General features: G+C 30.9%; 54 protein-coding genes (2 of these 54 cut by a window edge). 20 read left to right on the top strand and 34 right to left on the bottom strand.

Features of this window, described 5'->3' with window-relative positions; genetic code table 11:
• The 5 genes from Q4Q40_RS11495 to Q4Q40_RS11475 all read right to left on the bottom strand — a co-directional run.
• Positions 1–267: the 5' end (the start) of a hypothetical protein gene (locus Q4Q40_RS11495; protein WP_303301940.1), read on the bottom strand. 1,410 nt of this gene lie to the left of the window's left edge; the window shows 267 of its 1,677 coding nt (coding positions 1–267); it begins with the start codon at positions 265–267; its stop codon lies beyond the left edge, outside the window.
• Between the two features lie 130 nt (positions 268–397).
• Positions 398–925 carry an outer membrane protein gene (locus Q4Q40_RS11490; RefSeq protein WP_303301939.1) on the bottom strand — a complete coding sequence of 176 codons (528 nt, stop codon included), beginning with the start codon at positions 923–925 and terminating at the stop codon, positions 398–400.
• A gap of 56 nt (positions 926–981) precedes the next feature.
• The gene (locus tag Q4Q40_RS11485) at positions 982–1,959 is read right to left on the bottom strand and encodes a vWA domain-containing protein (protein ID WP_303301938.1); all 978 of its coding nucleotides are present in this window, start codon (positions 1,957–1,959) and stop codon (positions 982–984) included.
• A 522-nt stretch (positions 1,960–2,481) separates the two neighbouring features.
• A complete protein-coding gene (locus Q4Q40_RS11480) occupies positions 2,482–3,606 on the bottom strand; it encodes a hypothetical protein (RefSeq protein WP_303301937.1) in 1,125 nt (374 codons plus the stop codon).
• Positions 3,607–3,620: 14 nt separating this feature from the next.
• The gene (locus tag Q4Q40_RS11475) at positions 3,621–4,358 is read right to left on the bottom strand and encodes a hypothetical protein (protein WP_303301936.1); all 738 of its coding nucleotides are present in this window, start codon (positions 4,356–4,358) and stop codon (positions 3,621–3,623) included.
• 196 nt (positions 4,359–4,554) lie between these two features.
• On the opposite strand from Q4Q40_RS11475, the gene Q4Q40_RS11470 reads away from it, so the two are divergent.
• From Q4Q40_RS11470 to Q4Q40_RS11450, 5 genes are all read left to right on the top strand, one after another.
• Entirely contained in the window at positions 4,555–4,716 is a 162-nt protein-coding gene (locus Q4Q40_RS11470) for a hypothetical protein (protein ID WP_303301935.1), read from the top strand.
• Between the two features lie 100 nt (positions 4,717–4,816).
• Positions 4,817–6,763, top strand: coding sequence for a tetratricopeptide repeat-containing sensor histidine kinase (locus Q4Q40_RS11465; protein ID WP_303301934.1), 1,947 nt, complete (start codon positions 4,817–4,819; stop codon positions 6,761–6,763).
• 11 nt (positions 6,764–6,774) lie between these two features.
• Positions 6,775–7,443 carry a response regulator transcription factor gene (locus Q4Q40_RS11460; protein ID WP_303301933.1) on the top strand — a complete coding sequence of 223 codons (669 nt, stop codon included), beginning with the start codon at positions 6,775–6,777 and terminating at the stop codon, positions 7,441–7,443.
• A gap of 151 nt (positions 7,444–7,594) precedes the next feature.
• Entirely contained in the window at positions 7,595–9,142 is a 1,548-nt protein-coding gene (locus Q4Q40_RS11455; protein WP_303301932.1) for a M48 family metalloprotease, read from the top strand.
• Between the two features lie 4 nt (positions 9,143–9,146).
• Positions 9,147–10,652 carry a vWA domain-containing protein gene (locus Q4Q40_RS11450; RefSeq protein WP_303301931.1) on the top strand — a complete coding sequence of 502 codons (1,506 nt, stop codon included), beginning with the start codon at positions 9,147–9,149 and terminating at the stop codon, positions 10,650–10,652.
• A gap of 474 nt (positions 10,653–11,126) precedes the next feature.
• Here Q4Q40_RS11450 and Q4Q40_RS11445 read toward each other — a convergent pair whose 3' ends face one another.
• The 3 genes from Q4Q40_RS11445 to gltB are packed head-to-tail and all read right to left on the bottom strand — an operon-like array spanning position 11,127 to position 17,769.
• Complete coding sequence (locus Q4Q40_RS11445; protein ID WP_303301930.1) at positions 11,127–11,759, bottom strand: LysE family translocator; 633 nt, start codon at positions 11,757–11,759, stop codon at positions 11,127–11,129.
• A 27-nt stretch (positions 11,760–11,786) separates the two neighbouring features.
• Positions 11,787–13,250 carry a glutamate synthase subunit beta gene (locus Q4Q40_RS11440; protein ID WP_303301929.1) on the bottom strand — a complete coding sequence of 488 codons (1,464 nt, stop codon included), beginning with the start codon at positions 13,248–13,250 and terminating at the stop codon, positions 11,787–11,789.
• 4 nt (positions 13,251–13,254) lie between these two features.
• Complete coding sequence (gltB, locus tag Q4Q40_RS11435) at positions 13,255–17,769, bottom strand: glutamate synthase large subunit (RefSeq protein WP_303301928.1); 4,515 nt, start codon at positions 17,767–17,769, stop codon at positions 13,255–13,257.
• Positions 17,770–18,232: 463 nt separating this feature from the next.
• On the opposite strand from gltB, the gene Q4Q40_RS11430 reads away from it, so the two are divergent.
• Genes Q4Q40_RS11430 through Q4Q40_RS11420 form a run of 3 tightly spaced genes read left to right on the top strand, consistent with a single transcriptional unit; the run spans position 18,233 to position 20,908 of the window.
• Positions 18,233–19,276, top strand: a complete 1,044-nt coding sequence (locus Q4Q40_RS11430; protein WP_303301927.1) for an outer membrane beta-barrel protein — start codon at positions 18,233–18,235, stop codon at positions 19,274–19,276.
• Between the two features lie 24 nt (positions 19,277–19,300).
• Entirely contained in the window at positions 19,301–19,639 is a 339-nt protein-coding gene (locus Q4Q40_RS11425) for a P-II family nitrogen regulator (RefSeq protein ID WP_303281727.1), read from the top strand.
• Positions 19,640–19,666: 27 nt separating this feature from the next.
• On the top strand, positions 19,667–20,908 hold the full coding sequence (locus Q4Q40_RS11420) for an ammonium transporter (protein WP_303301926.1): 1,242 nt from the start codon (positions 19,667–19,669) through the stop codon (positions 20,906–20,908).
• Positions 20,909–21,053: 145 nt separating this feature from the next.
• Here the strand turns inward: Q4Q40_RS11420 and Q4Q40_RS11415 are convergent, their stop codons facing one another.
• Entirely contained in the window at positions 21,054–21,317 is a 264-nt protein-coding gene (locus Q4Q40_RS11415; protein ID WP_303301925.1) for a cyclic nucleotide-binding domain-containing protein, read from the bottom strand.
• Between the two features lie 267 nt (positions 21,318–21,584).
• Between Q4Q40_RS11415 and Q4Q40_RS11410 the strand changes: the two genes are divergently transcribed.
• Positions 21,585–21,851 carry a hypothetical protein gene (locus Q4Q40_RS11410; protein ID WP_303301924.1) on the top strand — a complete coding sequence of 89 codons (267 nt, stop codon included), beginning with the start codon at positions 21,585–21,587 and terminating at the stop codon, positions 21,849–21,851.
• A gap of 19 nt (positions 21,852–21,870) precedes the next feature.
• Here Q4Q40_RS11410 and Q4Q40_RS11405 read toward each other — a convergent pair whose 3' ends face one another.
• Entirely contained in the window at positions 21,871–24,459 is a 2,589-nt protein-coding gene (locus tag Q4Q40_RS11405; protein WP_303301923.1) for a phosphoenolpyruvate carboxylase, read from the bottom strand.
• Positions 24,460–24,856: 397 nt separating this feature from the next.
• Here Q4Q40_RS11405 and Q4Q40_RS11400 point away from each other — a divergent pair, with 397 nt between their 5' ends.
• The 3 genes from Q4Q40_RS11400 (at position 24,857) to nadB (ending at position 29,543) form a co-directional block, all read left to right on the top strand.
• The gene (locus tag Q4Q40_RS11400; RefSeq protein WP_303301922.1) at positions 24,857–26,665 is read left to right on the top strand and encodes a hypothetical protein; all 1,809 of its coding nucleotides are present in this window, start codon (positions 24,857–24,859) and stop codon (positions 26,663–26,665) included.
• A 379-nt stretch (positions 26,666–27,044) separates the two neighbouring features.
• Positions 27,045–27,971, top strand: a complete 927-nt coding sequence (nadA, locus tag Q4Q40_RS11395) for a quinolinate synthase NadA (RefSeq protein ID WP_303301921.1) — start codon at positions 27,045–27,047, stop codon at positions 27,969–27,971.
• 3 nt (positions 27,972–27,974) lie between these two features.
• The gene (gene nadB / locus Q4Q40_RS11390) at positions 27,975–29,543 is read left to right on the top strand and encodes an L-aspartate oxidase (protein ID WP_303301920.1); all 1,569 of its coding nucleotides are present in this window, start codon (positions 27,975–27,977) and stop codon (positions 29,541–29,543) included.
• 342 nt (positions 29,544–29,885) lie between these two features.
• On the opposite strand, the gene Q4Q40_RS11385 is transcribed toward nadB, so the two are convergent.
• Together Q4Q40_RS11385 and Q4Q40_RS11380 are read right to left on the bottom strand one after the other, a co-directional pair.
• A complete protein-coding gene (locus tag Q4Q40_RS11385) occupies positions 29,886–30,119 on the bottom strand; it encodes an addiction module protein (RefSeq protein WP_303301919.1) in 234 nt (77 codons plus the stop codon).
• Between the two features lie 76 nt (positions 30,120–30,195).
• On the bottom strand, positions 30,196–30,528 hold the full coding sequence (locus tag Q4Q40_RS11380; protein WP_303301918.1) for a single-stranded DNA-binding protein: 333 nt from the start codon (positions 30,526–30,528) through the stop codon (positions 30,196–30,198).
• Positions 30,529–31,889: 1,361 nt separating this feature from the next.
• On the opposite strand from Q4Q40_RS11380, the gene Q4Q40_RS11375 reads away from it, so the two are divergent.
• The 3 genes from Q4Q40_RS11375 to Q4Q40_RS11365 all read left to right on the top strand — a co-directional run bounded on the left by Q4Q40_RS11375 (position 31,890) and on the right by Q4Q40_RS11365 (position 33,749).
• On the top strand, positions 31,890–32,420 hold the full coding sequence (locus tag Q4Q40_RS11375) for a GNAT family N-acetyltransferase (RefSeq protein ID WP_303301917.1): 531 nt from the start codon (positions 31,890–31,892) through the stop codon (positions 32,418–32,420).
• Positions 32,421–32,422: 2 nt separating this feature from the next.
• Positions 32,423–32,770, top strand: coding sequence for a hypothetical protein (locus Q4Q40_RS11370; protein WP_303301916.1), 348 nt, complete (start codon positions 32,423–32,425; stop codon positions 32,768–32,770).
• 277 nt (positions 32,771–33,047) lie between these two features.
• Positions 33,048–33,749, top strand: coding sequence for a hypothetical protein (locus Q4Q40_RS11365; protein ID WP_303301915.1), 702 nt, complete (start codon positions 33,048–33,050; stop codon positions 33,747–33,749).
• Here the strand turns inward: Q4Q40_RS11365 and Q4Q40_RS11360 are convergent, their stop codons facing one another.
• Entirely contained in the window at positions 33,750–34,220 is a 471-nt protein-coding gene (locus tag Q4Q40_RS11360) for a CBS domain-containing protein (protein ID WP_303301914.1), read from the bottom strand.
• 219 nt (positions 34,221–34,439) lie between these two features.
• Between Q4Q40_RS11360 and Q4Q40_RS11355 the strand changes: the two genes are divergently transcribed.
• A complete protein-coding gene (locus Q4Q40_RS11355) occupies positions 34,440–35,153 on the top strand; it encodes a tetratricopeptide repeat protein (RefSeq protein WP_303301913.1) in 714 nt (237 codons plus the stop codon).
• Between the two features lie 73 nt (positions 35,154–35,226).
• On the opposite strand, the gene Q4Q40_RS11350 is transcribed toward Q4Q40_RS11355, so the two are convergent.
• On the bottom strand, positions 35,227–35,745 hold the full coding sequence (locus tag Q4Q40_RS11350) for a hypothetical protein (RefSeq protein ID WP_303301912.1): 519 nt from the start codon (positions 35,743–35,745) through the stop codon (positions 35,227–35,229).
• A gap of 147 nt (positions 35,746–35,892) precedes the next feature.
• On the opposite strand from Q4Q40_RS11350, the gene Q4Q40_RS11345 reads away from it, so the two are divergent.
• The 3 genes from Q4Q40_RS11345 to Q4Q40_RS11335 all read left to right on the top strand — a co-directional run bounded on the left by Q4Q40_RS11345 (position 35,893) and on the right by Q4Q40_RS11335 (position 39,107).
• Positions 35,893–36,483: a HupE/UreJ family protein gene (locus tag Q4Q40_RS11345; protein WP_303301911.1), complete on the top strand. Its 591-nt coding sequence runs from the start codon at positions 35,893–35,895 to the stop codon at positions 36,481–36,483.
• A 597-nt stretch (positions 36,484–37,080) separates the two neighbouring features.
• A complete protein-coding gene (locus tag Q4Q40_RS11340) occupies positions 37,081–37,512 on the top strand; it encodes a deoxycytidylate deaminase (RefSeq protein ID WP_303301910.1) in 432 nt (143 codons plus the stop codon).
• Complete coding sequence (locus Q4Q40_RS11335; RefSeq protein ID WP_303301909.1) at positions 37,512–39,107, top strand: S41 family peptidase; 1,596 nt, start codon at positions 37,512–37,514, stop codon at positions 39,105–39,107. Before Q4Q40_RS11340 ends, Q4Q40_RS11335 begins: the two co-directional genes overlap by 1 nt.
• Before the next feature lie 136 nt (positions 39,108–39,243).
• Here the strand turns inward: Q4Q40_RS11335 and Q4Q40_RS11330 are convergent, their stop codons facing one another.
• The 17 genes from Q4Q40_RS11330 to Q4Q40_RS11250 all read right to left on the bottom strand — a co-directional run bounded on the left by Q4Q40_RS11330 (position 39,244) and on the right by Q4Q40_RS11250 (position 55,279).
• On the bottom strand, positions 39,244–40,899 hold the full coding sequence (locus Q4Q40_RS11330) for an alpha/beta hydrolase-fold protein (RefSeq protein ID WP_303301908.1): 1,656 nt from the start codon (positions 40,897–40,899) through the stop codon (positions 39,244–39,246).
• Positions 40,900–40,964: 65 nt separating this feature from the next.
• A complete protein-coding gene (locus Q4Q40_RS11325; RefSeq protein ID WP_303301907.1) occupies positions 40,965–41,804 on the bottom strand; it encodes a helix-turn-helix domain-containing protein in 840 nt (279 codons plus the stop codon).
• A 325-nt stretch (positions 41,805–42,129) separates the two neighbouring features.
• Entirely contained in the window at positions 42,130–42,486 is a 357-nt protein-coding gene (locus Q4Q40_RS11320; RefSeq protein WP_303301906.1) for a hypothetical protein, read from the bottom strand.
• Between the two features lie 474 nt (positions 42,487–42,960).
• Positions 42,961–43,563, bottom strand: a complete 603-nt coding sequence (locus Q4Q40_RS11315; RefSeq protein WP_303301905.1) for a CDP-alcohol phosphatidyltransferase family protein — start codon at positions 43,561–43,563, stop codon at positions 42,961–42,963.
• Positions 43,564–44,213: 650 nt separating this feature from the next.
• Positions 44,214–44,756, bottom strand: coding sequence for an NADPH-dependent FMN reductase (locus tag Q4Q40_RS11310; protein WP_303301904.1), 543 nt, complete (start codon positions 44,754–44,756; stop codon positions 44,214–44,216).
• A 73-nt stretch (positions 44,757–44,829) separates the two neighbouring features.
• Complete coding sequence (locus Q4Q40_RS11305) at positions 44,830–45,132, bottom strand: SMI1/KNR4 family protein (protein WP_303301903.1); 303 nt, start codon at positions 45,130–45,132, stop codon at positions 44,830–44,832.
• 159 nt (positions 45,133–45,291) lie between these two features.
• Positions 45,292–46,716: a cysteate racemase gene (gene cuyB, locus Q4Q40_RS11300; RefSeq protein WP_303301902.1), complete on the bottom strand. Its 1,425-nt coding sequence runs from the start codon at positions 46,714–46,716 to the stop codon at positions 45,292–45,294.
• 372 nt (positions 46,717–47,088) lie between these two features.
• On the bottom strand, positions 47,089–47,259 hold the full coding sequence (locus Q4Q40_RS11295) for a hypothetical protein (protein WP_303301901.1): 171 nt from the start codon (positions 47,257–47,259) through the stop codon (positions 47,089–47,091).
• Between the two features lie 88 nt (positions 47,260–47,347).
• Positions 47,348–47,785, bottom strand: a complete 438-nt coding sequence (locus Q4Q40_RS11290) for a hypothetical protein (protein WP_303301900.1) — start codon at positions 47,783–47,785, stop codon at positions 47,348–47,350.
• A 53-nt stretch (positions 47,786–47,838) separates the two neighbouring features.
• Positions 47,839–48,234, bottom strand: a complete 396-nt coding sequence (locus Q4Q40_RS11285; RefSeq protein ID WP_303301899.1) for a VOC family protein — start codon at positions 48,232–48,234, stop codon at positions 47,839–47,841.
• Positions 48,235–48,266: 32 nt separating this feature from the next.
• Positions 48,267–48,725, bottom strand: a complete 459-nt coding sequence (locus Q4Q40_RS11280; RefSeq protein ID WP_303301898.1) for a helix-turn-helix domain-containing protein — start codon at positions 48,723–48,725, stop codon at positions 48,267–48,269.
• Positions 48,726–48,819: 94 nt separating this feature from the next.
• Positions 48,820–49,608, bottom strand: a complete 789-nt coding sequence (locus Q4Q40_RS11275) for a PhzF family phenazine biosynthesis protein (RefSeq protein WP_303301897.1) — start codon at positions 49,606–49,608, stop codon at positions 48,820–48,822.
• Positions 49,609–49,911: 303 nt separating this feature from the next.
• A complete protein-coding gene (locus Q4Q40_RS11270; protein WP_303301896.1) occupies positions 49,912–51,396 on the bottom strand; it encodes a TlpA family protein disulfide reductase in 1,485 nt (494 codons plus the stop codon).
• A gap of 311 nt (positions 51,397–51,707) precedes the next feature.
• Positions 51,708–52,763, bottom strand: a complete 1,056-nt coding sequence (locus tag Q4Q40_RS11265) for a serine hydrolase domain-containing protein (RefSeq protein ID WP_303301895.1) — start codon at positions 52,761–52,763, stop codon at positions 51,708–51,710.
• 443 nt (positions 52,764–53,206) lie between these two features.
• Positions 53,207–53,947, bottom strand: coding sequence for a hypothetical protein (locus Q4Q40_RS11260; RefSeq protein ID WP_303301894.1), 741 nt, complete (start codon positions 53,945–53,947; stop codon positions 53,207–53,209).
• A gap of 165 nt (positions 53,948–54,112) precedes the next feature.
• A complete protein-coding gene (locus Q4Q40_RS11255; protein WP_303301893.1) occupies positions 54,113–54,433 on the bottom strand; it encodes a hypothetical protein in 321 nt (106 codons plus the stop codon).
• 363 nt (positions 54,434–54,796) lie between these two features.
• On the bottom strand, positions 54,797–55,279 hold the full coding sequence (locus tag Q4Q40_RS11250; RefSeq protein WP_303301892.1) for a hypothetical protein: 483 nt from the start codon (positions 55,277–55,279) through the stop codon (positions 54,797–54,799).
• Between the two features lie 326 nt (positions 55,280–55,605).
• On the opposite strand from Q4Q40_RS11250, the gene Q4Q40_RS11245 reads away from it, so the two are divergent.
• Entirely contained in the window at positions 55,606–56,295 is a 690-nt protein-coding gene (locus Q4Q40_RS11245; RefSeq protein ID WP_303301891.1) for a hypothetical protein, read from the top strand.
• Positions 56,296–56,645: 350 nt separating this feature from the next.
• Here the strand turns inward: Q4Q40_RS11245 and Q4Q40_RS11240 are convergent, their stop codons facing one another.
• The 3 genes in view from Q4Q40_RS11240 to Q4Q40_RS11230 are tightly spaced (at most 12 nt apart) and all read right to left on the bottom strand, a layout consistent with a single transcriptional unit that may run on beyond the window.
• Complete coding sequence (locus Q4Q40_RS11240) at positions 56,646–57,251, bottom strand: FAD-dependent oxidoreductase (RefSeq protein ID WP_303301890.1); 606 nt, start codon at positions 57,249–57,251, stop codon at positions 56,646–56,648.
• The gene (locus tag Q4Q40_RS11235) at positions 57,251–57,454 is read right to left on the bottom strand and encodes a hypothetical protein (RefSeq protein WP_303301889.1); all 204 of its coding nucleotides are present in this window, start codon (positions 57,452–57,454) and stop codon (positions 57,251–57,253) included. The genes Q4Q40_RS11240 and Q4Q40_RS11235 overlap by 1 nt, the downstream gene beginning before the upstream one ends.
• A 12-nt stretch (positions 57,455–57,466) precedes the next feature.
• Positions 57,467–57,671, bottom strand: the 3' portion of a protein-coding gene (locus tag Q4Q40_RS11230) for a MarC family protein (protein WP_303301888.1). The gene runs 383 nt beyond the window's last position; the window shows 205 of its 588 coding nt (coding positions 384–588); its start codon lies beyond the right edge, outside the window — the gene reads right to left on this strand; the stop codon is at positions 57,467–57,469.

The raw sequence follows: 57,671 nt of genomic DNA, 5'->3' as shown, positions 1-57,671 counted from the left end.
GGTGATGGATCTCACTGTATTTTGGTCTATATCTGAAAGACTAAAACGATATGTAATCTCTTTCCCTTTTCCTTTTAAATCTTCTTGATGAAATGTGTAAACTAATAGTCCGTCTGATACTAATTTAATATCTTGTCTAAATATGTGTTTTCCTGTTTCTACAGAATTTAATAGCTTTTGAGTTTTACTTATTTTTGTATCAAAACTATTTTGTGCAAATACTTGCAAACTACATAATATGACTAATAAAACATTGGTTTTATGCATTTCTTGTTAGTTTTAAAAAATTTATTTCACTTAATAATTGGTAAGACTGTTAGCAAATCAATTTGTAAACAGTCTTACCTAATTAGTAACTAATTCAAAAAACTATTTTATTAAATAAAATGATAGTTTATTAGAGATTGAAATAATAATGAAACCCTGCTCCAAAGATTATTCCTGAATACCCAAGACCAGTTCCAAAAGAACCGCCACCATAACCAATCTCTACATTAAACCCCAGCTGTTCCAGACCACTAAATGCATATTCGGCGCCACCGCCAAAACCATAAGCTATAGAGGTTTCTTTTACATCAGGAGTAGCGACCCCAAAAAATGAAAACCCATCATATTTTATTGTCCAAAAACCTACTTGCCCAAACCCATAAAGTCTAAGATTTTCGTTTCCTATGTCAAAATTATATAAATACCTGCCTGTTAGGGTAAAAGAACTAAAATCTCCACCGAACCCATAATTTCCACCACCAACAACAATTTCTCCAGAATGAATTTCAGTAAAGTTATATTTAGCACTAATACCGTAAAAAAGACTGTTAAATTGTGCTCCTGCTCCTAAAGACCCTGCTTCAGTCATGCCTTGAGCGCTAATGTTAGAGCTTATTAATGAAGTAAATAGAACGACTAATAAATAGATTTTTTTCATTTTTTACGTTTTTGTTTTAATTGTTATTCTTAAGAAAACTTGGATAGTTATATAAATTATTGAATCGTGATTGTTTTTGTTGATACATCTGTAAATGGACCATTTGCAGATGTATAACTAGTATTAATTTCTATTGTTAACACTGTGCCAGAAGGATAGCTGATCGCCCATTCTAATATATATAGCTTTCTTAATTGTTGATTAATTATCTCATAAAGATTTGAAATGTCTTCGCTTGTTGGAGCGTAGAAAAACCGACCACCAGTTTTATTTGCTAAAAAATCTAAACTATATTGATTAGCGCTTCCAAAACCAACTGTATAAACAGGTATGTTTAAAGATTTAGATTTTAATATTAAATTATCCAATGAAATGGTTGAATTATTATCAAAACCATCAGTAAAGCCTATTACTACGGGTAAAACCCCACTAAGTTTATTGATTTCTTCAAGACCCAGGTTGCAGGCACCATAAAATGCAGTATAGGAGCCAATATAAGCCTGAGTATCTATTGCTGTTTGAAGTAATGATTTGTTTGATGTAAAACCTTGTACTTCTTCTATAGAACTTGCAAATTTAATTATAGACATTAAATCGGTATCATCTTTAAGGTTAATAAAGTTTTTCAGTGCAGCTTCCATATCTTGGATGTTATTAGTGTCCATACTCCCAGAGTAATCCATGGTAGTAGCCATAGCCAAAGGATCGGTATTTGTATTGTTGAATTCGGAAAGTGTGATCTGATTTTGATTAATTATTACTGGATCTTCTCCACTAGCTGTTATTTTAATTTCGTAATTTCCTAATGTAAATTGTTCTAATGGAATTCCATCTTGATCGGTAACAGATAATAAAGCCATTAGATTATTATTTGATTGTGAAATTTCTAATCGAGGGATGGTTGTTTCTAGACTAGTGGTAGTTACATCATTTAGATTTTCGAAAGCTTCTTCTGGTAATGAGTCATTAGAATCATCTGATGAGCAAGCAAATAAAGTCGTTATTAAGACTGTTAAAAGATAGATTTTTTTCATAATTTTTTTTAGTTTAATGGATTAAATAATAGCTATTAGATATAATACATTAGAGAGAATATTTGTTTAGGCGAAGGATTTTTTTTGTGAAAAATAACAGCTTCGGCTTCTCTAAAAGCTAGAGAAACTCCTGATGCAATAAGAACAGACAAGGAAATTGTTTGTTGCTAATTTTGTCACTGTAGATTCATTTACAGCTAACAAATTATTATTAGGTAAAATATAATCATTAGTAGCATTAACTTTTGAATAAGCTAGGGTAAGTATAGCGATAAGGATAAAGTATATTTTTTTCATTTTGTATTTTCATTATGTTCACAACAAAAATAATTTCAATACAATATACTTCCTTACGGGTTGCCATAATGAAGGTTTTTTTATAACGAAAAAAAGATAAAAGGAATAAAAAAAACGGTAAAATACATATTTAATCCAAGTTTAACGAAACAAGTATCATGGATTGTTTTTAACTCAGTTCTAAATTTAAAAACTAAGAATTTGTTTGTGTTAAGGATTGTAAATTTAATAGACATCAAATTTCCAAATACTATTTTGGTTGACCAATCGACCTTCCCAATAGCTCCCTTTACGGTTTAAAAAATTAAAGAAATCGCTCACTTTTTTAGAGCTGTTTTCTACATCATAGGAAGCTTGTTGCTTTAAGTAAGTATCTCGTCCCTTTTCAGTTAAAAAAAGTTTTACTATAGCAGTATTTTTAGTATGCGAGATAATTTCAATTTTATTGCTGAAACCATAACTGTATTTGTTAGAATCTACAAAAGAAAGTTGTGTATAGAGTTTAGCCGTAGTTGTATTTTTAATGGTGATTTCTGATTTGTTATTTAAACCTCTTAAAAACAACTGTGTGCTAGATTTAATATTTTCTAAAGCAATATCATTATCCTTTGTAGTATTAACTTTATTAGAGCTTTTAGCTGGTGCAATGCAATTTGGTGACGTATTGGTATAGATGCCATCTGAAACAGAAAGGGTTTTATAAATTACAGATCTTGTTTCAATTGCACCAGAACCAGCTACTTTATTTCCTAATAGGTACTTATACCAATTTTTTTGTTTTGCATTTTTACTTTCGTGGTTAATGCACAGCATAATAGTTTTTGGCAAAGTAGTATGCAATAGATTAGAGGCTACAAAATCTATATTTAACACACCATAGGCATCAACAGAAGCTTCTTGTTTTAAGGGAATACTTTGTTGCTCTTTTTCATAGATTAAAACGACATTTATCGTTACATTTTCCGCCAGAGCAGCAGTTGTATTTGCTAATTTTAAAACAAACTTACGCTTATCTTCTAGCCATATAAAACTATCTTCTACCAAATGTAGTTTTGCATATACAAGACTAGTAGCCCTTGTTGTAACCGTATTTTTTTGATCTTCTATTTTTTTATTTGGTATTTGTATGCTAGGTGTTTTTTGCTGTTTAGCTATAGGTTCTTTTTTGAATACAGAATCTTTAGGTTGTTTTTCTTTAGGGATTGCTGTTAAGGTTTCTTTTTCTAATGAAGTCGTATCTTTTTTGTCAAACAAAATATCAATAAGTTTAAAAAGTACTAATGCAATCACTAAAACTTTAGAAATAGTAGTTAACCAAAATTTTATTTTTCGCTCTGTTTTTAAATCCATAATCCCATTAAATATTATATAAGATCATCTAACAAATCATCATTCCCATCATAATCATCTAAAAATGCTTCAAAAATACTTCCAGCATCCATTAAATCATAGTTAATAGAAACAAAAAACAGGCCTAAAGTCCCCAATGTACTATGCATAAAATTTGCCTGCTTTAGTTTTCGTTGCAATTCTTCTATTTTAATTTCTAAATGTGCAATCATTCGGGTTTTTATAGCCATATCATCATTCATTTTTTGCTGTAAATCTTCAAAACGTAGTAATAATTTTTGCTCCATAGAGGCTACCAAAGTATCTAAAGGTTGCTTCTCTACAGTATCTTTAAGCTGGTTATATTGGTCTTGTTGCTGTTCTAAAAACTGTATTTTTTCTGGTTTTGTATTAAACACAGCTTGTATTACAACTGTTTTAGGGCTATGCTTTTTATAATATTTTGCTATTTTTTCGCGGTAATCTTTAGCGAATTTTAAAAATTTCTCTTCGGGGTTTTCAAAATAATAGGCACAAAGTACATTCAGAGTTTTTAAAGTAGGTTTATAAATTTTTCGTTCTAATTTATTTTTTGCCAGCTCTTCTCTAAGATCAAAAGCGCGTTTTATGGTACGCGCATCAATTTCTTTTTTAGCAGCCACGCCTTCTTCTGCTATTTTTTTATAATCAATAGTATCCTCGTCAGTCAATATATGATCTGTAATATAGATAAATGCGGGCAGGTATTTTTCTGTGAGTTTTGTAATTGGCATGCATCAAATGTACTTAAAAAATTTATCGTAAGAAAACACGTCACAATCTCCGTGACGGTCATGACAGAGCTTTTGTTTCTCTTCCTTGTTCCTTTGAAGTGTACTTCTAAAGCACACCGGTTTAAGCTTCAACAAGTGCATAAAACGTCCCAAATTTTTTTAACCGCAAATTAATAACATTTAAAATTTTAACATTATGAAAAATTTAGCAAAATTAGTATGCATGGGAATTTTATTAACTTCAACTGTAACGTCTTGTACCAAAACAGATTTAGATACAGATAATGTAGATACAGAAAATTTAAAAAGTATTGAAGGAGGTGATGAAAAAGTTATAGTTCATCCTACAGGTGATTAATTTGTAATTTTTACCCTATACATATTGTAATCTAAAAGTCATATTTAATTGTATGACTTTTTTTATTAGTTTTACCCTGTTATTTTTTAAGTGTTTCATTATGAGTGATATATATAAAATGTTAAACCGCACTACAATTCAAAAGCTTTTTGTTAGTATTATAATAGTATTGTTTGTATTTGGATGCATAAAAAATAATGCTTCTATACCAAAAAGTAGATCCTATCAATTATTAGAATTAAGCAAAAATAAATCTAATAAGTTAAAAGATAGAGCCGCTTATATTGATAGTGCATTCTACATTTCACAACAAATGCCTATAGATTCTTTAGCTTTAGCCATTATTTCCAAAAAAGGGGTTATACATATAGAGAAACAACAACAAGATAGTTTTTTCTATTATAATCGTTTTTTAGCAAGGCAATCCCAAGAAATTAATAATAAGTACTATAAAGCTACAGCTGTTTTTAATTTAGGTTATTATTATGACAAATTTGTTAATATCCCTGATAGCGCCTTTTATTATTACAATCAAGCTAAAAATAACTTTCTTATTATTGGAGATACTATAAGATCGGGAGAGATTTTAGTAAATATAGCAGCATTACAAAACCTTCATAATAATTTTTTTGGAGCTAAAGAAAGCCTAGTGGAGATTTTACAATATTTAAATAAAAGTTCTAATAAAAAATATTTAGCTTCAACATATAATGAGCTAGCAACAAACAATCTTAAATTACTAAATTACACAGACGCTATTAAATATTATAAAAAAGCTATAGCAATTACAGATACTAAAAGTGATATCATCAGTTATCAAAACAATTTAGCTTTTTTATATATAGAACAAGGAAAATATAATATTGCCATTAATTTATTACAAGAATTGCTATTAGATTCTTTGTTACAAAAAGGTTCTACACGTTATGCCAGAATATTACATAATTTAAGTTATGCACAATGGTGTAATGGTAAAAAAGAGGTGCTTCCTACGTTTTTAGAGGCACTTAGTATTCGTAAAAGTAAAAAAGATAAACTAGGTCAGGTCAATAGTTATAACTATTTAGCAGAATATTATGCGGCACAAAACCCTAAAAAAGCGAGTCAGTATCTAGATACCATGATACAATTAGCTAAAAAAATAAAAAACCCTAGGGCAGAAACCGACGCTCTGCAACTTTTAATGAAGTTACATCCAAAAAGGATAGCTTTTAAAGACCGTTATATTTTTTTAAAAGACAGCCTTTACCAACTGGAGCTTAAAGTAAAAACGAAGTTTGCTAAAATGCGTTATGATGATCAGGAAGAAAAAGCACAAATATTACAGCTGCAAAGGGAATCAGCAGAAGAAAAAGCAGCATTAGCAACTCAAAAAGCACAAAAGATATTGTATTTATCTCTTAGTGGTTTCTTATTAATAAGTGGGGTGTCTTTGTATTATGCTTTGCGGCAGCATTATAAAAAAGAGAAATTAAAAGAAATCTATAAAACAGAGAAACAGATTAGTAAACGCCTGCATGACGAACTTTCAAACGATATTTATGGCTTAATGGCTAGCATAGAGCAAAATCCTAATGCAAATAGTCCTTATCTTTTAGATAGTTTAGAAAAAATCTATAAGCATACACGTACAGTTTCTCATGATCACAGGGAAATTGCTACAGGAAAAGCATTTGCAGTAGAGCTTAAAGATACTTTAGGTGCTTTTTACAATACAGAAACTACAGTAGTAGTTAAAGGTTTGGAAACCTTTGAATGGGAAAAAGTACCAGACTACAAATGTGTAGCCATTCATAGAAGCCTTAAAGAGTTTATGGTGAATATGAAAAAACATAGTGAGGCCAGTTTGGTTGCTATAGATTTTAAGAAAGAAGGGAAACTACTACACATTACTTATACAGATAATGGAATAGGCATGGATGCGGCACAAAAATTTGGAGTAGGTCTCAATAATACGGTTTCCCGTATTGTTGGTGTTAATGGGAAAATTAAATTTGATTCTGAAAATGGTCATGGAACAAAAATTATCATTATAATCCCTTATTAATTGACGCAGTTATGTTTAAAAAAATACTCCTTGTAGAAGATATTGATACTATTAGTCATGGCATTGCCGTAAAAATGAAGCAAGAAGTAGGGGTAGTAGATATAATCATAGCTCAATATTGTGATAACGCTTATTTAAAATTTATAAAAGCAGAGAAAGATCAGGAGCCTTTTGATCTTTTAATTACAGATCTTTCTTTTAAAAAAGATTATAGGGAAAGTACCATATCTTCTGGAGAACAATTAATTAAAAAATTACGAGATCAAAATTATAACATTCCTATTATTGTATATTCTATTGAAGAGCGCCCTTCTGTAATTAAAAAACTAATGAATTGGTATGGTGTTTCTGCTTATGTTTTTAAAGGCAGAAACAGTGTCAAAAGTATGATTAATGCGCTAAAGGCTACTAAGAAAAAAGAGCGTTTTATTTCTGCAGAATTGTCGGCAACTTTAAGAAAAAAAGAAATTTTTACATTAGAAGAATTTGACACTATCTTATTACTCCAATTATCTAAAGGGAATACTCAGGAAGAAATATCTGTTATTTTAAAAGAAAAAAGTATTTCTCCCAGTAGTTTAAGTTCTATAGAAAAAAGGTTAAATAGATTAAAGGAAGAGCTTAAGGCCAAGACTACCATACAGTTAGTTGCTAATGCCAAAGACTTAGGTTTAATTTAATACAATTGTTTTTTATACTAAATAGGTTCGTATAAACGTATTCTGGTATGTAAAAAAAATCTTCATTTTTACGGTTTCCCGTAACCACAAAAAAGGCTTAGATATTAGGTTTGTTAACAAACTATTTTTTAACCAAAATAACACATCTAAAATGAAAACTAATTTAAAACTTTTATGGTATGGAGTACTCTTTTTATGCATCCAATACCTTTCTGCACAAAAAGAAGAAATCTGGAAAGAAACAACCGTTTTTGAATTTAATGAACCTTATGAAACTATTACCATTAACTATGATGATGAGGAATTTGTCTTTAATGTAACGGAAAAAACCAAGTTTTTACTTGGGAAAAAACAACGTATTGCTAAAGAAAGAATTTCAATAGGAAGTACTGTAGATGTTGCTGTAGTTATAGAAAACAGGAAAAGAATGTTAACTAAAATACTATTAAATAAGGATGAATATGGAGAGGTTAAAAAGTTTGAGGGCGTGATCGAATCTTATGAAGGAGACACAGCTGTTATAGATGGAAGAAAAGTTGCATTAACCGATAAAACTATTATTAAATGTAATGGAGGGTCTGATTGTGCTTGTAGTAAGGGAAGAAGCTTTTTAGGTTTTGATGAACTTCAATTAGGAAGTTTTTTAACCGTTTATGGAGAACAAAATGGTGATGGCGTATATATGGCATCTGAAATAGAGGTTTGTAAAAACACCCATGGCAAAGTAGACCAGGAATACATGCTAAACTTATCTAAAGATTTTAATGCCTCTAATCTCAATCAATTCAAAAATATACCAGCAGATGTGTTTAAAGCTGCTAATGGTTTACATAATGGTACTATAAAGTTGGGAAATTTAGAATTTAAGTTATTAGATGATATCCGTGTTCAAGGCTACATTAACATGATAGGGAATCGTATATTACCTACTTACGCTAAAGAAGAAAGTTTTTCTGAAGAACATGAAGTGATTTTTAGATTTTATGTTATCGAAAGCGATGTGCCAAATGCTTCTGCTTTACCTAATGGAATGATATTCATTCATACAGGATTACTAAGACTTATGGAAAATGAAGCACAAATTGCTACTGTATTAGGACATGAAATTGCTCATGTTACATACGAGCATGGGATAAGAAAGTATAAAACAACCAGATTTACTAATAGTAATTTAGGTGAGAAAACTTCTAAATGGTTAAAAAAAACCTTTAAAAAGAAAATAAATATGGAAGGGACTTTAGTTGGTAACGCTTTAAATACAACTTTAGAATACACCACTCCCGAAACGGTTATGAGTTTATTTAATAAAAAGAATGAAACACAATCTGATAGAGTTGGTCTTTATTATATGTTAGAAGCTGGTTACGATCCAAGAGAAGCAGCGAGTTTCTGGAAAATTATGATGGAAAATACAGGAAACCAGAAATTTATGAATAAAGTTTTTACTTCTACATTAGGTATGGTAAACAATATTGAAACAGATTTAGGCACGACAGATTACGATGATTTGGGTGAAGATGGTATGGGTGTATTGGTAAAGAGTATTTTAGAAACTGTATACACATCGCACCCTCTTGTTATAAAAAGGCTTGGAGATATCAATCACTTATTAAGTACAACTTATACAAATACAGATTTTTACCAGTTAGAAGTTGGTAAAGAATCTTTTGATAAGCATATGAGAAAACTTAAAGAATAGAGCTATGAAAAAGTTGATAGCACTATGCATTTTATGTAGTATAACTTTTTCTTTTATAGAATATGTTCCAGATAAAGAATCCTATAATGTTACAGCCTTTTCTAGCCAAAAAAATATTGTTAATGACTCTATTGTAAACAAATCATCTACTATTTTTCTTATTGATAAATCTGGAAGTATGGGTTTAAAAGGAAAAAGCGGCAAAACTAAATGGGAGGAAGCAAAAGAAGCTGCATTAAAGGCAACATCTTCTATTTTAAAGGGAGACAGTGAAAACCAACAAGTGGCTTTTTTAACCTTTTCAGGTGGTTGTGTAGAAGACCCAACGAAACAACAAACCTTAAAATTTAGTAGTGATTATAAAATGGTACAACAACAGCTAAACGCTATAGGTAAACCTGGAGGGGGAACCCCTTTACATGAAGCAGTGATTTCTGCCAAAAAAAAATTGCAGTATTATAGTGCTAATTATGGTGATGGAGATGTATCTAAATTAATCGTTTTAAGTGATGGAGTAGCAACTTGTGGTCAAATAAGACCTAAAGAAGTATATGGGACAGGAACAACAATGGTTACTATTAATGGAGGAACCACTACTACTACTACTAATAATAATAATAATAATAATAATAATGGCGGGTATCCAAATACAACAAATAATAGTAATACGGCCAGTAGTTCTAATAGTATTTCACAAAACACAAATTCACTTGTAGGGAATACTATTCCAATAAAATATTATACAATAGGTTTTGATATAAAGCCAGGGTCGCCAGCAGAACGAGATTTACAATACTTGGCGGGTCAGACAGGAGGGAAATATCTAAATACACAGAATGAATTTGAATTAACCAGAGCTTTTACCAAATTTTTTAAAGTATACTACCCAAAAACCAATAGTAGTCTTCCAAATTTAAATTTTGAAAGAGAACATCAGTTTTTAACAGGGGTAGAAGCTATTGAAGAAGAGGTGTATAGAAAAGCTCAGCAATTATTTGAAGATTTTTGTATGGAAAGCCCAGAAGATTATAATGCGCTATTTAATTTAGCATTAATGTATGAAGCAAATGATTTTCACTTGCAAGCTATTGAAAAATTTGAACAGTATTTAAGCCTTCAACCAGATGCTGAAGATAAAGATTGGGTGCTAGAACAAATTTTGTTACTGCAAAATGATATGCTTCATTTTTTTGATTTTACTAAAAAAGTTTTAAAAACAGATTTGGAGTATTTAGAATTACATTTTAAAAAAATCCAAAATGGAGAAAGTCTTGCTTTGGCCTATGAGTTCATGGGGTTTATTAAAGAAAAAGAATTTTATTATAAAGATTTACTTTCTAAGTTAGGATTAGAAAGTAAAAATAAAGAAAGACTTTGTAATACGATTGAGTCTGGTTTAAGTAAATGTGCTAAGTATATTAAGAAAGATCCGAATAATTGGGATAAAAACGCATCATCTTCCCTTTCATTAATATTCTTTAATCTAGAAACATTAATAGATACTTTATAGATTAAGGTGGTCTTAGTAGAATAAATAATCCCTTTGCTAATAAAAGCAAAGGGATTATTATAAATATAATAATGTTATTACAAACCGACCAAATCGCCAGTTGTATCCTATATTTGTAGATGGTAAATTTGGTTTACTTATTAGGTAGATATCTTCTTAAAGAGTAGATTCTCTATCTTTTGTAATTACCTAAACAATTAAAGATAGTCCGTTAGGCAAAATCTCCAGAAGTAAAAACATGGTTGAAAAAGCGGAAGCGTTTATGTTAGAAGTGGCAAAATAATTTTATTCAGCAACATTGTTTTTTGATTTAATACAATCATTTTTGTTAATAGACATATTAATTGCTGTCCAGTTTTCTTTTCTAAATTTTGTTATATCTTGGTTTTATTCCAAATCTCATAAACATTATTGCAGTAATATCCCGATTATAGGATATTTAATGAACGTTATTTACTCTTAATTCTATAGCTGTTATTTTTTCGACAAAGCTAATTTAATTCCTAGTGAGATAAATAGTCCTCCTGTGATCTTATCTAACCATTTTTTGATTTTATAGTTTTGTCTTATTCGATTCGATAATTTTGAAGAGAAGATCGCTAAAGTTAAGCACCAAAGCGTTCCTGTAGAGACAAAAGTTAAGCCAAGAATCAGGAAAGGGATTGGACTTTGCGTATAGTGAGGATTAATAAATTGGGGTAAAAAAGCAAGAAAAAACAAGGCTACTTTTGGATTGAGAATATTTGTGAAAATTCCAGAGATATAAATTTTTCGGTAATTTGGTTTTTCCTTTTTTTCGTTTAGTTCAAACTTTTCGTTAGATTTAGAGATTAGCATTTTAATTCCTAAAAAAATCAAATATGTTGCTCCAGCATACTTAACTACTTCGAAGGCAAGTGCAGATTTAGCAAGAATTATGGAGAGTCCTAATGCAGCAAAAAGACAATGAACCAGTGCACCAGATGCAATTCCTAAAACAGATAAAATACCCGCTTTTTTTCCTTGAGAAATACTTCTTCCCAAAATATACATGGTGTCTGTACCAGGAGTCAAATTTAAAATGATCCCTGCTACTAAAAAAACCTCAAAATTTATTATTCCAAACATGATTTTTTGGTTTTATGTAAAGCTTATTTACAAACCAACCAAATCACCAGCCATATCTTTAGACGGTAAATTTGATTTACCCATTAAATAAATATCTACTTGACGAGCAGCTTCTCTACCTTCGGCAATTGCCCAAACAATTAAAGATTGTCCACGACGCATATCGCCAGCAGCAAAAATATTTGGAACATTGGTTTGGTATTTTCCATAGTCGGCTTTGTAATTAGAGCGTGCATCTTTTTCCAGGCCTAATTTATCGGCTAGTGTACTTTCAGGACCTGTGAAACCAAGTGCTAATAATGCTAAATCGCAAGGCCACGTTTTTTCAGAGCCTTCAATTTCTATAAGCTGAGGACGTTGACCAGGAACCATTTTCCATTCAACTTTAACTGTTTTTAAAGCAGTCAGTTTTCCGTTTTTATCCGTTACAAATTCCTTAGTATTAATTAACCAGTTCCTTTCGACACCTTCTTGATGAGAAGACGATGTTTTTAGCTGTAAAGGCCAATAAGGCCACGGTGTTGTTGGCGAACGGTGTCCAGGAGGTTTAGGCATGATTTCAAAATTCACTACCGATTTTGCTCCGTGACGATTTGATGTTCCTACACAATCTGAACCTGTATCACCACCACCAATTACAATAACATTTTTATCTGTTGCTAATACTTGGTCTTTAATTTCTTGTCCAAATAATACTTTCGTTTGTTGTGTTAGGAAATCCATGGCTTGCACCACACCATCAGCATCAATACCTGGTGTTGGTAAGCTACGTCTTTCTGTTGCGCCACCACATAGAACAACAGCATCAAAAGCTTTTAATTGGTCTACGTCGTAGTTTACACCAACATTCACATTCACTTTAAACGTAATGCCTTCTGCTTCCAAAATAGCGATACGACGATCAATGATCCCTTTTTCCATTTTAAAGTTTGGAATACCGTAACGTAATAAGCCTCCAATAGCATCATCTCTTTCAAAAACAGTAACAGTATGTCCTGCTCTGTTTAATTGTTGAGCTGCAGCTAAACCAGCAGGTCCAGATCCCACTATGGCAATAGTTTTACCAGATCGTACTTTAGGAGGTTGTGGTTTAATCCAACCTTCTTTAAAGGCACGCTCCACAATATTTTTTTCTATATTTTCTATAGATACAGGATCTTCAATAATACCTAGCACACACGATTTCTCACAAGGTGCAGGACATAAGCGACCTGTAAATTCTGGAAAATTATTGGTTGAATGTAGTAACCATGAGGCTTTTTGCCATTCACCTTGGTGTACCATATGGTTAAAATCTGGAATTAAATTACCAAGAGGGCAACCACTATGGCAAAATGGAATTCCGCAATCCATACAACGAGACCCTTGTTTTGTGATTTCAGTTTCACTTAAAGGAACTGTAAATTCTTTATAATGTTTTACACGATCTTTTACAGGCGTGTATGTTTCATCTTGTCTTTCAAATTCTTTAAATCCTGTTACTTTTCCCATGACACTATGCTGTTGTTAATTCTTCTACCATTGGTTCTTCAGTCTCTAAACGTTTTAAGGCACGTTTGTATTCGATTGGCATTACTTTTATAAAATTGCTTAAGCTCGTATCCCAATCTGCTAATAACCTTTCACCACATTTACTATTTGTATATAGTACATGCTTTTCTATGGTTTGTTTTAAATCTGCTGCATCTTCTGCAGAAATGTCTTCAAACTCAATCGTTTCTGTATTGCATAAACCGTTAACGAATTTATTATCAGGATCGTAAACATAAGCAATACCGCCACTCATTCCTGCTGCAAAGTTTCTTCCAGTGCTGCCTAGTACAATTACTTTTCCACCAGTCATATATTCACAACAGTGATCTCCAACACCTTCAACAACTGTTACAGCTCCAGAGTTACGTACTGCAAAACGTTCGCCAGCAATTCCATTAATATAAGCTTCTCCTTGAACGGCACCGAATAAACAAACATTACCAACAATGATATTGTTTTCTGCTATGAAATCTGCCTTAGCTGGTTTTTTGATGATTAGTTTAGCTCCAGATAAACCTTTTCCTAAATAATCGTTTGTATTCCCTTCAACAGTAAAAGATAATCCGTGTGCTCCAAAGGCTCCAAAACTTTGCCCTGCAGATCCAGTAAAATTGATGTTTAATGTATCTTCGGGTAAACCTAAATGACCATAAATTTTAGAAATCTCATTACTTACAATGGCTCCAACTGAACGATCTGTATTCTTAATAGGGTATTCTAATATCGTTTTTTCTTTTCTGTATAAAGCTCTATGCGAATCTTTTAATATTTGGAAGTCTATAACATGCTCCAAATTATGATCTTGCTGCTCGGTATTCTTAACCGTTAATTGTTTATAAACCTCTGGTCTGTGTAAAATAGAAGATAAATCTAAGCCTTTTGCTTTATAATGTTTAATGGCTTTATTGGCATTTATCTTATGTGTTTGTCCTACCATCTCTCCTAAAGTTCTAAACCCTAATTGAGCCATGATTGCTCTTAATTCTTCAGCGATATAAAAGAAGAAATTAATAACGTGTTCTGGTGTACCTTTAAAGTTTTTACGTAATTCTTTGTCTTGAGTAGCAATCCCTACTGGGCATGTATTTAAATGGCATTTACGCATCATAATACAACCTGAGGCTACTAATGGTGCTGTTGCAAATCCAAACTCTTCAGCGCCTAGTAAAGCGGCAATAGCAACATCCCGACCTGTTTTTAATTGACCGTCACACTCTACTACAATTCTACTTCGTAATTTATTTAAAACTAAGGTTTGTTGTGCTTCGGCTAAACCAAGTTCCCATGGTAATCCTGCATGTTTTAATGAGGTTAATGGTGACGCTCCTGTACCGCCATCGTATCCTGAAATTAAAACCACATCGGCTTTGGCTTTTGAAACCCCAGCAGCAATAGTCCCAACTCCAACTTCTGAAACCAATTTAACATTAACCCTAGCTTCACGGTTTGCATTTTTTAAATCGAAAATTAATTGTGCTAAATCTTCAATAGAATAAATATCGTGATGTGGAGGTGGTGAAATTAAGCCAACAAAAGGTGTTGAGTTTCTGGCTGAAGCAATCCATGGTAATACTTTTTCACCAGGTAATTGTCCACCTTCGCCAGGTTTTGCCCCTTGAGCCATTTTAATTTGAATTTCTTTCGCATTTGTTAAATAGTGCGAAGTTACTCCAAAACGACCTGATGCTACTTGTTTTATTGCTGAGTTACGGCTATCACCGTTTATATCTTTTTGGAAACGTTTTCTATCTTCTCCGCCTTCACCAGAATTTGATTTACCACCAATTCGGTTCATGGCAATGGCTAAATTTTCATGAGCTTCTCTGGAAATAGACCCGTAAGACATGGCGCCTGTTTTAAAACGCTTTACTATGTCTGTCCATGGCTCTACTTCTTCTAAAGGAATAGGGTCTAAATTATCAAATTCAAATAAACCACGGATGGTCATTAAGTTTTCAGACTGTTGGTTAATTGCTTTTGAATAAACATCGTAGCTGGCTTGATCGCTTAACCTAACGGCTTGTTGTAATTTTGCAACGGTAGTTGGATTGAATAAATGACGTTCGCCATTACGTCTCCATCTATAATCACCTCCAATGTTTAAGCCTAAACGTTTATCAATTAAATTATCTGGATAGGCTTGTTTGTAACGTTCATTGATTTCTCTTTCAATTTCGTATAAGCCTATACCTTCAATTCTAGAAGCGGTATAAGGGAAGTATTTTTCAACAAATTGAGAATTGAAGCCAACAATTTCGAAAATTTGAGAACCTCTATAAGAATGTAAGGTAGAGATTCCTATTTTGTTCATTATTTTTAAAATCCCTGTTCCAATAGCTTTGTTAAAATTATCAACGGCCTTTTGTTCGTCCATATCAGTAATGAAACCTTCTTTTACTTGCATTCTGATAATTTCGTTTACCATATAAGGGTTAACAGCGCTGGCTCCATAACCAAATAAGGTAGCAAAATGATGTGGTTCACGGGGTTCTGCAGATTCTATAATGATATCAAAATAAGAACGCTTGCGTAAACGATTCATTTGATGATTTACATAAGAACAAGCCAATAAAGCAGGAATAGGAGCTAATTCTTGGTTAACACCTCTATCTGATAAAATGATAATATTTGTTTTTCTATCTAATGCTTTTTCAATTTGTATTATAATATTTTCAAGAGCCTCTTCAAGTCCATTAAGCCCTTGATTTTTTGGATAAAGTATTTCAATAGTTTCAGCTTTAAAACTTTCAATAGAAATACTTCTTATTTTTTCTAAATCGGCATTAGAGATAACAGGGTTTTGAATTCTAAGCTTTCTACATTGTCTGTCGGTAATGCTGAAAATGTTTCGGTCTTTACCTAAATTTAAACTAATATCTGTTACAATCTCTTCGCGAATACCATCTAATGGTGGGTTTGTAACTTGGGCAAACAATTGCTTGAAGTAATTAGAGATAAGTTGCGGTCTATCAGACAAAACGGCTAAAGGTGTATCAATTCCCATAGAGCCTAAAGCTTCTTTTCCAACAACGGCCATAGGTGTAATAACCTCTTGGATATCTTCGAATGTGTAATTGAATAAACGCTGTCTTGTTTTTATATCAATCGTTTCAATAGGACAGGTTTCGTTTGTGTAAGGAACGTCTTTTAGGTGTAATCTTGTTTTGTCTAACCATTCTTTATAAGGTCTTTCAGAAACAATTTTACTTTTAATTTCTTCATCTTCAATAATACGTCCTTTGTTCATGTCTACCAAGAACATTTTTCCAGGCTCTAATCGACCATGTTTTTCTACATCTTCAGGTTCTATTTCTACAACACCGATTTCAGACGACATAATTAATTTACCACTTTTGGTAACGGTATATCTAGAAGGCCTTAGTCCGTTTCTATCTAATAAAGCACCAATGTAATCACCATCTGTAAAAGGTACAGATGCTGGGCCATCCCATGGCTCCATAATAGAACCATTGTATTCGTAGAATGCTTTTCTTTCGGCAGACATGGTTTTGTGCTTTTCCCATGCTTCAGGAATCATCATCATCATAATTTCTGGTAACGATCTTCCTGTGTGCGTTAATAATTCAACCACCATATCCATAGAAGCAGAATCGGACTTACCAGGTAATATGATAGGGAATAATTTATCTATTTGAGGTCCGAAAACATCACTTTTCATGATTTCTTCACGAACACGCATTCTACTAACATTACCACGTAAGGTGTTAATCTCACCATTCTGACACATAAAACGGAATGGTTGTGCTAATTCCCAAGTAGGCATCGTATTGGTAGAAAAACGCTGGTGTACTAATGCCAGACGTGTTACTAGATCTATTTGTTGTAAATCGGTATAATAAGGACCGATATCTTCAGGCATTATAATGCCCTTATATATTAAAGTTGTGGTTGATAAGCTTGGTACATAAAAATAGGCGCTTTCCGAGATTTTTGATTTTCTAATTATATGCTCAGTAATTTTACGTGCAGCATACAATTTAGCTTTAAAATCAGCTTCACTAATCGTTTCGGTTTTACCAACAAAAAGTTGCTCAATATTAGGCTCTGAAGCTAAAGCTATCTGACCTAATTGTGTAGAATCTACAGGAACTTCTCTCCATCCTAAAATAGAAAGCCCTTGTGTTTTTATTTCTTCTTCAAAAGTGTTTTTACAAAATAGGTATTGGTTTGATGTTTTTGGTAAGAATACCATACCTACGGCATATTCTCTTTGAGCTGGGATATTAAAATCGCAAACTCTTTTAAAATAATCATGAGGGATATCAATTAATAAACCAGCACCATCACCAGTTTTTCCATCGGCACTTACACCTCCACGGTGTTCTAGCTTTACGAGAATTTCTAAGGCATCATGAATGATTTGATTTGTCTTATCTCCATTAAGATTACAAATAAAACCTGCGCCACAGTTTTCATGTTCAAATTCGGGTAAATATAGTCCTTGTTTCTTCAGCATAATCGACAAATTTTGGTTTAAAACTTGAGTTGAAGAGCTAAGATATGCACTAAGACTCGAATTACAATAAGGGGTATTTCATTATTCCGATTATATAAGCGAAGTTGAGATAAAAATAAGTATATATCAATATTAAACGCATTTTTTAATAAATATTCAAATCTATAATTTTCAGTAATAAATACGGATATGTGAATTAATGCTAATAAAGAGTCAAGTTGCTAGGGATAATATCATTAAAGCATATAAAATATTGACGATAATTCAAATAATTGAGTTGTTAAAAATTCAAAAAAACACATAATAAAAATAATACCTATAAAAAAATAGGGTAAAAAATGAAATATTGATAAAATTAATTCAATCAACCCTATTTTTTATGGGGTGTATTTGTTTTTTGTATAGATTAGCCTCGTTGATTAGAAATAAAATCAAAAGTTAAATAACTAAACTCAAAACAATTATGAAAAAACTATTTACGCTTTCAATGCTTTTTATGGCAACAGTTTTATTTGCACAAGAAGAAGAGGTTACTGAGAAAAAATTAAATATTAGTGGTAGTGTAGATGCTTACTACAAAACTAATTTAACATCTACAGACGTAGGATCACAAAATACAGGAACATCATTTGCTAATGAGACAGGCTTTGCTTTAGGTATGGCTAATGTTATTGCTAGTTATGAAGGTGAAAAAACAGGTGCTGTTGCAGATTTAGCTTTTGGACCAAGAGGATTAGAAGCAGTTGGTGGTGATGATGCTATTTTTGTTAATCAATTGTATGCTTACTGGAATGTGTCTGAAAGTACTACTTTAACTTTAGGTCGTTTTAATACGTATTTAGGATACGAAGTTATATCTCCTACGGGAAATTTTAACTACAGTACATCTTTCATGTTTTCTTATGGTCCATTTTCTCATGTTGGTTTAAAAGCAGATTTTGCTTTATCTGATGATTTTAGTTTAATGTTGGCTGTTATGAATGTTACAGATGAGAATTTTAATGGAACAAGTGGTGGTTCTGTTCCTGGTGCATACTCTATAGGAACACAATTAGGTTATAAGGGGCAATTCTTAAACTTCTATTATGATAACGATGCTAAATTAGGATTCGAAATTGACTACACAGGTGGTTTTGATGTTTCTGATGAATTTTATTTAGGTATTAATGCTGCTTATCAAAAAAATGATGATTTAGATACTGGATTTTACGGTGTAGCATTATATCCTCAATATTCATTTTCTGATGCTTTTGCTTTAGGTCTTAGAGGAGAGTATTTTGCAGAAAATGGCGACTATGGAGTGATTGGCTTAGGAGTTACTGATGCTGACGGAGATGCTAGTGTATTTGCAACTACTTTAACAGGAAGTTATACTATTGAAAATCTTGTTATCAAACCAGAATTACGTTTAGATAGTGGATCGGAAGATGGTGCTTTCTTTGATAACGATTCAGAAGCTACAAAAAGTTTAGCTGCTTTTACTTTGGCTGCTATATATTCTTTCTAACAAAACTAAATAATAGATACAATCATGAAGAAAATTGAAGCAATTATTAGAAAATCTAAATATCGTGTTGTTAAAGAAGCACTACATGATGTTGGAGTGAACTTTTTCTCTTACTGGGATGTTACTGGTTTAGGGAATGAAAAAGAAGGTCATGTATACAGAGGAGTGTCATACAGTACAAGTGATATTCAACGTAGACATATATCAATTGTTGTAAATGATGATTTTGAAGAAGTAACTATTCAAGCAATTCTTAATTCGGCCGGAACAGGTGAAGTAGGAGATGGGAAAATATTTGTATCAGATATTAATGAATGTTACAGAATACGAACAGGGGAAAAAGGTGGAGACACTTTAAAATAATCACCATTTAAAATATATACACATATTATGGAATTACTTACAACAAATAATGTATGGATGATGGTCTGTACAGCTCTGGTTTTCTTCATGCACTTAGGTTTTGCATTTTTAGAAATTGGATTAACAAGACAAAAGAATACTATAAACATTCTTTTCAAGAATATATTTATTATCACGGTTGGCTTACTATTATATTGTTTAGTTGGTTTTAACTTAATGTATCCTGGTTTTGCAGAAGGTTCGTCTGGAATCTTTGGTTTTGCAGGATTTGGATTAGATTCGCCTTTAACAGCTGAAGGAGCTTTAGATTTAACTTATAATGAAGGGTATACTTACTGGACAGATTTCTTATTTCAAGGGATGTTTGCAGCAACAGCAGCAACGATTGTTTCTGGTGCAGTGGCCGAGCGTATGAAGATTGTACCATTTATGATCTTTACAATAGTATACGTAGGATTTGTTTATCCAATAGCTGGTTCATGGAAATGGGGAGGTGGATTTTTAGATACATTAGAAACGCCTTTTTATGATTTTGCAGGATCATCTTTAGTGCATTCAGTTGGTGGATGGGCAGCATTAGTAGCAGTTTGGTTACTAGGATCTCGTATAGGTAAATTTAAAGATGGAAAACCACAAGCTATTCCTGGACATAACATTCCTTTAGCAACTGCTGGGGTTATAATTCTATGGTTAGGATGGTTTGGTTTTAATGGTGGTTCTGTACTTTCAGCAGATCCAAGCTTAACGTCTTTAACTTTAGTGACGACTTGTTTAGCAGCTGCAGCAGGTGGTGTAGTAGCGATGTTGGTTTCTACGGTGATGTTTAAAAACTTAGATTTAACCATGTTCTTAAACGGAATACTTGGTGGTTTAGTTGGTATTACAGCTGGTGCAGACCAAATGAGCCCTACAGATGCTATTTTAATTGGAGCTATCGCAGGAGCAATTATTGTTTTTGCAGTAAGTTTTATTGATAAAATTAAATTAGATGATCCTGTTGGTGCTATTGCAGTTCACTTAATATGTGGTATTTGGGGAACATTAGCAGTAGGTATTTTTGGAGCGTTAGCAGGAATGGATCAGTTTATTAGTCAGTTAACAGGTGTAGGTGCCTATGCCGTTTTCTGTATTGTAACCTCGTTTATTATAATCTTCGCGTTGAAGAAAACAATGGGAATAAGAGTTTCTGAAAAAGAAGAATTAGAAGGATTAGATGGTCATGAGCACGGTATGGATGCATATCCAGACTTTAGAATGAATGAACATTAATAATTAGTTTAGTTTTTGTAAAAAGGATGTTTTACTTATTGTGTAAGACATCCTTTTTTTTATATAATAATGTGAACTTTTTAGGAGGAGACATACTGTCGTTACTAGGTTCAGACGAGTGATACCATAGGTTTATGGTATTAGGTTACTGAGTAATTAAAGAAGAATAAGCGTCAATCATATTATTATCTACAAAAAAGTGCTTGTTGTATTCAACGCCTTCATTATTGCGATAAAAAGCTCGAATTATGCCTTTTCTAATAAAACCAAATTTTTTAGCAGTTTTAACTTCTTTTACGAAATACTCTCCTTTTTTTAATGATTGCTCAGTAAAAATTATTTTTAGCTCATTCCAAGTCGTTTCTTGAACTGGTGAAATAGCGTTTAAGTAACTGTATAAATCTTCCATTTTATTTTTGTTTTAATGCCTCACCATGCTTGTTACACAGGCTTTATGTAAATATCTGTATCTTCAGTTATGTAAGGGAAAAAAGATTGCCAAGATAAATTATGTTCCTTTCTTAATTTTCTCAAGTGCATACCAAATGCTTGTACCTATTTGTGTTATATAGATTTGGATGCTTATTTAAAATATAACAAAATAGTACATATATGTGTTTATTATATCGATAAGAAAAACAGAATTTAGATTCGTGAAATAGTAAAAATCACAAAAATGAAACCAAACGAATTTACAGCAAGCTATGGTGACACACTACAAACAAATCCTAAAACGAATCAAGTTTATATAAAACTGCCTATTGCAGATCTAAATGAGCTCAGCTATATGCAGGAATCATTGCTTGAATTTATATTACTTCTGTCTCAATTAGAAAAAAGCAATATAAGAACGAGCAAATGCAAAGCAGCATGTATTGGCTTAGCAAACTACTTTTTAGTAATTACCCATATGCCGAGCTTGATGGTCTATCAGAATGGTTGAAAACTGCTAAATAAAAACGTTAAGCCGAATTTCTACTAGCGTTAATATTACCAAATAAAGAACGTGTTACAATCTTTTCGAAAATTTGTATTTGTTCTTCGTCTCTTACCTCTGCTTTTTCTAACTCCTGAATCTTTTTAAGCGCATACTGTTGTATGGTTAACAATGGTAAAACTATAGATTCTCTCACCTCAATAGAAGCTTTTCCAGAAGGCTCGTTTTCCATTAATTTCTTGTACCCAGTAAGCTTTAAAAGAAGCCTTTTGGTCGTGATATATTCATCGTGGATAATATTCCAAAATTCACCAAATTCTGGATCCTTAGCCATATACTTCGTTAAATTGAAAAACGATTTTGATAAAGACATCATACTATTTTCTAATAAGGTCTTGAAGAATTTCGAATTATTATAAAGTTGTTTTACTTTATCGAATTCGTCATTGTCCTCATAAACTTTTAGAGCCGTACCAACACCAAAGAACCCAGGAACATTCTGTTTTAATTGACTCCATGAGCCTACAAAAGGAATGGCTCTTAAATCTGAGAAAACTAATTTATCTGAAGTACCTCTTTTTGAAGGACGGCTACCAATATTCGTTTTAGCATAATATTTTAAGGTGCTCATTCTTTCTAAATAAGGAATGAACATAGGGTGGCTTTTAAAGTCTTTATAGGTCTTATAGCTTATTTCAGCTAAATCATTCATAACAACCTTATCGTCTGGAGACATGGCAGATTGATTTTTGCTTAAGCGATTAGAAACCCCAGAACTTATTAACTGTTCTAAGTTATATTGCGAAGAATCTAAGGTTCCAAAATTAGAACTAATAGTTTGTCCTTGAATCGTTAGCTGTACTTCTTTATCCTCAATGGTTGGACCGAGCGACGAGTAAAATTGATGTGTTTTACCACCACCTCTTGCTGGTGGACCACCTCTACCATCAAAAAATATGGCAGTGATATCATATTTTCTAGACATCTCTGTTAGTAATTCTTTAGCTTTAAAAATACCCCAGTTTGCCATTAAATACCCACCGTCTTTGGTACCGTCTGAAAATCCTAGCATAATGGTCTGTTTATTGCCTCTACTTTTTAAGTGAGCCATATACGCAGGGTTGGTATAGAGTTGCTCCATAACACCTGGTGCATTTTCTAAATCGGGAATAGTTTCAAAAAGAGGAACAACATCAACCGTTAAGTTATCTTTGAATGTAATTAGCTTAAGCATCGCAAAAAGCTGCATAACATTTAAAGCGGTTTGATTGTTACTTATAATATATCTGTTAGCACCACGCTCACCATTACTTTCTTGAATATCTTTAATAGCTTCAATAGTTTTTAAAGTATTAAAAACCATTTCATCTTTAAAAACACTTATATCGATAGTTTCATCTGTAACTTCAGATAATATTTTAATTTGCTCTTCTTCAGATAAATCATGATAATTTTTAGGGAATGAAGTACTTTCTTGTTTAATTAAATGATCTATTACTGTGGTGAAAACAGTATGATGAATTCTACTGTCTTGTCTAATATCTAGCGTAGCAAAATTATAACCAAAAAGGCGTACTCTATTTATTAAGTTATTTATTTCGCCTACGTATAAAGATTGATGCTCTTTTACAACAAGGTTTCTAATACTCAATAATTCTAAGATAAGCTCTTTGGACGTAATAGTTTTTTTTGTGTTTAAATTAACACTAAAGTTGTATAGTATGGTTTCTAATTTTATAATACGTTTTTCTACACCCTTAAAAGTAAGTTTGCGTCTTAAATTTTTAAGGTCGGAATAGTATTTTTTTAAGATAGCTTGCTTTAATTTTTTAGCAACCTTTATAGTGGTATCTGGTTTTACAAACGGATTTCCATCACGATCGCCTCCAGGCCAAAAACCAATATTTATAATTTCATTATGTTTTTTCCCGTCATCATAAATATTTTGCTGAATGTAATTGTAAATTTCACCAAACGATTGATAAAACACATTCTCTAAATACCAAATTAAACTTTTTGCCTCATGGTAAGGCGTTGGTTTTTCATGTTTAAAGAAAGGTGTTTTTCCTAATTGACCAAATAAATTATTTATACCAGACAGGTTATTTTCTTTAATAGCCTCTGTTAAATCTGTGATGATTCCTAAAACAGAACCTGGATAGAATTGCGTTGGGTGTGCTGTTAAAACAATACGCACCTTAAACTCTTCAAGGTAACTTTGTAGTTCTTCTAATCTGTTCTCTGAAATGGCAGTCTCTTTAAGATTTCTTAAAGTACCAATACCTTCCATGTTATTAACTATTGGGAAAGCAGCATCTTCAATAGCATCAAATAAAACCACTTGTCTTTCTATATATTGAATAAAACGAAATAGTAAGTTTATTTGACTTTCTTTAGAACGTCTACCTTGGTATTTTTTAAAAAATGTATCAACAATAGTTGTGGGATCATCACCCCATTCAAAACCTTTCTCGCAGGTTTCATGAAATAAAGGAAGTAGTATTCCAGTTTTTGTAATAGTATCGAAAGGTAAGGTCATAAATATACTATTGTATATTTGATATTTAGACAATACATTTTGTTTAAATCGTGTTAGTTTAGGCTCTACCGACATAGTTTCGTTCTATTGAAAATTAACCGTAAAAGTAGTGAAGCTTTCATAAAAGCATGTAGACTCGATAAAGATTTATTGATTTTTTTAGTTTGATGAATTCTTATTGTGAATAATTAAAAAAAACACCAAATTAATCAGATTCTTTATAATTCATAAAGTGCTTTAAATAACGATATTATTTAATCGAAAAGAATTTTTGGCTTTGCTTCTGGGTTTTCGTTGAAATTGTTATTCCTGTGAAAACGCACTACAAAATACAGAATTTCTTGAAATTCTGTATTTCACCAACACTAATTCTGTTAAGAATAGTATGATAAAAGTCATACTTGATGTTATGTTAAACTAATACCTTCGGCGTTTAATAAATTTATAGCAATTAGAAATAAAACATAATTAGATGAAAAAAGTGCATTCATTTCACATCCCAGTTATGGGTATAGGCTTTACGGTTGATACACCAGTAAAAGTTGCCCAATACGGTATGGATTCTGTGATTTCTTTAGTAGACGATATTTTACTTGAGAAGTTAAGAAAGATGTATAGCGAGAAATTTGAGGTTCCTTATAACGAGATAACAGATAAAGTACAAGATTTTAGAGCTAAACGAATCACATCATATTTGAATTTGGTTAATGATTTAGCCGATAAAAAATTTGAAGATTTAAAGAATATAGGAATTAAAAAAACGGACGATTTAAAAGCCTATATAAACATGCTTCCCAATGGTGCTTCGTTAAAAACAGAATTTAAAAAACTCACAGAAAAGGGCTTTAATATTTCTGAAATTAAAAAATGGACCATTAAAAATTTGGTTAAAGGTAGTATTGACGTTAATATTATGACCAAAGTAGATAAAGATAACTATGTTAAAGGCGAAAAGTTATCTACCGAATATAATGATGCGCATGCTGCATTAAGAGGTTTTGTAAATAGTAAGTTAAATTCTTCTGTGGTGCTTTCTGCGGGATTAAACCCTAGACTGTATAGTTATATGGGACAGTTTGATGATTTTTATCCTACAGAAAATGGTGCTTTTGAAAAGAAAATTATTTTAAAAGTAAGTGACTATAAATCGGCATTAATCCAAGGTAAATTTTTGGCAAAAAAAGGATTATGGGTTTCGGAATATAGAATTGAATCTGGGTTAAATTGTGGGGGCCATGCTTTTGCTACAAACGGCTATCTTTTAGGACCTGTTTTAGCCGAATTTAAAGAAAAGAGAGAGGAATTAAAAGAGTCAATTCAAGAACTTTTAAATCAAGAATTGATGAATCAAGGGCGTGTAATTCCCGAAACACCTTTAGTTATGAAAATTTCTGCACAAGGTGGTGTTGGGACTCAAGAAGAACATGAGTTTTTAATAAATGAATATCAATTAGACTCCGTTGGTTGGGGGACGCCTTTTTTATTAGTCCCAGAAGCAACAACTGTAGATGAAAAAACATTAGACAAGTTAGCTAAAGCTAAAGAAGCCGATTTATATTTAAGTGATATTTCGCCATTAGGCATTCCATTTAATAACCTTAGAGATAATACCAAAGATCTCGAAAAGGAAGCGCTTATTAATAAAGGAAGACCAGGTAGTGCTTGCCCAAAGAAGTTTGTGGCTTTAAATAAAGAATTTAAAGAAAAAGGGATATGTACTGCTTCCAGAGAATACCAACATTTAAAAATAAAAGAGTTGGATGCGCAAGAATTACCGTTGGAAGATTATCAAGCTAAGTTTAATAAAATAATAGAGAAATCTTGTACCTGTGTTGGTTTAGGGACTTCTGCATTATTAGCATATAATTTAGATACAAAAGTAGAAGGCGAAGGGGTATCTGTTTGCCCTGGTCCAAATATGGCATATTATTCTAATATTATGAGTTTAAAGAATATTACAGACCATATTTACGGAAGAGATAATATGATTTCCAGAGATGATAGACCAAATTTATTTATCAAAGAATTATATATTTATATAGATTTTTTAAAGAATAAATTAGATGAAGTAAAAAAATCAATAACAAAAAAAGAGGAAAAATACCTGCTAACTTTTACAAACAATATGAAAGAAGGAGTTTCATATTATAAAACCATGTTTTGTGAATTGAAACATGTTTTTGAAGACATTAGAGATGTTATTTTATATGAATTAGATAAAAGCGATACCACTTTAAATTCTATTAAACTTGAGATTGAAAGTTTGTCTGTTATAAACTAAAATGTGATCAAAAGGATTTTATTTTAAAGAGAAGTGGTTTAGGTTTTTTGGATTGATGTAAATCAATTAAAGTGTTTTTACTATTTATAGTTAGTGCTATGGAGTTATAAAAAGACGAAAATTGAGTAAAAAAAGGACATTTTACAGGTCATTAAAAAAAGTTTAAACCACTTTATAGATTTTCATTCTATTTTTATTAAATATTAAAGAGTTCGCTTGAGTTAGATTCCTTTATGTCATGGTTTTTTTGAGGATGCTTAATTTCTTCACAATTTTTAATACAATCTTATTTTCAATACAGCTTTAATTCAGATATTTGCATAAATAAAGATGTTATAAAGCATTGGGTTGTTTTTGTAACGTGAAGAAGATTAATAAAATGGATTTAGTAAAAGAAATAAATCGTCTTAAAAAAGAAAAGAATGCTGTAATTCTGGCACATTATTATCAAGTTCCAGAAATACAAGATATTGCTGATTATGTAGGGGATAGTTTGGGCTTATCACAAAAAGCAGCCGAAACAGATGCCGATATTATTGTATTTGCTGGTGTGCATTTTATGGCAGAAACAGCTAAAATATTAAATCCATCAAAAACAGTCGTGCTGCCCGATTTAAATGCGGGATGCTCTCTAGCAGATGCTTGTCCACCAGAAAGTTTTTCGGCATTAACAAAACAACATCCAGATCATGTTGTTATTACTTATGTAAACTGTTCGGCAGAAATTAAAGCTTTAAGCGATATCGTATGTACTTCTTCAAATGCTTTAAAGATTGTTGAATCGGTACCAAAAGACACACCTATTATTTTTGCGCCAGACAAGAATCTTGGAAAGTATGTTATTAAAGAAACAGGAAGGGATATGTTGCTTTGGGATGGTAGTTGTATTGTGCATGAAGCTTTTTCAATGGATAAATTAATTGAATTGCATAAAAAATATCCAGACTATAAAATTATAGCGCACCCAGAATCTGAGGAACATATTTTGAATACTGCAACCTATGTTGGATCTACCTCGGGCATGATAAATTACGTAAAAGAACATCAAGAAGAAAAATTTATAGTTGCTACAGAAGCTGGTATTTTGCATAAAATGCAACAAGAAATGCCAAATACAGAGCTTATTCCTGCTCCTGCAGTAGAAGATAATACCTGTGCTTGTAGCGAGTGTCATTTTATGAAAATGAATACCATGCAAAAATTGTATGATTGTTTATCAAACGAATCACCACAAGTTGAAGTCCCCGAGCCTATTAGAAAAAAAGCATTATTACCTATTGAGCGGATGTTAGAATTATCTAAATAAAAAATGGTTACTACAGATTATTTAGTCATTGGCTCTGGAATAGCAGGATTAACATTTGCGGTTAAAATAGCAGAAAAATTTCCAGACAGAAAGGTTGTTATCGTTACGAAATCTAATGAGGACGAATCCAATACTAAATATGCCCAGGGAGGGGTTGCTATTGTTTTAGATAAAGAAAAAGATTCCTTTAAAAAACATATTAAAGATACTTTAATGGCTGGCGATGGTTTATGTAAGGAATCGGTTGTTAAGCTTGTTATAAAAGAAGGACCTAAACGATTGGAAGAATTGTTGCTTTGGGGAGCAAATTTTGATATAAATGACAGCGGAAGATTCGATTTAGGAAAAGAAGGCGGACATTCGGAATACAGAGTGGTTCATCATAAAGACATTACAGGTTACGAGATAGAGCGCGCTCTGTTAGAACGCACACATCAACTATCAAATATCACTATTTTACCACATCATTTTGCTATAGATTTAGTTACCAATCACCATATAGAAGACTATGAGTCTGAAACCTTATCGTGTTTTGGTGCCTATATATTTAATCAAAATACAGGAGATATCTTTACAATAAAAGCAAACAGCACGTTGTTAGCTTCTGGAGGTATTGGATGTGTTTATGGGCATACAACGAACCCCATTATTGCAACAGGCGATGGTATTGCGATGGCCTACAGAGCTAAAGCGCGTATTAAAGACATGGAGTTTGTTCAGTTTCATCCAACAGCTTTATATGAAGAAAAAGGGGAGTCTTCATTTTTAATTTCTGAAGCTGTTAGAGGTTTTGGTGCTTATCTTCGAACTAAAAGCGGTTACCGTTTTATGCCAGATTATGATGAGCGTGCTGAGTTAGCTTCCAGAGATATTGTGTCTCAAAGTATAGATAGCGAATTAAAAAAATCTGGTGATCCCCATGTGTATTTAGATTGTACACATTTAGATATAGAAGCGTTTAAAGATCATTTTCCTAATATTTATAAAAAATGCTTAGAGCATCATATAAATATTGAAACCGATTGGATCCCTGTAATTCCTGCATCTCATTATTTATGTGGTGGTATTAAGGTAAACAAAAAAGGAAAAACAACTATTGATAATTTATTTGCCTGTGGTGAGTGTACAAGAACTGGTTTGCACGGTGCTAATAGGTTGGCATCAAATTCATTATTAGAAGCTTTGGTTTTTGCTCATAACATTTTTAAGCATCATAGTGAATGTGATTATAAACCGACAGATTTAATAATCCCAGGTTGGAATGACGAAGGTACCATTATCGAAAAAGAGCATATTTTAATACAACATAACCTAAAGCAATTACAAGCGCTAATGCGAGATTATGTAGGGATTGTAAGAAGTAATAAGCGATTAAAAAGAGCCATAAAACATTTAGATTTAATTTATAATGAAGTTGAAGATCTTTACAAAGAATCTAAAATAACAACTTCGCTTTGCGAATTAAGAAATATGATTAATGTGTCTCACTTAATTATTAGACAATCTTTAGATAGAAAAGAAAATAAAGGCGGTTATTACAATGTTGATAATGTAAAAAATAATGAGATCTGAGATCTTTTAATCTAAAAATTTTCTGACCCTTGAGACCTACCGTCTGGACACATCTCAATGAATTGCTTTATCATTCCTGCGAAGGCAGCAATCCACTAGTCAAGTAAGCAAGCCTAATCTTTAGATTTTTTTTCAATATAGGATTTCCTATTTCTAATAAATCAATTTTCCATTGACATTAGGCAAAATAAAAACCATATTTCTACACTAATTTTAATATTGTTTTAATTTTATTAATATATAGACAGAATTTATGATAACAAAAAGACCCTTATAGATGTTTCTTTTGCGATTATTGCAATTTTAATAGCTGTATATTTTATTGGATATGGTGTCTTTAAATCATAAAGCCTGTTTTAGCTTTTGTTCCACTTGTTCCCAAGTATAGAATTTAGTTTCTCCTTTTTCCATTCTAGATAGCCGTCTATCTAATTCTTCTTTTTGAGATCCGGGCAATTCAAAAGCTTTATTCTCACTTTCGTCTTTAAAAAGAGTTTTAATTTTTTTAATTAAAGACTTCTTTTGGGTTTCAAGTAATAATTTTACTAGTTCTATTTTTTCTGCTTGTAAATCCATAGTTCTATAATTATACAACTAAATTAATTAAATTAAAACTTTTAGGAAACCTAAAAGAAGTCTAAAATGATCTAAATTATTTACCTAGCAGCAACAATTCATTAATCACAATTTCTGTGATATATCGTTTGTTTCCTTCTTTATCATCATAGCTACGAGAAGTCAATTTGCCTTCAATAGCAATCTCTTTACCTTTAACGACATACTTCTCGATTATTTGAGCCGTTTTACCCCAAGCCACAATATTGTGCCATTGCGTATCGGTAATTTTTTCACCATTATTATTCGTGTAGCTTTCGTTAGTAGCCATAGTGAATTTAGCTAAAGATTTTCCCGATTCTAGATTAATAATTTCTGGATCGTTTCCTAAGTTACCAATCAACTGTACTTTGTTTCTAAGCGTGTTCATAATTTTAAATTTTATTGTTAAACAGTTAATACTATTGAACCTGTATCGATTCAACACTGCAAATATGAAACGGTATTCAAATTTTATTCGGTTAATAAATATTTAAACACGTTTGTAAGTGTTTGTAGTCGTTTGTAATCATATAATTCGTAAACAGGTGTCCTTTCATCATAGATATCGTACCATAATCGACTGATTTTGTGGTAGTGGACGTTTTTTATTAATTTAAGCGAACTAACCAAGAATATATTACCAAATGAGTTTTTTAAAAAAAGAATACACTAAGCACAATAGTTATAAGAATAGATATGTAGAAACATTTACCATGGGGGTATCCTTGGTTTTTATAGTTGGAATTTTTTATTGGGTTTGTATGTTTTGTCTACATCTGTTTTAGTGAATTTTATATTGAAATACTCCAAATTCTTTATTTTCAATTTATTAATCCACGTTATTGTGTGTCAGGAAAACCCAATTTAGAGAAGTCTGTAGGAGTATTTAAATTGTAAGTTGAACCACGCCTTTGTTGTGGTAGGCTACTCTTGTTTCCTGTGCTGTACTTGTTTCAGTATTTAACGGAATCATCTAGGTTTAATACCCTTTATTTGAGGGTAACTTAAATGAACGGTACGTATTCCTAAAAGATGAAAACACACACGTGTAAGGTTCTCGTGATATTACACGAATTATGCGTAAAATACTTTTTGTACGATTGGACTTAACCTTAAAAAAGATAAGGCATATAAGTATTTTATCAGATAAATCTTACTGTTGTCGACTCATTTTGCGACAATGGATGCTTTTCTTTAATTTAAGCGAACCAACTAACTATACCAATCAAATGAAATTTTTTAAAGAAAAAGGCAATAACCCCAGTGATTATAAAAATAAATATGTAGAAATATTTACCACGGGAGCAGCCTTGGTTTTTATAATTGGGATTTTTTATTGGATTTACGTGTTTTGTCTTTATTTATTCCAGTAAATTTATAATGAATACTCCAATTTGTTTCATTCGTTGAAATTGTATTGTTTTCTTTTTATTGTTACGTAACTTTTATAATTCTAGACTATATTAACTCTGATAATTTAAGCATGCTTGACTTGCCTTAAATATAAATTTATGTAAATCGTTTTTCAAAAAAATTGAATAAGGGAAATAATTAATTACTAAATTTATATTCAATTAAAAAACTAATATTTTAAATAATTGCTAGAAACCCAAATTATTCCTAATGGTTCGGTTGGACTTAATCCACAGTCTACCGCTCGTTTAATGTTTTCTGGATCATCTAGATTAACTATTATCATATTTAGACAAGTGTTATTATCGTCTGATGAACAGTTAAAAATAATTCACAATGCAATTTAGTATAGAAACAGAACGATTAATTTTAAGAGAATTACGAATGTCGGATTTAGACGGGATGTTCGAGTTAGATTCAGATCCAGAAGTACATAGGTATTTAGGTAATAAACCAGTAAAAATTAAAGAAGAATCGCAAAAAATTATAGAAAGTGTTATAAGCCAATACAATCAACATAATATTGGTCGATGGGCAGCCATTGAAAAATCTTCTGGCGATTTTATAGGCTGGTCTGGATTAAAACTCAATACAGAAGATACCATGAATGGCTATTCTAATTTTATAGATATTGGCTACAGACTCATTCCAAGGTATTGGGGGAAAGGATATGCTACAGAGTCTAGCTTTGCTGCTTTAAATTATGCTTTTAATTCAATGAAACTAAAAACGGTATATGGCATTACAGAGAAAGAAAACCAAGCATCACATAACATCCTGCTAAAAGTGGGATTACATTATCAAGAAGATTTTATTTATGAAAAAGAGAACCTGGAATTGCGTTGGTATAAAATTGAAAATAAATAATTATGCAAAAACAATGTTTAGAATGTGGTGATAATATCGTTGGTAGAATAGATAAAAAATTCTGTAGCGATGGTTGCCGAAATGCTTATAATAATAAAGTAAATAAAGACAGTAAAAATTTAATACGTAATACCAATAACAGGTTGCGCAAAAATTATAGAATATTAGAGGCGCTCAATCCAAACCAAAAAACAAAAACATCCCGCGCTAAGCTAATAGAAGCGGGTTTCGATTTCAATTATTTTACAAGTATTTACACTACCAAAGCTGGGACTGTCTATTATTTTGTGTACGATCAAGGATACTTACCTTTGGAGGGAGATTATTATGCATTGGTAAAACGAGAATAACACCAATTAAAACTCAAAAAAATCCATATAATTTGTTTAGTTCACTAGCTCTTATTTTAGAAATAGGAGTTCATGAATCTTCGATTTCTATTTCGCTCATGTTACAATATAAAATAAAACGATAACTAAATCTATGATTGAATTTACTATCTTATCTGAACAAAATATAATTCAAATTATTTATAGCTCATTTTAAATAATAATTGATATAAGATATTAGTTTCGTAGCATATTAATGAGAATAGATATTCAAGTATTTAATAATAAAATAGTTTCAATGACTGAGAGTTTTAAATTTATTATCCCTGTTTTAATGTTTTGTATAATAGGTGGCATTATTTTTTCAGCGATTTATTTCGGTAAAAAATATACTATTTTAAGAAAGCTATCTAAATTTAAGGCAAGACGAATTACCCAATTTAGAACAAACGAACTCACTAAAGTGTCGGGGAAAGTATTACAAGTGCAAGAACCGTTTGTTGCACCGCTTAGCAAACGAAAATGTGTTGCTTATATTTTTGAAATAAAACAAAAAGTTTCATCGGGGAAGAGTTCTCGGTGGGATAGCTTAGTTTTAAAGGAAGATATTCAAGATTTTTTTCTTGAGAAAGAAGGTGAATTGGTTATGGTTAAACCTTCTCGGGAAACAAATAATTATTATAGTTTTATGGTTGAAGATAAACGGGTTTCTTCTGGTACATTTAACGATCCAACTCCAGAGTTTCAAAAGGTATTAGAATCATTTGGAGTTGAAAGTGAAAACTGGTTAGGGTTTAATAAAACCTTAAAGTATACAGAAAGAATTATAGAGATAGGTGAAACAATAACAGTTGGAGGTATTGCAAAATGGAAAACATTAGAAACACCTATAAATGGACATAATTACTCTAAAATTGCTGCATTAGAAAGTAGCATAAATCAAAAAATAATTATTACAGATCATCCTAAAGCGATAAAACTAGTTGAAAGAAGACGTTGATTACTGTTTCCAGTTTTGTCCTTTTAGAGCTAATGCTGCCTTAAGAATATCTTTTTGACTTATCTGACCTACTAGTTTACCATTCTCAATAATAGGAAAACGTCTTCGTTTAGATGCTAGAAACTTATTGGCAGCGTCAAAAATATTCATATTACCATCTATGGTTTCAACATCTTTAACCATGTGCTTTTCAACAGTGTCGTTATCCATTGGCATATTATAATATCTGCTTTCACTTATTTGTTTAATACAATCGCCTTCAGATATAACACCTATTAATTCATTTTTATCATTTATTACGGGAGCTCCAGAAATACGATTTTTTATTATAGCATCAATTACTTGTTCAATACGTTGATCAGATTTAAATGTAATTAAATTTCGAGTCATATAATCACTAACCTTAATGGGGATGTTAGGTGTGTCTTTTTGTGTTTTTTTTCGTGAACCTAGAAAGCTTTTTATTCCCATAACTATAAAGTTTAGTAATCTTAAATATAGTCATTTTTTTTAAATTTTCATAAAAATGTATTTATTCATAGTTGAATATTTGAATAATAACGATGTATAATGCTATAATTTTATGAAAAAAGACTACCTGTTAACTTAAGCAGAAATAATTAGCATTCTTTTAAGAGTTTAAATGCTATTTTTTTATAGTTTTAACACATTAAAATAAATATAAGAGGAATGAAAAGATTATTTGGATTGATTTTATTAGTGAGTAGCTTTATGTTAAATGCTCAAAGTAACTCAGAATTAATAAAACATTATGAAGCTTATTATAAACAAATGAAAACTCAAGGGGATGTGCAAGGTATTATAAATGGGATGACACATCTAAATTTATTATCACCATCCCAAGCAAGAAAAGATACTTTAGCTTATTTATATATGAGTGAAGGGAAGTATATGCAGGCGCTTAATACTATTGGAATAGAGAAAAGCACTGCAGATTCTGATATTGCAGTAGAAGTAAAAGCATTGTCTTTAAAATCTGTTAAACAACCAAAATTAGCCATAGGGTTTTTTGAAGAAATGTTTGCAAGAAATCCGAATGCTTTAGTTGCTTACGAATTAGCAGAACTTAATTTGCAAACTCAAAAACTAGCAGAAGCAGAAAAGCATATTACATACGGGTTAGCAAATTCGAAAGATGATATGAAGAAAGCTTTTTACGAAACACAAACACCTTATGAAGTATCTTTAAAGGCTGCATTTATGTATATAAATGCGCTAGTTATTTATAATAAAGACACAAAAACGAATATTGATGCGGCTGTCGATGTTTTAGACGAAACTTTAAAAATGGCGCCTGGTTTTAATTTAGTTCAAATAACAAAAAATGAATTATTAAGACAAAAACAGGTGATGCAGGCACAAGCTGCACAAGCAAAAAAGTAATAAATAAAAGTGTTGATAAAGAAAGGGTTAGTACTAAATGTACTAACCTCTTTTTTTGCCTATAATATACCGTTTATGGCTTTTCAATTTTTCGAGTATCGTACTCTATTTTTTTATTTATTTGTAAATTTAAACTAGAAAAAGCAACCAAAAAGCCTTTAATAGTAGCAATAAGTTCTTTTTTGCTTGTGGTAGATAAATTTGACAAACTCTCCAATTTATAAAGGTTAGTTTCTAATGCTGTAATTCTAGCAAAAATGGAAGGTGCATTTATTTCTATAGGAATAGTTTTTTTTAAATCTTTTAACAGCGTATTAATTGTTAGACTATTATCATAAAAAAAACTTAAATCACCTTTTTTAATATTTGTTACAACTTCTTGTAATTGCTCATATTCTTGCCAATCTTTTATAACATCTTCTGTTTTTAAATCTAAGGCAAACTCGATGTAATCAATTTTAGAAATGTCCTTTTCTGTTATTTCTTTGTCCTGATTATCTTGGGCTTCATCTCCTGTATTACTTTCGCCAATCTTTTTACAAGAAAAAAATATGACTAATAGGCTTAAAATACTTAAAGTTTTAATGTGCATTGAAATTCATTTAAAAAGTGCTATACAAAGATATAGTTTATCTTCTGTTTAATAATTAGAAATCAATATCTAACTTTTAAAATACAATATTATTTAAAAGAATTTAATTAATTGTATATTTGGGCAATCCCCTAATCTTATATTATTATGCTTGGAAATTTTTGGTTTAATGTAGAATATGGTATCAATCATGTATTAGATATTAATGCATACGACCATGTTTTGTTTCTTATTGTTTTAACCGTTCCGTATATGTTTAAAGATTGGAAACGAATATTGTTATTGGTTTCTATGTTTACTTTGGGGCACACGTTATCGCTCGTTTTAGCTGCCTATAGTGTGGTTCGTATAAATGCGCAAATTGTAGAATTTTTAATTCCTATTACTATTTTAATTGTAGCGTTTTTTAATGTCTTTACATCTGGCAAAGGAGCGCAAAAAGAAAAAGTAGGCGTATTGTTTTTGTCAACCTTGTTTTTTGGACTAATACATGGTTTAGGTTTTGCGCGCGAATTTAAAATGTTATTAGGAGATTCAGATAGCAAGTTAATCTTGTTATTGGAGTTTGCTTTAGGAATAGAACTTGCACAAATTATTATTGTATTTTTAGTATTGTTTTTAGGCTACATAGTACAGACTATTTTTAGATTTTCTAAACGTGATTGGATTATGGTAGTGTCTGCCATAGTTGTTGGCTTAGTTATTCCAATGATATTAAATAGCGATTTCTTGTCTTAGTTGAAAAGAACCCCTCAATCTTACTGGAAATTAAATAAAAGGGGTTATTCTTTAATATTTAATAACGTCAGTTCGACATGTTAATTATTGATAATAAGTAATTTGCGTGTATAAATAATGTAATTTTGTCATTCCGAATGCTATCGAAAACAAAATATATTTTGTTTGAAGGTATGAAGCGTAGCTTTTGAGGAGGAATCTCATCTTTATGAGATGTCTCGTCACTTATGCTTCGCTCTGTCGATATGATAAAACATTGTTTGTTAATAATATAAACATTATTTGCCTTTTTTAATTTACGTCGAATTCATGTTAATAAGGTGTTTTTAGTTCTCGATTGCAATCCAAGACAAACTATGTCGAAAAGTGCAACCAGCATTTCATTTTTATAGCCAGCCTCTTTCTTGTCTAAATAGAAACTTTCGTAAAAATTTAACGAACTTACGTTGTAATTAAAATACGAACCAAGTATCTTCGTTATAATGTTTTGCATAAGGGAAATTCAGGTATTTGTTGAAGTGTTCTCGGTTTTATCGAGTCGTGTTTACAGAAAGTCTGTTTGCTGTTTTGCAGGACGTCATTATTATAAATAAATTGATGCCAGAAAATAAACAACTTAAGTACGATAAAGCCTATTTAAGAATAGCAAAAGAATGGGGAAAATTATCTTATTGTGAGCGCAGGCAAGTTGGCGCGGTTATTGTAAAAGATAGAATGATAATCTCTGATGGGTATAATGGAACCCCATCTGGATTTGAGAATTTTTGTGAAGATGATGAAGGCTACACAAAATGGTATGTATTACATGCCGAAGCAAATGCTATTTTAAAAGTAGCAGCATCTACACAATCATGCAAAGGAGCAACATTATACATAACAATGTCGCCTTGTAAGGAATGCAGTAAATTAATACACCAATCAGGAATTGTAAGAGTGGTATACCATGAAGCATATAAAGATGATTCTGGATTAAAATTCTTAGAAAAGGCAGGGATTGACCTTAACATAATAGAAGATTTAAAAGCATAATGTCGTTTCAAAAAAAATATTTACCATTAATTTTAGGTGTTGCGATAGCAACAGGTATTTTTATTGGTGGAAAACTAGATTTTAGAGATTCCCCCGATAGATTATTTTCTACAAATAGTAAAAAAGATAAGCTTAATAGACTTATAGATTACATTGATTACGATTATGTTGACGAAATAAATACCGATAGTATTGTAGATGTTACAGTTAATGGGATTTTGGAGAATCTAGATCCGCATTCTGTATACATTCCTAAAGAAGCTATGGAACGGGTTGCTGAAGAAATGAAAGGTGATTTTGTTGGCATTGGTGTTAGTTTTTACCCTTATAAAGATACTATTGCGGTTATTAGACCGATTGAAGGCGGACCAAGTGATAAAGCAGGAATTAGAGGCGGTGATAGGATTATTATGGCAGATAATGATACGCTTTTTGGTGATAGATTGAATGATGGTGAGATGGTGAAAAAGCTAAAAGGACCTATTAATACTAAGGTCAATTTAAAAATATATAGAAAAGGCGAACCAGAACTTTTAAACTTTACAATAAAGCGAGGTAATATACCTATAAAAAGTGTAGATGCTGCTTATATGCTAACTGAAAAGTTGGGGTATATAAAAGTGAATCGTTTTGCAGAATCTACTTATAAAGAATTTAAAAAAGGTTTAGATAAACTTTTAGAATTAGGAGCCACCGAGATCGCATTAGATCTGCGAAATAATCCTGGTGGAATTTTGAGTATATCGGAGAAAATAGCAGATGAATTTTTAGAAGATGATAAACTCATATTATTTACTAAAAATAAGCGCGGAAATATAGAAAAAAGCTTTGCTACAAACAAAGGAGATTTTGAAAAAGGAGCTGTATATGTACTTATAGACGAGAATTCTGCATCGGCAAGCGAGATTGTTGCTGGGGCATTACAAGATAATGATAAAGGCACCATTGTAGGGCGCCGTTCTTACGGTAAAGGTTTAGTGCAGCGTGAAATGGATCTAGGCGATGGTAGTGCAGTGCGTTTAACGGTTTCTCGTTATTATACACCAACAGGTCGTTCCATTCAACGCTCATACAAAAATGGAAATAAAGATTATTACGATGAGTATTTTGATAGATTAAATAGCGGTGAGCTTTTAGACCCTGAAAAAATTAAGGTAGCCGACTCATTAAAATTCACAACACCAGGTGGGAAAGTTGTGTATGGAGGCGGTGGTATTATTCCAGATGTATTTGTGCCAATAGACAATAGCATGCAAAATGAAACACTCAGTTTTTTACAAAGAAGAGGTTTTATTGCGTATTTTGTATTTGAAGAATTAGAAAAAGACAGACATCTTTACGACGGAATATCAAGAGAAGATTTTATTAGTTCGTTTGAAGTAGGCGACGAATTAGTGTTTGCTTTTCAAGACTACTTAAATGTACGTATCGATTCTGAAATTACTTTTGTGGCGTATCATACCGAAGTAAAACAATATATTAAAGCAATATTAGCAGATCAACTTTACGGAGGTGGTGCTTTCGATGAGGTTTTCAATCAACGTGATATCATGATTGATGAGGTTATTAAGTTGAGTGAAGGGGAAGGAGAGTAATTTAAATTTCAACTTTATCTGCCTACTTAGTATCTTTCTTGCTATAGGCTAAACCTTCTTAAAAAAGGAGCTAGAAAACTTCTTTTTATCATTTTGTTGGGCTTGTGCAACGTCTACCTTAGTTTGTACATAGTTTTTACTTTAATTTTTCCATCAAGTTTTGAACATCTTCTAATGTAAAATATCTATTTTCCTTAAAGTTTTTGATACAGTATTCTAAATTTTCTTTTGCTTTCCTTTTTTTGATGTTATTTGCTACAGCAGCCTTTGCAATATAATAGTTGATATAAAATGTTCCTTCTGGGAAGGTTTTTTTAGATTTTTCCAAAAAATTTATAGCTTCTATCGGTTTGTTAAGCTTATTTATCATCAATTCGTATGGTCTTCGATAATAAAATATATGATTTATTGCCCTTTTCTCTTCAATATTTTGGAGCCAATAATGAAGTGCTTCATCATTTAAATCCATTCTTTCAAACTCTTGTGCTTTTGTTGTATAATAGTGAAAATCGTCTTTTTTGTCTCGATTAAAATGTTTTACTACATCCTCATACATTTTTTTGTCTTTTGCAAAAACCGCAATGTTTTTTATAAAGTAATAGTCATAAATATTCATTTCTAAATTGATTCCGTAAATTTCCTTTATCGCTTTTGTGTGATTATCCCAAAAATCAATGGCGTTAATTTTAGAAAGAGCAAGTGTTTTTAATTTATTTTCATCGTACCCTAAGTGTTGATAATCAGAAAAGACAAATTGAATGCCATCTAGTAATGATTTAATAAATAGGTCATTATGATCAGCTTTATAAATGTTATGTTGATGTTTTATTTTTTCATTAGAAATTTGATTAAATAGAGTGTCTAATTTCTTCCCAGAGGCAATTCGGTCGATCGAGTCATACTCACCACTTGCGATAAAAACATAAGAAGGTTTGTCCTGATTTTTCTTAATTTTATTTTCAAGCACTTCAAGTTGATTATTGAATAAATTCTCGCTTATGTTTATGTAACCTCTAAAAGGTGATTCGTTTTGAGTCATTAATATATGATTAAAAGTAGCCCCGTCTGAATGTCCTATTATAGAATTGAAACCTGTTGTTGAATAATTATTATTAATGAATGGAACAACTTCTTCAAAAATATAATTCTTAAACCTCTCTCCATTCTCAGAATAAAAAACATCGAGTTCATTACCTCTATTCTTTTGCGAAATTCCAACTAAAATAGATTTGGGAATAATATTAAATCGTTCCAATTGCTTTATGAACTGCAACGCTAAATCAAAATGAAGCCCAACGTCTCCATCGGTAAGATAAAAAACAGGGAATTTGTATTTTAAATCATTTTCTTCGGGGACATAAATCTTTAAAATCCTTTCTTCTTCTAAGAAATGAGAATTAATTTTTTTAATTTGATAGCTTGTGCAAGTGGTTTCAGAGGCCATCCAATCAGCCCAATTTTTTATTTTGTAAGAGAAATTATTTTCATTATAACTATCAATTTTCAGATTAGGGTCATCTTGAAATTTTTTTATAACTCCTACGCTTTCCCAGCTTCCTCGAGTAAATTTGAATTCTGCTGGAAATTGAAGTTCCAATGTTATTGCTCGTTTGAAATCTGATATTTTAGTCATTTTAACTTTTTTAGGATTCCAATTCCCCAAGCTTTCTTGATTTCCAACAATATATACATCGTCAGTATTTTTGGGTACAGAGCATGTAATAGTTATGATATTTTGACCATAGGAAGTATACATAACAAAGACTAAAATCAAGAAGTATAAATTTTTCATTTCATTTAAAATTTTATAACAAAAATAGATTTTAGAGCTCAACTAAAATTGGTAAAAGAGGACATTTATATACCCTTATTCCAAAATAGATTTACATCTCCAAATTTTTGTGTATTCTTAAAGAGTTTTTTTGGGTTAACTCCAGTAATTTGTCTAAATCGATTGGATAATTCTGCTTGATCGTAATAATTAAATTCATAAGCCAAATCAACCAATTTATTTGGTTTTTCAAGATTTTGATAGTAGTTGAATGATTTTCGAAATTGAGCGATATCAAGATATTCCTTAATAGTACAGTTTAAATGTTTTTTAAATTTCCTGTTTAATGTTTTCTGAGTAGTAAAACACAATTCTGATAATTCCGAAACTTTATATTTTTCATTTGATTTTTTAATTATTTCTATAGCCGACTGTAAAATAGTATCCTCGAAATCATTAAGTTTTGTAATGAAATAGCTATCTAATAAATCTATTTTTTTATCAAAATCACATGTATTGAAGACTTCTATAATTGTACTTTTTATAGAGTTGTCAAAATAATTAAAACTCTTATCATTAGTTTTTGAAATTAGAGTTGCCAAAGGACTATCTAGAAACGAATTTATTCCCAGTGGTTTAAACGCAATCCCTAGTTTATTGAATGGAGATTTCATTTTGGAAATTTTAAATTGCTTGTTTAATCCAGAATAATACGAGTTATAAGTTTTGTCCTTAGTAACTTCAGCTACAGACCAATTTTCTCCAAAAGTAAGTTTTGATTTTTGATAAATTGTAATTGCATTTATTGTATTAGGATAAAAAACGATTTCTTCTGATTGATTTTGTTTTCTGGCAGAATGAAAATAGTAGTAAGAAATATACTTTTTTAATATACTTGATTTTGTTTTTCTGGTTGCAAATGCCATTGATTTCAGGTCGTTTATCAAAATTATGCACAACGTATGGGGAAACACATAGTGCATTTATACCCAAGATAGGGGTACATTCATCGGTATATATACCCCAAATATATATCCCTACAAATCTAACAGATTTTTAATGTTTATAAAAATGTTTAAATAATGAGTGAAAATGTAATTAGTTATATTCAAACTCAATACGAAACAGCTTTTTAGGATGAATTTCTAAGCTCTGATGTTTTTTTAAGTTTAGGATATTAAATCACGGATTGCAAATTGGGCTGTGGGGTTTTACAAACCAGATGAACACTTAGTTATTATCGATAGTTATTTATTCAACTTCAAAAGGAATGTTGTCCTTATTCTTTTCTAAATAACTGAATATAAAATTATTTAAATTTTCATCACTAGCCATTGATGAAAAGATATACTGTCTAATTATTTCTATATTATCTTCTTTCTCTGTTATATCTTCTATGTATTTATATAGACTATTTAAAAATTCAGCTTCATCTTTTTTCTCGTCAACAACCCTATTATAAATTGCATCATATAAAACAGCTTCTAATATGGTGTAATCTTTTTTAGATTTTTTTTCTAATCCATTTATTCCTCTACAAACTTTTGTTACATAACCATGGCCGTTAGGTGATTTTTGGATAAGGAAAAATCTTGACGCAATATCCATTATTTTATCATTAGTATATTTTTCATTACTATATTCAAGTAAGACTAACTTTTTGAAATTTATATAAAATTTATCTTTTTTTAGATTTCAAACCTGTTAAGATACCTTTTCTATAGCTGCTATTAAAATCTTTCTACAAGAGTATTTTGAGTTGGTTTTCTAGGTTAAATTCAATAGCATGTATTAAAAACTCCAGTTTAGAGTAATATTTGCCGCAAATTCTTTACCATTACGAGTGTATTTTGATTTTTCTCTTTTATTAATCAATATTTTTTATGTAAGAAATTTTATGCTTTTAGTTTGGCAAGAAATTATGCTAGTTTAGATAGTGAGTTAGATGTTGCTTTATTGCATGTTTTTTAGGTGTAAGGCAAAGAATCACGGGTTACAACCTCAAATCCGCGTTATCGGGTGTTTAAATTGTGTGTGTGTTTAGAGTCTTGTGCAAGGATTACCTGTGTTAAACACTGATTTTTAACTATTAAATAATTTATTTTTATTAATTGGAATTCCTTGATTAATTTTTGATACAGCTAAAATTGAAGGCACATCAGTTGTCCATTTTTTTAACTTTTTAATAATTAAGATTATTTCAACTCTAGATATAATACCTAGAATAATACAAATAGAAAAAGGGATTTGACTTGTAGAATTAAGAGTTAAATCAATTAAAAAGCCTAATAAAGATAAAGTCCAAAATTTAGCTAATATAGAATGAGTTGCGATTGATTTTTTAAATTTCCAAAAGCTAATTAAGTAACATAAAAGTTCAAGTAAAATAATAATTGCTATCCATATAAATTTCTCTTTTACAAACCCTTTATTTATATAGAATATTGAAGTAATAGTTACGATCCAAAAAAATTGATCAACATTCGAATCCCATATTCGTAGTTTTTCACTTGAAATATTTAATTTACGAGCAATAATCCCGTCAAATATGTCAGTTATTAACCCAATAGACATTAGGAGAACTATAATAATATGATAATTTTCAATTTTATAAATGGCTAATAATCCTATCATTATGCCAATTAATATTCTACTATATATAAGTAAGAATGGTATTTTCTTCATTGCTTAGTTTTGCTTGAGGGTAACGTATGTATATGTGTCATATATCTATTATAGATCTCTACAAATCTAACGGATTTAAAACATTTGAATAAGGAGTAAAATGTAATTAGTTATATTCAAATTCAATACGAAACAGTTTTTTAGGATGAATTTCTAAACCTTTGGTGTTTTTTAAGATTATAGATTACAAATCTGCACTATCGGGTTTTTAATCGCTAACTCCTTAGATGTTTTCTTCATAATAAATGCTGCAACAACACCTCCTATAACCGTTATTATAGCACTATATTTCAATATTTGAAAGGAATTAGCTTTACTCATGTCCTAAGGCACTAGTAACAACATTAAAACGAGCATTGTCAATAAAAAGTGTGGCAGTAGTAAAATTACTTTTATTACTAGCTTTTGACTTTCTTAATTCAAAAATAAACAGGTTAATTGGAATAGCTCTTAGAAACAAACATGCGAATACTGCGGGACTTAAAACTTTCAAACTATAAAAAATAGCAAACCAAATTATTGCGTTAAGCACATTTAGCCATAAAATCAATGTCCTGTTTTTCTTTAAGTGTTAAGCTTGTGTCGGGTTACTTCGCAGTAAAAGCACTTACCTTTCATTTAGCTCTTACTAACTATGCTTTATATCGTTGTTATGATGGTTTTTCCACCCACTTTTCAAAGGACTCAACGAATATGTTCAACTCTGTTTCTGTTTTCTTGTCTAATATTTTTCCGTTTTTACCAACTTTCCCTTTTACTCCTTTAATTAAAAGAATTGTTTCCTCTGTAAATTTAGTTTGGATAGTTTTCATAATCAATTTCAGTTCCTCGTGTGCTTTTTCTCCACTTGCCGAAGCAGTTATAAATCCAATTGGTTTGTTAGAGAAAACAGATGTCGATACACACCATTCAATCATGTTTTTTAAACCACTCGGAATACTGAAAACATATTCTGGTGTACAAATGATAATTCCGTCTGAATTTGCAATCTTATTCCTAAAGTCAACAATTTGTTTAGGTGTATTTTTATCAGTCAGTTCTGTTTTAAAATGCGGTAATTCGGTCAAATTATCTATAATCTCCAAATTGAAATCTGATTTTTCCGATTTAGCTATCCACTTGAGAATTGATAGATTTGCAGAATTTCGACTAGCACTTCCACAAATTCCAATTATATTTTTCTTTTCTATCATTCAATTTGTATTCTGGTGTTTTTTATGCTATTGTTACTAGCTTTTTTCTTTTAATTCCTTGTCTAGCCATGATTCATACCAATCCAGAAATTAAATCCTCTTCTCTTTTATAATCTAAATCAGTAAATCTTCCATTTTCTATAGGTTCGAGTCCATAATAAGGTCCTGCGCCCCCATTTCCGATATTTTTTAAGAATTCTCGATATTCTTCAGGTAATGATATTGAGTGTGCTTTTTCAAAATCAATTAATTCTTCTTCGAATTTGGTTCTATTTAACTTGTATTTATGACGTTGAGAGCCAAAAGCGTCAAAATTCCTATCCAACTTTTTCAGTCGGTTTAGTTTGTCCTTTATTCTCTCAATTTCTTCTTTCATTTATGTTATTCTGAATTGCTGGTAACGTGATTTTATATGGTTTGTTGGGTGTTTTAAGCACCTAATTTAGTAAATACAAACCGAATAGAAAATCCACAAGGATTTTCGTAAGTAGGCTGGAATTAGCAATAAATTATATACGTCTTAGAGGTCGTGTTTTCATAAGTTTGATGTAGCTAAATTTACTACTTTCTTTGCTAAAATTAAAGTAGGGTCAACTAGTTCAACTGATTTTTTGCTATCTCTAAGTTCTTTATTTTTAGGGAACAGAAGGGGTAATTCAGTACACCCTAAAATAATTACCTGTGCCTCTCTTTTAATAAGGTGATTAACTCCATTAAGAATTTGTTCTTTGCAAAGCCCATCTGTATAACCCGCTTTTACACCAAATTTCCCATAAATGCTTTCCATTACATAGTTTTGATGAGTTTCATCTGGAATAACTACCCGAAGTCCAAAAGCCGTAAGTACATTAAAATAAACTTTACTTTGAATAGAACCATTTGTTGCCAATAGCCCTACGTTGGTATCCTTTCCAAAATTTTCTAAAATATATTCTGCTGTAGTTGTTATCATATTAACAATGGGCACATTAAGGTGTTCTTGTATTTCTTTTACAAAAGCATGCGCTGTGTTACAAGGTATTGCTATTGCATTTGAACCAGCGGCTTCTAATTTTTTACAAGTTGAAAATAACGCAATAGTTGGGTCTGTTTGATTATGAATCAAATTGGCTGTTCTATCAGGAATTTGAGGGTTTTGCTCCACTATCATTTTTATATGGTCCTGGTCTTTCTTCGCTGTTGTATTTTGAATGATTTTATTCATAAAATCGACTGTTGCAGAAGGTCCAACTCCTCCAATAATACCAAGTTTAAAAGGTTTAGGCTGTGGGATATCTTCTTTAGATAGTGCATAATCTGCATATATCTCATTAACGTCTATAATAGAAATTCCTCTTGTCCAAAGCTGATTTACCAATAGAGAAATTTCAGTTATACACGGTAAAATCACTTCACAACCTTTTGTTTTTAGCTCTATACAGGCCTCGTACACATATTCTAAAGGTAAACCGTCTAAATATCCATTTTTTATACCTGATTCATCATATATAGCATGCATTAACTGGGTTTGATTTGTAGGATATATCAATTCATAGTCTTGAAAATATTTCTCTAACAAGAATGATTCTTTCACAAAACTAGATGTAAGCACTCCTATTTTAGTTCCTTTATCAAATTTCAAACTTAGATAGTTGGCTATAGCATCAAAAATATTAACAATGGAAATGGATGTTTCCTTTTGTAGCTCTTCTAAAAATGAATGACTAGCAAAGCAAGGCAGTAAAATTTTAGACACATTTTTTTGTTCAAAATTTTTGCATAAAGTGAAAGTGTAGAATTTCCTTGATTTTATATCCTGCTCTTCAAATAAAGCAGATTCAATCTGACTAAAAGGTTGTTGTTCAAAAATAAAATGATAGTGCTTTTGATTTTTTAAAGCTGATTTGTTTTTCAGAAGTTTAAAAAACAAATCAGCTCCAGATAAAGCTCCTAAGCCTCCAATTACTGCAATTTTATCCATTCTATGTTCAATGATTTTCTAGTATTAGCACTACCTGTAGTGTGTTTGTATATGCTTTGCTACGTTGTTTAGCATGTAATTTAGCAAATAAAAACCGAATAGAAAATCCGCGAGGATTTTCGTAAGTAGGCTAGAATTAGCAATAAATTATATAAGGTGTTGAGAACTGGTTTTTTATTCGGTTCTCTTTCTTAAATCTGTAATTTCATTTTTTAAATCGAACTTTGCTTTTAATTTCTATTTTTCCTTTTTCAATAAAGTTTTGGTCATAATTAGGTTTTTCCTTGAACACAGTTGTTCCACTAATTATCTTTGTTTGTGAATAGAAACAAATATCATCTAATTCAGTCGAGTTATTTAAGTAATAATATTTCATTTTTCAATTAATGAAGGGGTAATTGGGAATTCATTGTTTTCTTCAAAATATGAACGAGAAAAACCTATGGTAATAATTAAGAGTTGACCTCCGTTAACGTGTTGTATAGGAATTCCAAGTGGTGTATTATATGTTTCATTCCAACTGATTTCTTTCTGATTTTCCATAAAAAATCATTTCCATCAGAAATTAATAAGGTTTCTTCTTTATTACTGAAGTTTTATCGTGTAAAGATTCTTGCTTCTTCGAGTGTTTTTAATGGTTTTTTTGATTTACATTTTGTTCTTGTTCATTGTTCAATTTATCATTTAACTCAGTCTCAGATATTTTTCCAAGCCTAAATAACATCATTGAATAATACGGTTCTAAAATTTCTCCAACATTGGCTTCTTTTAATTTGTTAATTAGCTTTTCGAAATTTGGGTTACCTTGAAAATTCGGTATTCTTTTTAAGGCTGCAAAGCGAACGTTTATATCCGAATCAAATAAAACAGAATAGTAAATTAAATAAAAGAAATTCTGGTCACCTTTGTCTCCCAAAAGGATAATGTCTCCCATTCGTTCCTTGTCCGTTCTGTTTATGAACTTGCGAATAGATTCCTTCCCATTTTCAGATAAATTCAGCCCAATTTGGTTAAAGTCGATATCAGCATTTTTCTTTTTTGTTCCAAATATTTTGTCAAATATTCCCATTCAGTTTTATGTTGCTTAAATGTTTGCTATCTTGTTGGTGCTAGTGTTTTATCCTATAGCATTTCGACTATTTGTATTTTATTTCCGCAAGTGTCATTGAAGACAGCAATTTTTACAGTTCCCATTTCTGTTGGGCTTACACTAAATTCGACTCCAAGATTATTCAGTCTGCCATATTCTTGTTGCACATTTTCAACATTAAATTGAGTATATGGAATCCCAGCATCAAAAAGTGCCTTTTGATAAGTTTTGGCAGGTTCAAAATGTTTGGGTGAAGGTTCTAATAATATTTCGGTTCCGTCTTGTTCCTCCTTGTTTACAACTGTTAACCACCTATTTTCTTCGCTTAACGGAACATCCACTTTTTTTATAAACCCCAATGTTTCGGTATAGAACTTTAGAGCTTTTTCTTGGTCTTGAACAGGAATACTTAATACTTTTATTTTCATCTTTTTTGATTTTTAATTAGACACTCCAAATTTCAAGAATTAACTTTAGATTGACTTTGTGAAAATTGCTCTTTTTGAAAATCAGTTGGTGTTTTTCCAATCTTTTTTTTGAAAAGTGTGCTGAATGAACTTGGGCTTTCAAATCCGACCGAATAACAAGTTTCTGATACCGACATTCCCATTCTTAAATAGATTTTTGATTTTGTAATCCTTTTGTCTATTAAATACTGTCTTGGTGTCTGTCCATAGTATTTTTTGAACAATCTCAGAAGATGAAACTTTGAAGTAAATCTGATGTGCGAGAGTAAATCCAAGTTCAATTCTTTGTCGAAGTTATTCTCAATATAATTTCGCATTCCAATTACGGTTTGAATTTGTCTATCATTAGAATAGCAAATTCCTTTAATTCGATTGATTTCTTTTTGATAGAATGTCATTTTGTTCATTACCGCTAATGTGTTTGTATATGGTTTGTTGGGTGTTTTAAGCATTTAATTTAGCAGAAAAACAGAATAGAAATCGGCGGAGGGTTTTGTAAATAGGCTCGAACTAGCATTAAATTATTTACTGTATTGGTGGTAGTTTTTATTCTGTCCATAAGTTTCCTATTGAATATGTTTTCGCTTTTCCACTTATAACTACTCTATCTTTTCTATTTTGGCAATGTAATTTTCCAATTCTATCAGAAATTTGTATTGCATTTAATTCATTTTTTTCAAGTCTTGATGACCAAAAGGGAATTAATGAACAATGTGCTGAACCAGTAACAGGGTCTTCTAATATTGATGCTTGTGGTGTGAAAAACCTCGACACAAAATCACAATTTTCTCCTTTTGCTGTAACGATTACTCCGCCAGGATCAAGATTTATTTTATCAAATGTTTGTCTGTCAACTTTGATGTTTTCGATTTCCTGCTCTGTATCATAGACCAATAAATAATCTCTAGACTTATAAATTTCTTTCGGTTGTATATTTATAGATTTTTTAATCGTTTCAGGTAGTTCTGAAGCAATAGGCATTCGCGATGGAAAGTCTAAATAGTATAAATCATTTTCTACTAAAACAGTTAAATCACCACTTAATGTTTCAAATATTATCTTGTCATTAGGGTAATTTAAAATTGACTTTAAGCAATGTGTTGTTGCAAGAGTTGCGTGGCCGCACAGATCCATTTCAATTTCTGGAGTAAACCACCGTAAATGTATTTTATCTCCTTTGTCTACAAAAAAAGCAGTTTCAGCGACTGCATTTTCTTTTGCGATCTTCAACATTATTTCATCAGGTAGCCAGTCTTTTAAAGGAACAACACAAGCTGGATTTCCACCAAATGTTTTATCTGTAAATGCATCTATTTGATATAGTTCAAGTTTCATGTATGTTCACTTTTTTAATTACCGCTAAGGTATTTGTGTATGATTTCGTTGCGTGAATTAAGCATTAAATTTAGCAAATAAATCACATATAGAAAGCCTGCAAGGATTTTCGTAAGTAGTATAGGGCTAGCAATTAATTTTATACGATGTGACTGTTGCACAACTCAAAATTTTTAGGAAATCATGTGTTTTTAATTTTCAAATAATTATTAAGTCGCTTATTATCAATACTTATTGCTTTTGAAGTTCCCAGAAATAACCTAATTCAGTCAAAAAAAGTAGTTGTGCAACAGCCACCGGTGGTTACCACACGTAATTTTCACTTATTTCCTTTTCTAATTCGCTTAATTGAGAAGGTTTTTTGGCAGGGTTTTTTACAATTTCTCCATTTTCGTCAATTAAAATATAATATGGATAGTAAAAGGAACCAACTCTTTCAAGTTTTTTAATTATGTCAGTTAATAGCTTATTATTAGCTCTAATGTGAGACCCTTCTAAATTGTAAAATTTTATCATCTCTTTCCAAACTTTTTCCTTACTGTTTTTACCTTCACAAATATAAAGCACCTCGATATTTTTAGATTTAAGAAGTTTGTTGAGCTTGTCTTTATGTTGAAATTCCTCTTTACAAGGTGCGCACCAAGTCCCCCAAATATCAATAAAAACCTTTTTGCCTTTTAAGTTCTTTGTAAGTTCATCGAAAGTGTCAATATTCTTATAATTTTCGATAAACTTGATTTTTTCATTAGTCATAGATTTTTCAATCTTTTTATGAAAGTCTATTATAGGTTTTATAAAGGACGTTAAGTACTCGCTATAATTGCTATTAGGGTATTCTATTTTAAATTCATCATATAAATCAATTAATTCTTTGGAATTTTCTTTGTTCCTAAAACTATTGCTTAAAATATAGTTGGCAAGATAAAATTCTAGAACCTGTCCCTTTAAATATTTTTTCGCTTCTTTGACGTTGAAAGAATGATTTTGTCTTTGTTTGAAGATTTTTTTCATTCCCTCAAGGTCTAATGTGCCAAAATTGAATTGATTGACCTCTATATAGTTATTTATCAAAACAAATGACCATGGAGAGCGGATATCAAAAGACTCAGTAGGTGGAGTTTGATGAAATGTTTTCTTCCAAAGTTTTATAATTTGAGCATTTTGTGTCTCTGAACTATCAAAATTTCCATTATATTTAACTTTAGAAATTGAGGTTTCCAATGCAGCATAGTAGTGTTTTCTATCCAATTCTGCTAAATCATAAAAGGCTTTAGTAATGCTCTTCTTTTCTAATTGTTCTCTAAACTGAAATATTTCTTTTTCTTTTAGGGTATTTATCTTTGATGATATAGTTGTAAAAACCGAATCTTTCAGCAATTCGTTGGAAGAACTAAGTACATGAAAATCTGGAAAAGCAAATGATTTGTATAAAGTTTGAGCTTCGTTGCTCTCTCCTTTAATTTTATTCTCTTTTGAATTTAAGTGGAAATCAATTTCATATTTTTTATCTGGTTCAACTAACAAGACTGTTGCAGTCTGCTTAGGCACAAATAAGGTTACAAACGAAGCTGAGTCGGACTTTAAAGAAATAGTAAAATCACCTAATGAATCTGGAACAACTGATTTTTTTGCACCATAAAACCAAGTTCCATTAATTGGCACTGTATATTCGATTTTATCTGGAATATTTCCAATAGTCTTTCCAGTGATTATTATTTCATGATTCTTTTTTGAACAACCAATAAGTCCAATGATGAAAATTACTATGACTATTTTTTCTAGTTTCATGTTAGTTTTTATGTGTGGTAACGTGTTTGTGTATGGTTAGTTGCGAGGTTAAGCTACTAATTTAGCAAACAAAAACTTGCCAGAGAAAATTCCGAAGGAATTTTCCAAATAAGCACTTGCTAAAGCAATTAATTATACACGTTGTGACTGTTGCGCAACTCAAAATTTTTAGGAAATCATGTGTTTTTAATTTTCAAACAATTGATAAGTTGCTGATTATTAATATTTATTACTTTTGAAGTTGCCAGAAATAACCTAATCCAGTCAAAAAAAGTAGTTGTGCAACAGCCACCGGTGTTAGCAAACGTTTTTTATCTCAATGCTTGTTCATAAATCGTATTAATCAACTCTCTTATTAAATCGGAATTTTTGTGGTTTATCATTATCACTATTCCCCAATTTGATTTCCTGTCGTAAGCAAAAATTGAGGAACAGGAAAATGTGTCGCCTGCTTTATAGAAGAAAGTGTCATTTCCGTTTCGTTCTATTTCCTGTCCGAAACCAATTTCCATTTGGGTGTTTTTATAGAAGGTTTTCTCTGTTACTGAAGTTGCTTTTCCAATTTTGCCTTTATTCGATAAAAGTGTTTTCAATAATTTCGACATATCAGATGTGTTTGACTTTAGCAAACCTGCTGGTGCAAATAGTGAATTCCAAACAAAATAATCTTGCTCTACTCCATTTATATCATGTCCAACAACTTTGTTCTTAACATTGAAGTCCGTTGTCAAAGTATTCTTCATTTTTGAAGGAACGAGTATTTTTTCCTTTACCAATTCGTCAAAACTTTTTGAGTAGATACTTTCTAATATAATGCCCATTAAAACATAGCTTATATTTGAGTATCTATAATTACCATAATCTGATAATTTCGTACTGTCGTTGAGAATCGAATGAATAGCCTCTTTGCTTATGTCTAAAGGTTGTTTAGGATTTAATTCGATAAGTTGACCAAAATCAAAATCTGGCAGACCTGATTGATGAGAAGCTAAATCGGAAATTTTAAGTTTACCTTTTATTTTTTCTGACAACATATATTCTTTCGGTAAGTAGTTATCTATAAAGTCGACAATTTTCAATTTCCTTTCGTCTTGTGCTTGTACTATTAAGTTAGCAGTCAGTAATTTTGTAATAGAACCAATTTCATAAACTGTATTTTCATCCACTTTAAAATCACTCTCCTGACTGATTTTTCCATAATTAAAGAAATATTCTTTGCTGTTTTCTATAAATCCTATACTAATTGCAACTTCTGGATTTTTATTTTGGATAGCCTGACAAATTGAATCAATTTTTTTTTCTCGCGATTGCCCAAAAGCAAGTTGATTTGATATTAATAAAATTACTACGCTAACGATTATCTTCATTTATTTATGTTTTCCTATAAGTCTGGCAATGTTTGTTTATGTTACCGAAATGTTGTTTTAAATGTTTGCTAACAACTATATTTCCGTTATGTGAGTGACTAAGTTAGTAAATCTTTTTTATTACTCTTAACTGTCAATCTAACGCCACAAGTAAAAACTTGCGTAGCATATACCAGGGAACAGCAGGGGATTTTTAAGTTGTTACCGATCTATTTTGATTGTAAAACGTTTTTATTATTTTAATAATGGAGAAGTTCCTATGTTAATCAATTTGTTTTTACATTTTTTCGACTTCGATTCAATTTATTACTAATAATATTCAGACCAACATGATAGATGAATGATTCATGTCGATTGCTCCATCCTTTTTGGAGCTGTCGAGGTTCTAATTGGCAATTCAAGAAATAATAGAGTGCATCTATTTTTTTATAGATAAAGCGATTTTAAGAAACTCCCCATTCGTTTTGAATTTGGGAAACAAACCTCATAACCTCCATTGGTAGTATTGAGGCATACTTATTTGTATTTATCTTGTGAGAAAAATCTGTTAGATCCGTATGATGAATAATGCTGTCTAAACGAACAGAGTAAAGAGCAATATCTAAAGGGAAAATAGCTCTTAGAGCTGTGATATTCTCGGGGTTATCAGACCATATTTTTACTAACTCCCAGCCATCGTCTTTCCCTTTTTTAGCTATCTCTCTATAAGTTGGGCTGTAGCTTTTACATACCTCTAAAAAATTTTTATAGGAAGGATGAGTTTCAAAGTTTAACCAACGGATATCTTTATTTACTAATAGATTAAGAATGAAGTTTTGAGTAGCATGAATATAGCTAGTGAAGATGGGTAGTTGTTTTGCTTGTTCTATAAATTCAGTTAACTGGTTGTTTCCCAAAATAGCATCGATTCTTACAGAAAATAAGCCTAAGTCTAATGGGCCTATCATCTTAAGGTCACTATAATGTTTAGGGTTTTGAGTCCAGCTATGTGTTAAGCGCCACCCCATGGTTTTTCCAAAATTAGATGAGGCTATGTGCTTTCGGTATAATGGACTATGCTTATAACACAAAGCGCAACCTTCAATGATTCGAGGATCAAAGTCTTTGAACTTCTTTGCGTAAATGGCAATTTTTTCCATTAAAAAGGGGGTAGGATTTTCAATATCAGTATTTTTTAACTTCATTAGTTTTCTTTGATTGTTATATATGTACAACGATTTTGGCTATAAGTAGTTGTGTGAGTTAGTACTTAATTTTACAAATACACACCAAGCTGAAAACCCTCAAGGGTTTTCAGAATTAGGCGAGAACAAGCAATAACTAAATAGTTAGTTGTTGTGCTTAGTTTTTTAAGATTTATTTAATTGTTGAATTAAATGACTCCATATTTCATCTTCGATTAAATTACCATTACTATCGTAGGTGTTTAAAGTTTGACTAACTAATTTTCTATCTTTAGCATGATATATAGATAATTTGATGCAATTTCCATCAGAATTATTTTCACGGATGGATTCCATTGTTAATGACTCATTTGAGTCAAAAAAAAGAGTTTTAACGTTATGATTATTTTCATCGTAGTATGTTTTTATTTTACTACTAAGTTTTGAATGAGCATCATAGACTCGGGTTTCGTTAGCTTTTCCACTTGAAAGACGAACAAACTCCATTTTTTTAATAAAGCTTTAAAATCGTTTTTATCAGTTTCAATACTCATCTTATTGCTTTTAAAGTAAGTTCACAAGTTCACATAATTTTTTCCAAGCAATAGAATCTTCATTTTGAACATTATTTGGAATTTTTGAGATTCTATTTGCCATATTATTTTCGTTTGTGTCTAACGTTTAGCTATGCGTAGTGCGGAAGCAGAAAATCACTGGTTTTCGAACTATCACTTAGCGAAAGTTTATGTTTTGTTTTTATCTTTTCTAAAATACTAAATTTAAATCTTTGGCGACAAACCAAATAGACAATGACCTTTCGGTTAAACCCAAACCTCTCATTATCGCATAGGTGTTGTTATAAGCTTTTCTTTAATTCATAACTTTCTCTTTCCTCTTTGTTTTATGACCAAACAAATGAATTACGTTATAGTTTTTTCTATTCCTCTTTTCGTGCGGTTCAAAATCGAGTTTTATCGAGAATTCAGTCATATATTTCTCGTTATCTTCATTTAAGAATTGATTATTAGTTAATGTTATAGCGTGAATTACATCCTTATGAAAATTATTAACTTTTTCAACAGGTATTATTTCGAAATCATCTTTTCCGTTATTTATTAAAATCACTTTTACTATTCCCTCAACACCTTCGTCAATAAAATCCTTTTCAGAATAAGGATAGATCAGTTTTTTGTATATGGTTCTCACATACTCATAATCATTTTTAGTCTTCAGTTTTAAGAACTCTTCAAAAGTATATTTTTTGTAGCAATTCGATTCTTGAGAATAAGATTTTTGAACTATTAACAACATCAATCCAATTGTCATTAATAAGAATATTTTTTTCGATTTCATATTTATTGGGATTGCTTATAACAACTGGATATAGTTACCACGGTAACTATATTTCCGTTATGTGAGTGACTAAATTAGTAAATCTTTTATGTTTTTAAACTTTTTTATTACTCTTGATAGCCAATCTAATGTTACAAGTTAAAAATTTGCGGTGGTAGGGACTGTCTTGTCCTAAAAAAAGTTTAAATGAGTTCTATTATATAGATTCATATTTATCTTGTTTTTTTAACAAAATATCTCATTTATTTCAAAATTGACTGATTTGTGATGTATTTTGACTAATTATTGATGTTTGAATTCCCCAATTTTGCAAAAAAATAATAAAGATGAAAAAAGTATTTAAAATAGGATGCGGAGGTTTACTGATATTGTTTATAATTGCTATGGTTTTAGGTCAAATTGATGAAAATCAAAAAGGTCCTAGGCAATCATTCGAAGTTATAAATACAGGGACAAAAAACCTCTTAGTAACATTCGAATTAATAAACAAAGATGGTACACCTAGTAAAATTTATTATATAAAAGAGGTTGTAAAACCTAATGAGTTTGTGATAAAAAGAATACCAGAAGGAAAGTATGAAATAATAACTTGGAATGAAGACCAATCAAAACTTATTAAATCTACCGATTTTGAATTTAAACTAAAAAAACCTGAAGAATCTGATTATAGTTTATATCGATTTGATGCAGCTATGGATAAAAACTTTGCAGTTTTATTTTTAAATGTGTTATATGAAGGAAATTCATTTTCAGAACATATGTCAAAATCTGTTGGAAATGATGCAAATACAATACAAGCAATGGCTTTTTATGATGGAAGCAAGCCGTTTTTTGTTGCAGATAAATACACCGATCGTAATTTTTTAGATTATAATGATAATAGCCTTCCTGATGAAATAAGTTATGGAGATAGAGTGTATGGACTGTTTCCTTTTGAAAATACATTAAGTAAAAAAGATATTCTTAATGTAATGGCAGAAAGAGTTTATAATAGATTTAAAACTGATTTAGAATAAAAAGCTGTTAAATTGAAGATGTTTTAAGTAGGATAGAATACTTAAAGCAAAGGTTAGGAAGGGGCAAAACTTCATACCCTTGGAAAAGGGTGTGTGATAGTGTTAGTAATATTAAAGATTCAAATAAAATAATAACACACCCATATTCCTAAGGTTCTAAAGAAAATATGATAATGCCTTTTTTAATTTTTATGATCCTTTTACATAAGTAGTTTTAGGAAAAAAGATAATGTAATTGATATGTATACAGCTTCAGATGAAACAGTTTCAATTAATAAATCTGATGCTACCGCCAGTTCAATGTCATTAAGATTGGTTTTTAGAGCCAGATTTGAAGCTAAAGATTAATTTTATTCTACCTTATCGTGTACCTTGGTATGCTTCCCGTTGTTCCAAAGGGTTAAAATATCGGTAGCTACATGTGCGCCACTACCAGAGGCTATCGCAAACTGACTGCGCCATCCAGCAAGTGTGCCAGCAACATATAAGTTTTCTTCAATTAAGTGATCATTGTTCTTTAACCAAATACGATTTTTTTCAATAGGAGTTCTTGGGTGTGGCTCCATATAATGTTCCAGTCCTTTAATCGTCATTAAGTTTGTATAACCTACAGCAACGACAACAATTTTTGCTGTATAACTGTTTTTATTAGTTCTTATATTAAAAGAGTCTCCAGGTTTCGATAACTCTAAAACCTTTTCATCTTCAATAAGATCAACATGCGGGTATAAATCTATTAACTGCTTTTTTCCACTTTCTAAAATAGAAGCTCCCGTAGTTTCGGGTGCTAAACCTAATACATTATTAAATAAAGCCGTTTGAAGATGTGATGTTTTTTGATGCGCAATAATACCAATACGTTTGTCCATGGCAAAAGGCTTGTTTTTGGCAGATCCTAAAACCAAAGCACAAGATAAACCCGCAGCACCGCCACCAATAATGAGAGCATCGTACATTAGTTGCGTTCTTTTACTTTTTGCTCAATACGCTTAGATGTTCTTAAAATAAGCATCATAAGGATAACACAAAGAGAAGCTATAATCGTAATTAAAGCAATTAAGCTATCATCTTTAAAAGGCGCACTAAAATCTACTTTTGTAAAGTTAAAAATCATTAGCCCCAATGCGATGATACTTATAATAATAGTTAAATATTTCATTCTAAAATTTTTTTATGTGATTTCAAACAACGCTTTAATATTATGAGCAAACAATTTAACAGCAATAGCTAATAATATAACACCAAATACTTTACGTATTATATTGATACCGTTCTGCCCAATGAGGCGTTCTATTTTAGCAGATGTTTTAAGCACTATAAAGATAATAATAACATTCATTATTACAGCAACAACAATGTTTTCTGTTCTAAATTCA

The organism is Flavivirga jejuensis, from assembly GCF_030540765.1.
GTDB classification, from domain to species: Bacteria; Bacteroidota; Bacteroidia; order Flavobacteriales; family Flavobacteriaceae; genus Flavivirga; species Flavivirga jejuensis.
Note: the sequence above shows the minus strand (reverse complement) of the source record. Positions and strands in the feature narration are given on the sequence as shown.

Coding starts and splice junctions, on each gene's coding strand:
- Q4Q40_RS11490 (WP_303301939.1), bottom strand. CDS start 925: ATGAAAAAAATCTATTTATTAGTCGTTCTATTTACTTCATTAATAAGC.
- Q4Q40_RS11485 (WP_303301938.1), bottom strand. CDS start 1,959: ATGAAAAAAATCTATCTTTTAACAGTCTTAATAACGACTTTATTTGCT.
- Q4Q40_RS11480 (WP_303301937.1), bottom strand. CDS start 3,606: ATGGATTTAAAAACAGAGCGAAAAATAAAATTTTGGTTAACTACTATT.
- Q4Q40_RS11475 (WP_303301936.1), bottom strand. CDS start 4,358: ATGCCAATTACAAAACTCACAGAAAAATACCTGCCCGCATTTATCTAT.
- Q4Q40_RS11470 (WP_303301935.1), top strand. CDS start 4,555: ATGAAAAATTTAGCAAAATTAGTATGCATGGGAATTTTATTAACTTCA.
- Q4Q40_RS11465 (WP_303301934.1), top strand. CDS start 4,817: ATGAGTGATATATATAAAATGTTAAACCGCACTACAATTCAAAAGCTT.
- Q4Q40_RS11460 (WP_303301933.1), top strand. CDS start 6,775: ATGTTTAAAAAAATACTCCTTGTAGAAGATATTGATACTATTAGTCAT.
- Q4Q40_RS11455 (WP_303301932.1), top strand. CDS start 7,595: ATGAAAACTAATTTAAAACTTTTATGGTATGGAGTACTCTTTTTATGC.
- Q4Q40_RS11450 (WP_303301931.1), top strand. CDS start 9,147: ATGAAAAAGTTGATAGCACTATGCATTTTATGTAGTATAACTTTTTCT.
- Q4Q40_RS11445 (WP_303301930.1), bottom strand. CDS start 11,759: ATGTTTGGAATAATAAATTTTGAGGTTTTTTTAGTAGCAGGGATCATT.
- Q4Q40_RS11440 (WP_303301929.1), bottom strand. CDS start 13,250: ATGGGAAAAGTAACAGGATTTAAAGAATTTGAAAGACAAGATGAAACA.
- gltB (WP_303301928.1), bottom strand. CDS start 17,769: ATGCTGAAGAAACAAGGACTATATTTACCCGAATTTGAACATGAAAAC.
- Q4Q40_RS11430 (WP_303301927.1), top strand. CDS start 18,233: ATGAAAAAACTATTTACGCTTTCAATGCTTTTTATGGCAACAGTTTTA.
- Q4Q40_RS11425 (WP_303281727.1), top strand. CDS start 19,301: ATGAAGAAAATTGAAGCAATTATTAGAAAATCTAAATATCGTGTTGTT.
- Q4Q40_RS11420 (WP_303301926.1), top strand. CDS start 19,667: ATGGAATTACTTACAACAAATAATGTATGGATGATGGTCTGTACAGCT.
- Q4Q40_RS11415 (WP_303301925.1), bottom strand. CDS start 21,317: ATGGAAGATTTATACAGTTACTTAAACGCTATTTCACCAGTTCAAGAA.
- Q4Q40_RS11410 (WP_303301924.1), top strand. CDS start 21,585: ATGAAACCAAACGAATTTACAGCAAGCTATGGTGACACACTACAAACA.
- Q4Q40_RS11405 (WP_303301923.1), bottom strand. CDS start 24,459: ATGTCGGTAGAGCCTAAACTAACACGATTTAAACAAAATGTATTGTCT.
- Q4Q40_RS11400 (WP_303301922.1), top strand. CDS start 24,857: ATGAAAAAAGTGCATTCATTTCACATCCCAGTTATGGGTATAGGCTTT.
- nadA (WP_303301921.1), top strand. CDS start 27,045: ATGGATTTAGTAAAAGAAATAAATCGTCTTAAAAAAGAAAAGAATGCT.
- nadB (WP_303301920.1), top strand. CDS start 27,975: ATGGTTACTACAGATTATTTAGTCATTGGCTCTGGAATAGCAGGATTA.
- Q4Q40_RS11385 (WP_303301919.1), bottom strand. CDS start 30,119: ATGGATTTACAAGCAGAAAAAATAGAACTAGTAAAATTATTACTTGAA.
- Q4Q40_RS11380 (WP_303301918.1), bottom strand. CDS start 30,528: ATGAACACGCTTAGAAACAAAGTACAGTTGATTGGTAACTTAGGAAAC.
- Q4Q40_RS11375 (WP_303301917.1), top strand. CDS start 31,890: ATGCAATTTAGTATAGAAACAGAACGATTAATTTTAAGAGAATTACGA.
- Q4Q40_RS11370 (WP_303301916.1), top strand. CDS start 32,423: ATGCAAAAACAATGTTTAGAATGTGGTGATAATATCGTTGGTAGAATA.
- Q4Q40_RS11365 (WP_303301915.1), top strand. CDS start 33,048: ATGACTGAGAGTTTTAAATTTATTATCCCTGTTTTAATGTTTTGTATA.
- Q4Q40_RS11360 (WP_303301914.1), bottom strand. CDS start 34,220: ATGGGAATAAAAAGCTTTCTAGGTTCACGAAAAAAAACACAAAAAGAC.
- Q4Q40_RS11355 (WP_303301913.1), top strand. CDS start 34,440: ATGAAAAGATTATTTGGATTGATTTTATTAGTGAGTAGCTTTATGTTA.
- Q4Q40_RS11350 (WP_303301912.1), bottom strand. CDS start 35,745: ATGCACATTAAAACTTTAAGTATTTTAAGCCTATTAGTCATATTTTTT.
- Q4Q40_RS11345 (WP_303301911.1), top strand. CDS start 35,893: ATGCTTGGAAATTTTTGGTTTAATGTAGAATATGGTATCAATCATGTA.
- Q4Q40_RS11340 (WP_303301910.1), top strand. CDS start 37,081: ATGCCAGAAAATAAACAACTTAAGTACGATAAAGCCTATTTAAGAATA.
- Q4Q40_RS11335 (WP_303301909.1), top strand. CDS start 37,512: ATGTCGTTTCAAAAAAAATATTTACCATTAATTTTAGGTGTTGCGATA.
- Q4Q40_RS11330 (WP_303301908.1), bottom strand. CDS start 40,899: ATGAAAAATTTATACTTCTTGATTTTAGTCTTTGTTATGTATACTTCC.
- Q4Q40_RS11325 (WP_303301907.1), bottom strand. CDS start 41,804: ATGGCATTTGCAACCAGAAAAACAAAATCAAGTATATTAAAAAAGTAT.
- Q4Q40_RS11320 (WP_303301906.1), bottom strand. CDS start 42,486: ATGGATATTGCGTCAAGATTTTTCCTTATCCAAAAATCACCTAACGGC.
- Q4Q40_RS11315 (WP_303301905.1), bottom strand. CDS start 43,563: ATGAAGAAAATACCATTCTTACTTATATATAGTAGAATATTAATTGGC.
- Q4Q40_RS11310 (WP_303301904.1), bottom strand. CDS start 44,756: ATGATAGAAAAGAAAAATATAATTGGAATTTGTGGAAGTGCTAGTCGA.
- Q4Q40_RS11305 (WP_303301903.1), bottom strand. CDS start 45,132: ATGAAAGAAGAAATTGAGAGAATAAAGGACAAACTAAACCGACTGAAA.
- cuyB (WP_303301902.1), bottom strand. CDS start 46,716: ATGGATAAAATTGCAGTAATTGGAGGCTTAGGAGCTTTATCTGGAGCT.
- Q4Q40_RS11295 (WP_303301901.1), bottom strand. CDS start 47,259: ATGGAAAATCAGAAAGAAATCAGTTGGAATGAAACATATAATACACCA.
- Q4Q40_RS11290 (WP_303301900.1), bottom strand. CDS start 47,785: ATGGGAATATTTGACAAAATATTTGGAACAAAAAAGAAAAATGCTGAT.
- Q4Q40_RS11285 (WP_303301899.1), bottom strand. CDS start 48,234: ATGAAAATAAAAGTATTAAGTATTCCTGTTCAAGACCAAGAAAAAGCT.
- Q4Q40_RS11280 (WP_303301898.1), bottom strand. CDS start 48,725: ATGCTTAAAACACCCAACAAACCATATACAAACACATTAGCGGTAATG.
- Q4Q40_RS11275 (WP_303301897.1), bottom strand. CDS start 49,608: ATGAAACTTGAACTATATCAAATAGATGCATTTACAGATAAAACATTT.
- Q4Q40_RS11270 (WP_303301896.1), bottom strand. CDS start 51,396: ATGAAACTAGAAAAAATAGTCATAGTAATTTTCATCATTGGACTTATT.
- Q4Q40_RS11265 (WP_303301895.1), bottom strand. CDS start 52,763: ATGAAGATAATCGTTAGCGTAGTAATTTTATTAATATCAAATCAACTT.
- Q4Q40_RS11260 (WP_303301894.1), bottom strand. CDS start 53,947: ATGAAGTTAAAAAATACTGATATTGAAAATCCTACCCCCTTTTTAATG.
- Q4Q40_RS11255 (WP_303301893.1), bottom strand. CDS start 54,433: ATGGAGTTTGTTCGTCTTTCAAGTGGAAAAGCTAACGAAACCCGAGTC.
- Q4Q40_RS11250 (WP_303301892.1), bottom strand. CDS start 55,279: ATGAAATCGAAAAAAATATTCTTATTAATGACAATTGGATTGATGTTG.
- Q4Q40_RS11245 (WP_303301891.1), top strand. CDS start 55,606: ATGAAAAAAGTATTTAAAATAGGATGCGGAGGTTTACTGATATTGTTT.
- Q4Q40_RS11240 (WP_303301890.1), bottom strand. CDS start 57,251: ATGTACGATGCTCTCATTATTGGTGGCGGTGCTGCGGGTTTATCTTGT.
- Q4Q40_RS11235 (WP_303301889.1), bottom strand. CDS start 57,454: ATGAAATATTTAACTATTATTATAAGTATCATCGCATTGGGGCTAATG.